The 49,875-nt window shown below is 62.4% G+C and carries 42 protein-coding genes, 1 tRNA gene and 1 pseudogene (1 of these 44 cut by a window edge); 22 read left to right on the forward strand and 22 right to left on the reverse strand.

Annotated features, from left to right (window positions below):
* Both NKI20_RS14095 and NKI20_RS14100 read right to left on the reverse strand, forming a co-directional pair.
* Window positions 1-24 carry the 5' portion of a DUF2167 domain-containing protein gene (locus NKI20_RS14095; RefSeq protein WP_023758365.1) on the reverse strand. Its footprint begins 876 nt before the window's first position, so the window shows 24 of its 900 coding nt (coding positions 1-24); its start codon is at window positions 22-24; its stop codon lies beyond the left edge, outside the window.
* A 151-nt stretch (window positions 25-175) separates the two neighbouring features.
* Complete coding sequence (locus NKI20_RS14100; protein ID WP_352831334.1) at window positions 176-1,618, reverse strand: helix-turn-helix domain-containing protein; 1,443 nt, start codon at window positions 1,616-1,618, stop codon at window positions 176-178.
* Between the two features lie 235 nt (window positions 1,619-1,853).
* On the opposite strand from NKI20_RS14100, the gene aceA reads away from it, so the two are divergent.
* The 3 genes from aceA to NKI20_RS14115 all read left to right on the forward strand — a co-directional run bounded on the left by aceA (window position 1,854) and on the right by NKI20_RS14115 (window position 4,125).
* Window positions 1,854-3,143, forward strand: coding sequence for an isocitrate lyase (aceA, locus tag NKI20_RS14105; protein WP_352831335.1), 1,290 nt, complete (start codon window positions 1,854-1,856; stop codon window positions 3,141-3,143).
* A 58-nt stretch (window positions 3,144-3,201) separates the two neighbouring features.
* Window positions 3,202-3,444 (forward strand): SMc00767 family acetate metabolism repressor, encoded by a 243-nt coding sequence (locus tag NKI20_RS14110; protein ID WP_006202762.1) that lies wholly within the window; start codon window positions 3,202-3,204, stop codon window positions 3,442-3,444.
* 228 nt (window positions 3,445-3,672) lie between these two features.
* Window positions 3,673-4,125 (forward strand): ANTAR domain-containing protein, encoded by a 453-nt coding sequence (locus NKI20_RS14115; protein ID WP_023758368.1) that lies wholly within the window; start codon window positions 3,673-3,675, stop codon window positions 4,123-4,125.
* Between the two features lie 66 nt (window positions 4,126-4,191).
* Here NKI20_RS14115 and NKI20_RS14120 read toward each other — a convergent pair whose 3' ends face one another.
* A complete protein-coding gene (locus NKI20_RS14120; RefSeq protein ID WP_352831337.1) occupies window positions 4,192-4,908 on the reverse strand; it encodes an HAD family hydrolase in 717 nt (238 codons plus the stop codon).
* 163 nt (window positions 4,909-5,071) lie between these two features.
* Here NKI20_RS14120 and NKI20_RS14125 point away from each other — a divergent pair, with 163 nt between their 5' ends.
* The 3 genes from NKI20_RS14125 (at window position 5,072) to NKI20_RS14135 (ending at window position 9,098) form a co-directional block, all read left to right on the forward strand.
* A complete protein-coding gene (locus tag NKI20_RS14125) occupies window positions 5,072-6,508 on the forward strand; it encodes a glutamine synthetase family protein (protein ID WP_023758370.1) in 1,437 nt (478 codons plus the stop codon).
* A 152-nt stretch (window positions 6,509-6,660) separates the two neighbouring features.
* The gene (locus NKI20_RS14130) at window positions 6,661-7,947 is read left to right on the forward strand and encodes an NAD(P)/FAD-dependent oxidoreductase (RefSeq protein WP_352831339.1); all 1,287 of its coding nucleotides are present in this window, start codon (window positions 6,661-6,663) and stop codon (window positions 7,945-7,947) included.
* 299 nt (window positions 7,948-8,246) lie between these two features.
* Window positions 8,247-9,098 (forward strand): SH3 domain-containing protein, encoded by an 852-nt coding sequence (locus NKI20_RS14135; RefSeq protein ID WP_352831341.1) that lies wholly within the window; start codon window positions 8,247-8,249, stop codon window positions 9,096-9,098.
* Between the two features lie 45 nt (window positions 9,099-9,143).
* On the opposite strand, the gene NKI20_RS14140 is transcribed toward NKI20_RS14135, so the two are convergent.
* Window positions 9,144-9,890, reverse strand: a complete 747-nt coding sequence (locus NKI20_RS14140; protein ID WP_352831343.1) for an SDR family oxidoreductase — start codon at window positions 9,888-9,890, stop codon at window positions 9,144-9,146.
* 315 nt (window positions 9,891-10,205) lie between these two features.
* On the opposite strand from NKI20_RS14140, the gene zwf reads away from it, so the two are divergent.
* From zwf to edd, 3 genes are all read left to right on the forward strand, one after another.
* Window positions 10,206-11,675, forward strand: a complete 1,470-nt coding sequence (gene zwf, locus NKI20_RS14145) for a glucose-6-phosphate dehydrogenase (protein ID WP_352831345.1) — start codon at window positions 10,206-10,208, stop codon at window positions 11,673-11,675.
* A complete protein-coding gene (gene pgl / locus NKI20_RS14150; protein WP_352831347.1) occupies window positions 11,657-12,373 on the forward strand; it encodes a 6-phosphogluconolactonase in 717 nt (238 codons plus the stop codon). Before zwf ends, pgl begins: the two co-directional genes overlap by 19 nt.
* A gap of 71 nt (window positions 12,374-12,444) precedes the next feature.
* A complete protein-coding gene (edd, locus tag NKI20_RS14155) occupies window positions 12,445-14,268 on the forward strand; it encodes a phosphogluconate dehydratase (protein ID WP_352831349.1) in 1,824 nt (607 codons plus the stop codon).
* A 74-nt stretch (window positions 14,269-14,342) separates the two neighbouring features.
* On the opposite strand, the gene NKI20_RS14160 is transcribed toward edd, so the two are convergent.
* From NKI20_RS14160 to NKI20_RS14175, 4 genes are all read right to left on the reverse strand, one after another.
* A complete protein-coding gene (locus NKI20_RS14160; RefSeq protein ID WP_352831351.1) occupies window positions 14,343-16,001 on the reverse strand; it encodes a vWA domain-containing protein in 1,659 nt (552 codons plus the stop codon).
* 322 nt (window positions 16,002-16,323) lie between these two features.
* Window positions 16,324-17,286: a GlxA family transcriptional regulator gene (locus NKI20_RS14165; RefSeq protein ID WP_013530232.1), complete on the reverse strand. Its 963-nt coding sequence runs from the start codon at window positions 17,284-17,286 to the stop codon at window positions 16,324-16,326.
* Window positions 17,287-17,341: 55 nt separating this feature from the next.
* Window positions 17,342-18,241: a bifunctional methylenetetrahydrofolate dehydrogenase/methenyltetrahydrofolate cyclohydrolase FolD gene (gene folD / locus NKI20_RS14170; protein WP_352831354.1), complete on the reverse strand. Its 900-nt coding sequence runs from the start codon at window positions 18,239-18,241 to the stop codon at window positions 17,342-17,344.
* Between the two features lie 180 nt (window positions 18,242-18,421).
* Window positions 18,422-19,306 (reverse strand): hypothetical protein, encoded by an 885-nt coding sequence (locus NKI20_RS14175; protein WP_352831356.1) that lies wholly within the window; start codon window positions 19,304-19,306, stop codon window positions 18,422-18,424.
* A gap of 263 nt (window positions 19,307-19,569) precedes the next feature.
* Between NKI20_RS14175 and proC the strand changes: the two genes are divergently transcribed.
* Complete coding sequence (gene proC, locus NKI20_RS14180) at window positions 19,570-20,385, forward strand: pyrroline-5-carboxylate reductase (protein WP_352831358.1); 816 nt, start codon at window positions 19,570-19,572, stop codon at window positions 20,383-20,385.
* 3 nt (window positions 20,386-20,388) lie between these two features.
* Here the strand turns inward: proC and NKI20_RS14185 are convergent, their stop codons facing one another.
* From NKI20_RS14185 to metH, 3 genes are all read right to left on the reverse strand, one after another.
* A complete protein-coding gene (locus NKI20_RS14185) occupies window positions 20,389-21,705 on the reverse strand; it encodes an NAD(P)H-dependent oxidoreductase (protein WP_352831360.1) in 1,317 nt (438 codons plus the stop codon).
* A gap of 85 nt (window positions 21,706-21,790) precedes the next feature.
* Window positions 21,791-23,185 (reverse strand): multicopper oxidase family protein, encoded by a 1,395-nt coding sequence (locus tag NKI20_RS14190; RefSeq protein ID WP_352831362.1) that lies wholly within the window; start codon window positions 23,183-23,185, stop codon window positions 21,791-21,793.
* A gap of 103 nt (window positions 23,186-23,288) precedes the next feature.
* Entirely contained in the window at window positions 23,289-27,098 is a 3,810-nt protein-coding gene (gene metH, locus NKI20_RS14195) for a methionine synthase (RefSeq protein WP_352831364.1), read from the reverse strand.
* A gap of 424 nt (window positions 27,099-27,522) precedes the next feature.
* On the opposite strand from metH, the gene NKI20_RS14200 reads away from it, so the two are divergent.
* Both NKI20_RS14200 and NKI20_RS14205 read left to right on the forward strand, forming a co-directional pair.
* Complete coding sequence (locus NKI20_RS14200) at window positions 27,523-27,912, forward strand: OsmC family protein (protein ID WP_352831366.1); 390 nt, start codon at window positions 27,523-27,525, stop codon at window positions 27,910-27,912.
* Window positions 27,913-28,143: 231 nt separating this feature from the next.
* Window positions 28,144-28,575, forward strand: coding sequence for a YybH family protein (locus NKI20_RS14205; RefSeq protein ID WP_352628409.1), 432 nt, complete (start codon window positions 28,144-28,146; stop codon window positions 28,573-28,575).
* A 243-nt stretch (window positions 28,576-28,818) separates the two neighbouring features.
* Here the strand turns inward: NKI20_RS14205 and NKI20_RS14210 are convergent.
* Window positions 28,819-28,893, reverse strand: a tRNA-Thr gene (locus tag NKI20_RS14210).
* 160 nt (window positions 28,894-29,053) lie between these two features.
* On the opposite strand from NKI20_RS14210, the gene NKI20_RS14215 reads away from it, so the two are divergent.
* From NKI20_RS14215 to yacG, 9 genes and pseudogenes are all read left to right on the forward strand, one after another.
* Window positions 29,054-29,230, forward strand: a complete 177-nt coding sequence (locus NKI20_RS14215; RefSeq protein WP_352831368.1) for a hypothetical protein — start codon at window positions 29,054-29,056, stop codon at window positions 29,228-29,230.
* A gap of 147 nt (window positions 29,231-29,377) precedes the next feature.
* Window positions 29,378-30,670: a UDP-N-acetylglucosamine 1-carboxyvinyltransferase gene (gene murA, locus NKI20_RS14220; protein WP_352831370.1), complete on the forward strand. Its 1,293-nt coding sequence runs from the start codon at window positions 29,378-29,380 to the stop codon at window positions 30,668-30,670.
* Window positions 30,671-30,761: 91 nt separating this feature from the next.
* Window positions 30,762-31,196, forward strand: a complete 435-nt coding sequence (locus NKI20_RS14225) for a DUF2948 family protein (protein ID WP_023758394.1) — start codon at window positions 30,762-30,764, stop codon at window positions 31,194-31,196.
* 7 nt (window positions 31,197-31,203) lie between these two features.
* Complete coding sequence (gene hisD, locus NKI20_RS14230) at window positions 31,204-32,496, forward strand: histidinol dehydrogenase (RefSeq protein WP_352831372.1); 1,293 nt, start codon at window positions 31,204-31,206, stop codon at window positions 32,494-32,496.
* 6 nt (window positions 32,497-32,502) lie between these two features.
* Window positions 32,503-32,988, forward strand: a complete 486-nt coding sequence (locus NKI20_RS14235; protein WP_352487184.1) for a UPF0262 family protein — start codon at window positions 32,503-32,505, stop codon at window positions 32,986-32,988.
* Window positions 32,976-33,371: pseudogene (locus tag NKI20_RS14240) on the forward strand (arsenate-mycothiol transferase ArsC); the annotation flags it as partial. The gene NKI20_RS14235 and the pseudogene NKI20_RS14240, both read left to right, overlap by 13 nt.
* 274 nt (window positions 33,372-33,645) lie before the next feature.
* The gene (gene infA / locus NKI20_RS14245) at window positions 33,646-33,864 is read left to right on the forward strand and encodes a translation initiation factor IF-1 (protein WP_006200926.1); all 219 of its coding nucleotides are present in this window, start codon (window positions 33,646-33,648) and stop codon (window positions 33,862-33,864) included.
* A 21-nt stretch (window positions 33,865-33,885) separates the two neighbouring features.
* Window positions 33,886-34,512 carry a Maf-like protein gene (locus tag NKI20_RS14250; RefSeq protein ID WP_352831374.1) on the forward strand — a complete coding sequence of 209 codons (627 nt, stop codon included), beginning with the start codon at window positions 33,886-33,888 and terminating at the stop codon, window positions 34,510-34,512.
* Entirely contained in the window at window positions 34,509-34,706 is a 198-nt protein-coding gene (yacG, locus tag NKI20_RS14255) for a DNA gyrase inhibitor YacG (RefSeq protein WP_023758399.1), read from the forward strand. The genes NKI20_RS14250 and yacG overlap by 4 nt, the downstream gene beginning before the upstream one ends.
* A 4-nt stretch (window positions 34,707-34,710) precedes the next feature.
* Here the strand turns inward: yacG and NKI20_RS14260 are convergent, their stop codons facing one another.
* The 6 genes from NKI20_RS14260 to NKI20_RS14285 form a co-directional block, all read right to left on the reverse strand.
* Window positions 34,711-36,081, reverse strand: coding sequence for an alpha-glucosidase/alpha-galactosidase (locus tag NKI20_RS14260; RefSeq protein WP_352831377.1), 1,371 nt, complete (start codon window positions 36,079-36,081; stop codon window positions 34,711-34,713).
* Between the two features lie 20 nt (window positions 36,082-36,101).
* The gene (locus NKI20_RS14265; RefSeq protein ID WP_352831379.1) at window positions 36,102-37,769 is read right to left on the reverse strand and encodes an ABC transporter ATP-binding protein; all 1,668 of its coding nucleotides are present in this window, start codon (window positions 37,767-37,769) and stop codon (window positions 36,102-36,104) included.
* 10 nt (window positions 37,770-37,779) lie between these two features.
* The gene (locus tag NKI20_RS14270) at window positions 37,780-38,916 is read right to left on the reverse strand and encodes an ABC transporter permease (protein WP_023758402.1); all 1,137 of its coding nucleotides are present in this window, start codon (window positions 38,914-38,916) and stop codon (window positions 37,780-37,782) included.
* Window position 38,917: 1 nt separating this feature from the next.
* Complete coding sequence (locus NKI20_RS14275) at window positions 38,918-39,925, reverse strand: ABC transporter permease (protein WP_352602332.1); 1,008 nt, start codon at window positions 39,923-39,925, stop codon at window positions 38,918-38,920.
* Between the two features lie 114 nt (window positions 39,926-40,039).
* A complete protein-coding gene (locus NKI20_RS14280) occupies window positions 40,040-42,124 on the reverse strand; it encodes an ABC transporter substrate-binding protein (protein ID WP_352831382.1) in 2,085 nt (694 codons plus the stop codon).
* 119 nt (window positions 42,125-42,243) lie between these two features.
* Window positions 42,244-43,710, reverse strand: coding sequence for an alpha-glucosidase/alpha-galactosidase (locus NKI20_RS14285; protein ID WP_352831384.1), 1,467 nt, complete (start codon window positions 43,708-43,710; stop codon window positions 42,244-42,246).
* Window positions 43,711-43,785: 75 nt separating this feature from the next.
* Between NKI20_RS14285 and NKI20_RS14290 the strand changes: the two genes are divergently transcribed.
* Window positions 43,786-44,832 carry an AraC family transcriptional regulator gene (locus NKI20_RS14290; protein WP_352831386.1) on the forward strand — a complete coding sequence of 349 codons (1,047 nt, stop codon included), beginning with the start codon at window positions 43,786-43,788 and terminating at the stop codon, window positions 44,830-44,832.
* 27 nt (window positions 44,833-44,859) lie between these two features.
* Here the strand turns inward: NKI20_RS14290 and NKI20_RS14295 are convergent, their stop codons facing one another.
* The 4 genes from NKI20_RS14295 to NKI20_RS14310 are packed head-to-tail and all read right to left on the reverse strand — an operon-like array spanning window position 44,860 to window position 49,704.
* Window positions 44,860-46,887, reverse strand: coding sequence for an aldo/keto reductase (locus tag NKI20_RS14295; RefSeq protein ID WP_352831388.1), 2,028 nt, complete (start codon window positions 46,885-46,887; stop codon window positions 44,860-44,862).
* A 35-nt stretch (window positions 46,888-46,922) separates the two neighbouring features.
* A complete protein-coding gene (locus tag NKI20_RS14300; protein WP_352831390.1) occupies window positions 46,923-48,002 on the reverse strand; it encodes an ABC transporter ATP-binding protein in 1,080 nt (359 codons plus the stop codon).
* A gap of 8 nt (window positions 48,003-48,010) precedes the next feature.
* On the reverse strand, window positions 48,011-48,847 hold the full coding sequence (locus NKI20_RS14305; protein WP_352831392.1) for a carbohydrate ABC transporter permease: 837 nt from the start codon (window positions 48,845-48,847) through the stop codon (window positions 48,011-48,013).
* Complete coding sequence (locus NKI20_RS14310; RefSeq protein ID WP_023758410.1) at window positions 48,844-49,704, reverse strand: carbohydrate ABC transporter permease; 861 nt, start codon at window positions 49,702-49,704, stop codon at window positions 48,844-48,846. The genes NKI20_RS14305 and NKI20_RS14310 overlap by 4 nt, the downstream gene beginning before the upstream one ends.
* Window positions 49,705-49,875 lie beyond the last annotated feature (171 nt).

Here is a 49,875-nt window from a genome sequence, read left to right on the forward strand (position 1 = left end):
CAACCAGAAAACTGTCTTGCCCATCAATGATCCCCCGACCCATATGCAGCTTGCGTTTTGATATCCTGCCGGCAATGCTCGAGCAATATTGTAACTGTTACATCACGATCGACAGCCAGCATCTTTCACAAATACACACATTTCGTTGTATTGTTCTGCGACCGACAGTCATGACTTACTGGAAATCGAAAGCGCTCAGGCCCGTTACCATCTCGTCGAGGCCGAGCGGACGCGTCACCGGCGGCTCGGCGCGCGCCAGGCAGCCGACGCGCTCGCAAAGCCGGCAGGCGGGTCCGACCGGTGTCGCCGCGACGCTGCCTGCCTTTGCGGCGATTGCCGCACCGGGCAGCGCCGCGCCATAGACGATGTCGTCGCGAAAGCCGATGTCGCAACCGAGCAGCAGCGCGGTGCGGCGCGGGCGCTCCGAGAAGGCGCCTTGCGGTCCTTCCAGCGTGCGGGCAATGCACAGGAACTCGGCGCCGTCGGGCATTTCCACCGCCTCCACGAAGATCTGGCCGGGCTGGGTGAAAGCGACATGCACGGGCAGTTTGGGGCAGGCGCCGCCGAAGCGGCTTTGCGGAAAGCCCTGGCTGCCGGCCTTGCGGAAGCGGTTGCCGGCATTGTCGACCTCCAGCATAAAAAACGGCACACCCGAGGCACCCTGCCGCTGCAGCGTGGTCAACCGGTTCGCCGCCTGTTCGAAGGAGACACCGAAGCGCGAACGCAGGACATCGATATCATAACGGGCACGCACGGCAGCCGTGTAAAAGGCCTGGTAGGGCATCATCAAGGCATGCGCCGAATAACGGCCAAGTTCGAAGCGGGCGAGCCGGCGGGCCTCGTCGGTGGCCAGCTTGAGCGCCTGGATCTCGCCGGCGACCGCGACCGTCATGCGGATCAGACAGGCCTCCATCGCGACTTCGCGTAATTGGTCGAACGGCGACAGCCGCTCGGACAGGAACAGGCGCTGCGAGTGGCGGTCATAACGGCGACGCCAGTTCGGCATGGTGGCGACCGGCAGCACCTTGACCACGATGCCGTATTCGCGCTTCAGCCAAGCCTTCAGCGCGCCGAACAGATCGTCGCCGGGATCAAGCACCGAGGTGAACGCCGCGGCCTCCTCCTCGAGGGCTGCGAAATGGTTCGGCCGACGCTCGAAAATCTCGTGCACCTCGTCGATCGGCAGGCGGGCACCGGAAACTGCGGTCGCCCGGCCCTCGCGCGCCAAAAGCTCGTTGAGGTCGGACAGGCGCTCGGCCTGTTCGCGATAGGCGCGAAACAGCTTTATCACCGCCGCGGACGCGTTGGGCGCCGCCTCGGCAAGCTCGATCAACTCCTGATCGCCCGGCAGCTCGCCGATCAGCAGAGGATCGGTGAACACCTCCTTCAAGGCGGCGACAGACCCCCTTGCCTCGCCCTGCAACTCATGCGGATCGATCTTGTAGACGGACGCCAGCTTGAGGATCAGCTGCACGGTCAGCGGCCGCTGGTTGCGCTCGATCAGGTTGAGATAGGACGGGGAAATGCCAAGCCCCTCGGCCATCGCCGTCTGGGTCAGGCCCTTGGCGTTTCGGATGCGGCGGATGCGCGGCCCGGCAAATATCTTCTGGTCAGCCATCGACTGTCCTTGACAGGAATTTACACAGGGATCGCGGCAATCTCGACGCACCGCTCTTTACAATCATGACAAATTTACAGCGCGTGCCTGTCAAACGCAACACAGGTTTTCCCTTATATCGCGTCGATTTTCCTGATTCTTCTGGCTCATCTCGCGCCGCAATGTAAATTCAGTCACATCCCGCGCTCGATGATCGATGCCCGGACATGGATGCAGCAATCCTTCGGAGTGACCAATGACTGATTTTTACAACCTCGTCCCATCGGCGCCGGAAGGTCGCTTCGACGGTATCGAACGACCCTATTCCGCGGAAGATGTGAAGCGGCTGCGCGGCTCGGTGCAGATCCGCCAGAGCCTTGCCGAAATGGGCGCCAACCGGCTGTGGAAGCTCATCCACGAGGAGGACTTCGTCAATGCGCTCGGCGCCATGTCCGGCAACCAGGCGATGCAGCAGGTGCGCGCCGGGCTGAAGGCGATCTATCTGTCGGGCTGGCAGGTCGCCGCCGACGCCAACACCGCATCTGCGATGTATCCGGACCAGTCGCTCTATCCGGCCAATGCGGCGCCCGAGCTGGTCAAGCGCATCAACCGCACGCTGCAGCGCGCAGACCAGATCGAGACGTCCGAGGGTAACGGGCTTTCGGTCGAGACCTGGTTCGCGCCGATCGTCGCCGACGCGGAAGCTGGATTCGGCGGACCGCTCAATGCGTTCGAGATCATGAAGGCATTCATCGAGGCGGGCGCCGCCGGCGTCCACTATGAGGATCAGCTGGCGTCGGAAAAGAAGTGCGGCCATCTTGGCGGCAAGGTGCTGATCCCGACCGCGGCGCATATCCGCAATCTCAACGCAGCGCGCCTGGCTGCGGACGTGATGGGCACGCCGACCCTGGTCGTCGCGCGCACCGACGCGGAAGCCGCCAAGCTGCTCACCTCCGACATCGACGAGCGCGACCAGCCCTTCGTCGACTACGGCGCTGGGCGCACGGTGGAAGGCTTCTATCACGTCAGGAACGGCATCGAGCCCTGCATCGCGCGGGCCATCGCCTATGCGCCTTACGCGGATCTGATCTGGTGCGAGACCTCGAAGCCTGACCTGGCGCAGGCCAGGAAATTTGCCGAGGGCGTGCGCAAGCACCACCCCGACAAGCTGCTCGCCTACAATTGCTCGCCATCGTTCAACTGGAAGAAGAATCTCGACGACGCGACGATCGCCAGGTTCCAGAAGGAACTCGGCGCCATGGGCTACAAGTTCCAGTTCATCACGCTCGCCGGCTTTCACCAGCTCAACTACGGCATGTTCGAACTGGCTCGCGGCTACAAGGCACGGCAGATGGCGGCCTATTCCGAGTTGCAGGAAGCGGAGTTCGCGGCCGAGGCCAATGGCTACACCGCGACCAAGCACCAGCGCGAGGTCGGTACCGGCTATTTCGATGCCGTGTCGATGGCGATCACCGGCGGCCGGTCGTCGACCACCGCCATGCACGAGTCCACCGAGCACGCGCAGTTCAAACCGGCAGCGGAATAGCGAGCTGCAAAGCACAGAGGAAACGCCCAGTTGGGCTTGGCAAACAAGGAGAAAACCAATGGCATCGATAAGCCGTGTCAAGGAACGCGCCGAGGAACAGTCCACGACGATGAGCGTCGACCAGCAAGCGACGATCCGCATGCTGGCCAATGATCTGCACCGCCTCAACCAATCGGTGATGAAGGCGGTCGAGGCGGGCGTCTCGGTGGAGCTCGTGCGCTCGGCACGTCATCACGGCGGCGACGGCAACTGGGGCGACCTGCTGATCCCGGTGATAGTCACGCAACAAAGCCACGGCTGATCGCAATCCGTGCAACCGCCCTTTCACCTGCGCGGTCGCCGTGCAGGTGAATTTTCTTTCATGACATCCCGGTGGACAGTCCAGTACAGTAGAGTTGCTTGAAATTCACTGCTCCCAGGCATGATCTCGGGGTCTTTTATTTCAACTTGACATAAGCCACGATCTCACGCCAATTGCACCCCAGATTCAACTCTGCATTGAAATAGGGGCGAGCTTCTTGGCCGACTTGTGTGCCCATTGAATCACGAAGGCGAGACTCCAAGACATCTGAATCGGGCGCCACGCGACGCAAGCTCCGAGGCGATCCGCGATCCGTCGCAGGTGCTTGTCGTCGGCAAATCGCCCATCAATCGCGTGGTGATTTCGAAGATCGTCGAGCGATCCGGGCTCAAGCCAATCTCGGAATCTCCCGACACGGCAGCGAGGATCTTGCGGTCCCTCATTCCCGGCGCAGTCGTTCTAGACGGCGGCGCCGACAACAAGGACTGCGACGACCTGATGTCCAGCATCGGCGCGTTGCGGCGGGCCTCGGGCAAATCGCTGCCACCGGTGATCCTGCTTTCGACCAAGAATGGCTCGCCGGAGAGCCTGAGCCTGTCTGATATCATCGATGTCGTGGTCGCCAAGCCGATCACGCCCGAACGACTGCAGCCGGTGATCGACCGCCTGGTTGGCCGCTAGATTGCAGAACGAGTTTGTAGGCGGTTTCCCCGCCCGTAAACGGAAAACAATGGCCGACTACTGCGATCAGCCCGCGTCCACAATGCTTTCAACCAGTCCGGGCAGTTGGCCGAGATCGGATATCTGGCGGAATCTCGATTCGGCCACCGGAGCCTCGACATGCTCCAGCACCCAGGTCAGTTCATGCGGCACATGGACACCCCAACCGCCGGCCTCGATGGCCGGCACCACGTCCGACTTCAGCGAATTGCCGACCATCATGCTCTTTGCCGGACCATCGCCATGCCGGCTGAAGATCCTGTCATAGGTGGCGGCATTCTTGTCGCTGACGATCTCGATCGCGTCGAACAATTCGCCCAGACCTGACCCGGCCAGCTTGCGCTCCTGATCGAAAAGGTCGCCCTTGGTGATCAGCACAAGGCGGAACGCGCCGGCAAGCTTTTCGACAGTCTCGCGCGCATGCGGCAAGACCTCGATCGGATGGCTGAGCATCTCGCGGCCGGCATCGAGAATCTCCGATATGACCGCCGCCGGCACGCGGCCCTGTGTAACCTCGATCGCTGTTTCGATCATCGACAGGGTAAATCCCTTGATACCGAAGCCATAGACGGCAAGGTTGCGCCTTTCGGCTTCCAGCAATCGTGCGGAGATGTGTTCCTCTTGGCCGTGGTCGGCAAGCATGGCGGCAAAGCGCTTCTCCGTCAGGCGGAAGAACTGCTCGTTCTGCCAGAGTGTGTCGTCGGCGTCGAAGCCGATCGTCGTCAGTTTGTCGTCGTGCCGCATGCAATTTCTCGATTAAGATTGGGGTCTCGATTGGGATCGGGATTGCGGAAACTAAGCCGATTGGCGCGATTTTCAACAGCGTCAGCCAATGCCCGGCGCGGCTCCCCTTCCCTTCCATTGGAGGGCACGGCTATACTCCACAATCCGCAACCCAATCTGGTGAATGATGCCGCCTGCAAAAAAGGAAGTCCGTCCGTCGAGCCGCGGAGGACGTGCCCGCACGCCTGCCTTCGTGAAAAACCAACGGGGCGTGAAGAACTGGAAGGAAGTCAGCGCCTGGCTGGAATGGCGCGGCATCGAAGACATCGAGTGCATCACGCCTGATCAGGCAGGCGTCGCCCGAGGCAAGATGATGCCATCGAAGAAATTCACCTCCAACACATCGCTGGCCCTGCCATCGGCGGTCTTCATGACGACGATTTCCGGCGGCTATCCCGAGGACGGCAACGGCTTCCATTACCCGGAAGACGACGGCGACCTCAAACTGATGCCTGACCTGTCGACGCTGACGGTGGTGCCCTGGGAAGAAGACCCGACGGCCGCGGTCATCTGCGATCTGGTCCATCAGGATGGCCGCTCGGTCGAGTTCACGCCACGCAATGTGTTGAAGCGCGTGGTTGCCGCCTATGACAAGCTCGGCCTGAGGCCGGTTGTGGCGCCTGAGATCGAATTCTATCTGGTGCGCAAGAATCCCGATCCGGATTATCCGCTTACACCGCCGGTCGGCCGTTCGGGGCGCGCGATCGGCGGCGGCGCCGGCTATTCGATCGCCGGCGTCAACGAATTCGACGAACTGATCGACGACATCTACCATTTCTCCGAAAGCCAGGGGCTGGAGATTGATACGCTGATCCACGAGGAAGGTGCCGGCCAGCTTGAGATCAATCTGCGCCACGGAGACCCGATCGAACTGGCCGACCAGGTGTTCATGTTCAAGCGCACCATTCGCGAGGCGGCGCTGAAGCACGAGATCTATGCCACCTTCATGGCCAAGCCCATCCAAGGGCAGCCTGGCTCCGCCATGCATATCCATCAATCGATCATCGACAAGAAGACCGGACAGAACATCTTCTCGGCTGCCGACGGTTCGGAAACCGACGCCTTCTTCCATTTCATCGGTGGTATGCAGAAGCATGTGCCGAACGCGCTGGTGATGTTCGCGCCCTATGTTAATTCCTACCGGCGATTGACACAGGCGGCGTCGGCGCCGGTCAATAACAAATGGGGCTATGACAATCGCACCACGGCGTTTCGTGTGCCACGCTCGGATCCGGCGGCGCGGCGCGTCGAAAACCGCATCCCCTCCTCCGACGCCAACCCCTATCTGGCCTTGGCGGCATCGCTTGCCTGCGGGCTGATCGGCATCACCAGGAAGATCAAGGCCGAACCTCCCGTCCTGACGACCGCCAATGCCGACGAGATCGACCTGCCACGTGGCCTGCTCGAAGCCGTCGACCTGTTCGAGGGCGATAAGGAGCTCTGCGCGCATCTGGGCAAGTCCTTCGCCGCGACCTATGCGGCGATCAAGCGCGCAGAATTCGAGACGTTCATGGAAGTGATCAGCCCGTGGGAACGGGAGTATTTGTTGCTCAATGTTTAGCGAATAGCGAATAGCGAATAGCGAATAGCGAATAGAAATGATGAGACGGGCGATACAGTCTCGATCAACCCTCACTTTTCAATTCTTCCCTATTTGCTACTCGCTATTCGCTATTCGCTTCCCCTTCCAAATCTCCGAGTCTTCACCGCATCATGCCTTACCAATCCCCGATCTCCGCCGGCCGCTCCTGGTACGAAGACACAGCCGGACCGCGGCCTGAATACCCCGTGCTCGATGGCGACCGTACCTGCGATGTCGTCATCATCGGCGGCGGCTTTACCGGCCTGTCGGCGGCGGTGCATCTGGCCAAGGGAGGGACGAATGTCGTTTTGATCGAGGCGTACCGTTTCGGCGATGGCGCTTCCGGGCGCAATGGCGGGCAGCTCGGCACCGGCCAGCGTTCCTGGGCAGAGGAACTGGAGGCCGAGTATGGTTTTTCGCGCGCCAAGGCCCTGTTCGATCTCGCCGAAGAGGCGAAGACGCATCTCCTCGAATTCACTGCTGCCAACCGGATCGACATCGACTATCTGCCGGGCCAGCTCTCGGTGGCGCACAAGCCGCGCTACGTCGACGACTACAAGGCACATGCCGAGATCATGGCGAGCCGTTTTTCCTACCCGCATATCTCGTTCATGGATGCCAGGGAGACGGCGGAGCGGCTGGGATCGACAGCCTACTTTGGCGGGACGCGCGACACCGGCACTGGACACATCCACCCGATGAAACTGGTGATCGGGACGGCGCGGGTGGCAGCGCTTGCCGGCGCGCAGCTGTTCGAGGGGACGCCATCGACCCGCATCATTTCCAGTGGCGGCAAGGTCAAGGTTTCGACGCCGAGAGGCACGGTGACGGCGCAGAAATGCCTGATCGCGGTCAACGCCCACGGCGGCACGCTCGAGCCGGTGAGTGCAGCGCACATCATGCCGATCGGTTCATTCATCGGCGCAACCGTGCCTTTGGGAGCAGACTCGAACGTGTTGCCGGGCGGCGAGTCCGTCGATGATTCCCGCTTCGTCGTGCGCTATTTCCGCAGATCGAAAGACGGGCGGCTGCTGTTTGGCGGACGCGAGATTTACGGCGTCAACGATCCGAAGGATATTCACATCCACATCCGTCGCCAGATCGCGGAACTCTATCCGGCGCTCAGGGACGTCGAGATCACACATGGCTGGGGCGGCTATGTCGGCATCACAGTGCCGAGAATGCCTTTCGTGCGCGAAGTGATGCCCAATGTGATTTCGGCCGGCGGCTATTCCGGCCACGGCGTCATGCTGTCGAACTTCTTCGGCAAGCTCTATGCCGAATCCGTTGCCGGCAACCGCGACCGGCTGAAGCTGATCGAGGATCTGAAAATCCCGCCCTTCCCCGGCGGACGGCGCTTTCGTACGCCGCTGCTGTTCCTGGCGCTCAACTGGTTTGCTCTGCGGGACAGGATTTAGGGCTGTTCCCACTTTTCGGGATTGCGTTTCGGGCTGGACAGGATCGCGCTGAATTCATGTAATATTACTGTAATATTTGTTGCCGTAGCGGCACGTTGCGGAATCCCCGTCAAAGGTGCAGAATCAGGTGGGAAGGCGTAGTGATGCCACAATCGCCGGCAAAAGATGCCGGTTGTGGGCGACTGATGGGGAATTTTGCGGGCTTGCCCGCTTTGGTTTCTTGGGACCGATGCAGATCTTTCGCCAGGTTCTTGGCATTCGATCGAAAGAACATTGGCCCACTTATGGAGGTGGCAAGAGTGAAAGAGCCCTTCAGTTTCGGTACGCCGGAACGTCGGCGCTTTGCCATGCAGTTCGGATACGATATGCGGCCGTCGTTCTGGCAGGAAGTCCGTTCGAACTCGCATCTGGTGATCGCCGCAATCGGCACCGCCGCACTGCTTGGCGTCGCCGCCGTGGCGCTATGGCTGGCATTGCCGGCCAGCGACAGGCAAGCGTCAGCAAGCCCTGAGCAGACAATTCCAGCCATTCCGGTGAAGACGACGAAAATAGCCCCGGTGGGGGCCAAAGTCGCCGCGACAACCGTGCCGCAGGCGCGCAAGCCCGACGCGGTTTCACCGACCGTGGCAGCAGCGGAAGCCATCCCCGCACTCAAGGCCAATGATCCGCGCTGGACTGGTCCGCAGCCGAAGGTCGCCTCCGATTCGACTGCTCCCAGCCAGGTGGCGAACCAGGCTGAACAGGCGCCGGACAAACCGGCGGCGGCGTTCGCGCAGCCGGGAGCCGATACCGATGCCACTGCTGAACTTGCCAAGGTTGCCGCGCCTCCAGTGGCGGCGAGCAGCCATCCCGATGGCGCACAAACCGCCGCTATCCCCGCGGTGCAGCCGCAGGTGCCGCCACAGCAGCCAACGGCCGCTGACGACGGCAGCCAGGCCAAGGCGAAGCCCGGGAAGGTTGCAGCCGCCGGAACAGGGCGTATCCTGAGACCCGTGACCATGCGGAGCGGCCCGAAGAAAAATGCCGCCGCCATCGCCACGGTGCCGGCCAGAACCTCGGTTCAGGTGATGAGCTGCAAGCAATGGTGCCAGATCATCTATAACGGCAAGACCGGCTGGGTCTACAAAACCTACATCAAGACCGGCGCCTGACTCCCACTGCTCGGCGTGGGCATGTTGGCGACATACGCCAGGCTATCAGATGCAGCGGCCGCCATCGACCTCCAGCGCCACACCGGTGATGAAGGCGGCTTCGTCGGAGGCCAGCCAGAGTGCGGCATTGGCGATGTCGAGCGGCGTCGAAAGCCGGCCGAGCGGGATCGATGCGCGGAACTTCTCGCGGATTTCGGGTGTGTCGGCGCCCATGAATTTCTCCAGCATGCCGGTCTCTCCAGCAACCGGGCAGAGGCAGTTGACGCGGATGTTCTTCGGCGCCAGTTCCACCGCCATCGACTTGGTGGCGGAGATCGCCCAGCCTTTCGACGCATTGTACCAGGTGAGGCCGGGCCTCGGCCGCAGACCCGCGGTGGAGGCCGTGGTCAAAATGACGCCGCCGCCTTGCCGCTCCATGATCGGCACCACGGCAAGCGCTGCGTGATAGATCGCCTTCATGTTGACTGATGTGATCAGATCGAAGGTTTCCTCGTCGACATTGAGCATGTCGCCGTTGCGATGGGTGTAGCCGGCATTGTTGACCATAATGTCGATGCGGCCGAAGGCGCTCTTCGTAGCATAGACCATCTCGTCGAATTCGGAGCGCAGCGAAACATCGGTCTGGGTCCAGATCGCCGCGTCACCGATCTCGTCGGCGACACGCTCCGCACCCTTGGCATTGAGATCGGCGACAACCACCCTGGCGCCCTCCTCGGCAAAGCGCCTGGCGATGCCCTCGCCAAAGCCCGATGCAGCACCGGTGATGACGGCAACCTTGTTTTCCAGACGCATGTTTTTCCCGCTCATGTTTGGTGACGATCGACCTTCACGCCGATCATACACATCCACGCAGTGCCGCGGCTGCCGAACTGGTTAGCTAAAAGATGTGCGGCCATCGCCGATTTCTCCTTTGGCTTTCGCCTCGATCCCGCTCTATGCTGCAACTGCGAAGGGCTTCCGGAGCCGCGCCTGTCGACAAGCCTCCAGGTCATTGGACTGTCAAGGGGCAGGCGCATACACCCAGATGTGACACCATGGCACTGGAAAATTTAAATCGATTAGATTATATAGCCGCGTACTTGCGACCGGCGTCAGAGCGGATAGACCATGACCAGCCAGATCATCCCCGTCGACCCTTTCGACTTCATCATTTTCGGCGGCACCGGCGATCTGTCGGAACGCAAGCTTTTGCCGTCTCTCTACTATCGCCAGCGCGACCATCAGTTCTCGGAGCCGACGCGCATCATCGGCACATCACGATCGAAAATGAGCGATGAGGAATTCCGGGCCTTCGCCAAGCAGGCGATCTCCGAGCATGTCAAACCGGCCGATATCGACGCCAATGAATTGAAGACCTTTCTGGCGCGGCTATCCTATGTCTCGGCCGATGCAACGACCGGCGCCGGCTTCGACAAATTGACGAAGGCGATCGGCGACAGCGACCGTATCCGTGCCTTCTACCTGGCGGTGGCGCCGGCGCTGTTCGGCGATATTTCGCACAAGCTGAAGGAGCACAATCTGATCACGCCGAACTCCCGCATCGTGCTGGAGAAGCCGATCGGCCGCGACCTTGCGTCGGCGCGAGCGCTCAACGATCTGGTCGGCGACAATTTCCACGAAAGCCAGATCTTCCGCATCGACCACTATCTCGGCAAGGAGACGGTGCAGAACCTGATGGCGCTGCGCTTTGCCAACGCGCTCTATGAGCCGCTGTGGAATTCCGCCCATATCGACCATGTGCAGATCACGGTCGCCGAGACAGTGGGGTTGGAAGACCGCGTCACCTATTACGACAAGGCCGGCGCACTGCGCGACATGGTGCAGAACCATATGCTGCAGCTGCTGTGTCTGGTCGCCATGGAAGCGCCGTCTTCGATGGACGCCGACGCGGTGCGTGACGAGAAGCTGAAGGTGCTGCGGGCGCTGAAGCGCATCAACGGGAACGAGGCGCCGAAGCACACCGTGCGTGGCCAATACCGCGCCGGCGCCTCGGCCAGCGGAGCTGTAAAAGGCTATGTCGAGGAGCTTTCCCACGACAGCAACACCGAAACCTTCGTCGCCATCAAGGCCGAGATCGGCACCTGGCGCTGGGCGGGCGTTCCGTTCTACTTCAGGACCGGCAAGCGGCTGGCGACCCGGGTTTCGGAAATCGTCATCGAATTCAAGCCGATCCCGCATTCGATCTTCGGTGACAGCGCCGGTCCGATCTTCGCCAACCAACTGGTCATCCGGTTGCAGCCGGACGAAGGCGTCAAGCAGTTCATCATGATCAAGGATCCGGGTCCGGGCGGCATGCGGCTGCGCCAGATCTCGCTCGACATGAGCTTCGCGCAATCCTTCGATGGCCGCGCGCCGGATGCCTATGAGCGGCTGATCATGGATGTCATCCGTGGCAACCAGACCCTGTTCATGCGCCGCGACGAGGTCGAGGCGGCGTGGAAGTGGATCGACCCGATCCAGAACGCCTGGGAAAGCGCCAGACAAGAGGCGCAGGGCTATACGGCAGGCACCTGGGGACCCTCAGCCTCCATCGCACTGATCGAACGTGACGGGCGGACATGGCACGAGAGCAATTGAACAGCGCCGCCTACAGCTGGAACGGCTTCGCCGGGCGCCAGGAATTGGCGGCCGCCCTTGCCGGTCATGTCGCCGGCCGCCTGACCAAGGCAATCGCCGAGCGCGGCACGGGGCTGCTCGCCGTCTCCGGCGGCACCACGCCGGCAAAGTTCTTCGCCGCTCTTTCGGCGATACCGATCGCCTGGGACAAGGTGATCGTGACGCTGGTCGACGAGCGCTTCGTGCCGGCCTCCTCGCCACGTTCCAACGCCGGGCTGGTGACCGCAAATCTCTTGCAGAACGCAGCCAAGGCGGCACGTTTCGTACCTCTCTATCACGAAGCCACCGACATCGAGGACGCGGCGGCGTCCGACAACGCAGCACTGCAGTCGCTGCCCTGGCCGCTCGACGTCGTCGTGCTCGGCATGGGGCCGGACGGCCATACCGCCTCGTTCTTTCCCGATGCCGACGACCTGGCAAGATTGCTCGACCCGTCCTGCGGCAGGATCGTGCTGCCGGTTCGTGCGGCGAGCGCGGGCGAGCCGCGGCTGACCCTGTCGCTGGCTCGCATCGTCGATGCCGGCTTCATCGCGGTGCACATCGAGGGCGAGGACAAGCGCACCGCCTTCGACGGCGCGGTCGCGCCCGGACCGCGAAAACCAATCCGCGCCGTGCTCGACGCCGCGCGTAAGCCCGTGGAGATTTTCTGGGCGCCCTGATTTGAACGTACTGAGGGTCCCGGCGGACAGCCGGATTGTGTTCCGGGACCTCGCCTGAAAGGACCGACACCATGACCGTCAGACGCGACATCGAAGCCATCACCGAACGCATCCGCGAGCGTTCAAAGCCAGGCCGCGAGCGTTATCTTAGCCGCATCGCCGAGGCGTCGAACCGGACCGCCAACCGGGCCGTGCTGTCGTGCGGCAATCTCGCCCACGGCTTTGCGGTGTGCAGTCCCTCGGAAAAGCTGGCGCTGGGTGCGGATAAGGTGCCAAACCTCGGCATCATCACCTCTTATAACGACATGCTGTCGGCGCATCAGCCGTTCGAAACCTTTCCGGCGCTGATCAAGGATGCGGCGCGCGAGGCCGGCGGCATCGCCCAGGTCGCCGGCGGCGTGCCGGCGATGTGCGATGGCGTTACGCAAGGCCAGCCCGGCATGGAGCTGTCGCTGTTTTCGCGCGACGTGATCGCCATGGCCGCAGCGATCGGCCTGTCGCACAACATGTTCGACGCCGCCGTCTATCTCGGCGTCTGCGACAAGATCGTGCCGGGCCTGGTGATCGCCGCACTGACCTTCGGCCATCTGCCGGCGGTGTTCATTCCCGCAGGACCGATGACCACTGGCCTGCCGAACGATGAAAAGGCCAAGGTCCGCCAGCTCTATGCCGAGGGCAAGGCCGGACGCGCCGAACTGCTGGAGGCCGAGTCCAAGTCCTACCATGGGCCGGGCACCTGCACCTTCTACGGCACGGCAAATTCCAACCAAATGCTGATGGAGATCATGGGCCTGCACACGCCGGGCGCTTCCTTCGTCAATCCCGGCACGCCGTTGCGTGACGCCCTGACCCGCGAGGCGACGAAGCGGGCGCTGGCGATCACCGCGCTCGGAAATGCCTATACGCCGGCCGGCCGGATGATCGACGAGCGTTCGATCGTCAACGGCGTCGTCGGCCTGCACGCCACCGGCGGCTCGACCAATCACACCATCCACCTGATCGCCATGGCGGCGGCGGCCGGCATTGCCATCACCTGGCAGGATATTTCCGACCTTTCGGAAGCGGTGCCGCTGCTGGCGCGAGTCTATCCCAACGGTCTTGCCGACGTGAACCATTTCCACGCTGCCGGCGGGCTCGGCTTCCTGATCCGCGAACTGCTCGACGAAGGCATCCTGCACGAGGATGTGCAGACGGTGTGGGGCGAAGGCTTGCGGCCCTACGCGGTCGAGGCAAAGCTCGGCGCTGACGGCAGCGTGGTGCGCGAAGCCTCGCCGCGCAAAAGCGGCGACGAGAAAGTGCTGGCGCCGTTCAGCAAGGCTTTCCAGGCGACCGGCGGCCTCAAGGTGCTGTCGGGCAATCTCGGCCACGCCGTCATCAAGACTTCCGCGGTGAAGCCGGAGCGGCGCATCATCGAGGCGCCGGCCAAGGTTTTCGACAGCCAGCAAGGGTTGAACGAGGCGTTCAAGGCGGGCACGCTGACCGGCGATTTCATCGCCGTCATCCGCTTCCAGGGGCCGAAGGCCAACGGCATGCCGGAACTGCACAAGCTGACCACCGTGCTCGGTATCCTGCAGGACCGCGGCCAGCGCGTGGCGCTGGTCACCGACGGGCGCATGTCGGGCGCCTCCGGCAAGGTGCCGGCGGCGATCCATGTGACGCCGGAAGCAGTCGAGGAAGGGCCTATCGCCAGGATCCACGAAGGCGACATCATCCGGCTCGACGCCGAGGCCGGGACACTTGAGGTTCTGGTGCCGGCCGGCGACTTCGCCTTGCGCCGGACGGCGGATGCCGACCTCATCGGCAATGAATTCGGCTTGGGCCGCGAGCTTTTCGCTGGTTTCCGACAGTTGGTCGGCCGCGCCGACCATGGCGCCAGCGCCTTCGGCACGGCGTGATGGAATCACCGTTCTGTGCATGAAAAGGGCGGCGCTTGGCCGCCCTTTTTGCTACCGGTCAAGTCAAATGGTGGTCACGGCGTAACGGTAATTTCGCTCCGTTCGCCGGCCTTGACCGTCACCGGCATTTCCTTGTCATGGCCTGCATCGGACATGTGGCGGACGACCACATAGTCGCCGGCCGGAACGGTCTGCTGCCAGGTATCGCCATAGTTGAGGCCAAGCGCCTCGCGCTTGCCCTCAATGTCCTTTTTCGGCGACAGGATCTCGATCGAATAGGCACCGGAGGCCGACATCGCCAGGACGCCGGCATCGAGCGGCACCTTGATGTCCGTGATATCTCCGACCTTGACGCTGAACGGCTGCTCGACGACCGCAAGATCGAGCGTGGTGACCGCGACATAATCATCGGGCGGCAGCCAGAACTTGCTGTCGGGTCCATAGGAATGCTCGACACTGTCTCGTGAGCCGTCGATTTTCTTCTTCGCCTTGACGATCTCGAAGCCGAGGCCGGAACTGTCGGCCTTGTCACCGCCGGCGATATAGAAGGCATTGAGCACGATATGGCCGACGCCGACGATGACGTCCTTCTCGATCTTCTGCCCGGCGGCGAGCTGGATGGTTTCGGTGACGCTGCCGGCGCCGATCTGGACCGTGACCTTCTGTTCGCCCGCCGGCACGATGATTTTGGTGTCGCCATAGTGGGTGGTGCTGCCGCCCGGATAAGCGAAATTGAGGCTGGCCGCGTCACTGATGTCGGCGCCCTGGCTCGGCCGCGGATGAATGAGCATGGTGCCTGCGTTCAAAGTGAATAGCGGCTTGTAGGCCTGGCCAGCCTCGATCTTGAGCTTCTTCTCCACCTTGGCCTCATCGTCGCGCGCAACGACGATATAGTCGCCCGGCTCGAGATTGCCTTTGTAGGCGCCATATTCGGTGGTGATGGAATCGCCGCGCGAGCCATCGGCGTTCGCCTTGTAGATCTCCCAGGCGTTAGCGTCGGTGATCGGCTCGCCACCTTCGGCCATCACCACTGTCGGCTGAAAATTGAACTCCGGTTTCGCCGGCTCCGGTGCGGGCGCAGGCGCCGGAGCGGGAGCCGGTTCTTGAGCGGGTGCCGCCACGGTCTCGACAAGGGCTTCCTGGAGCGCCTTCTCGTCGGAGGCCTGGATGTATTTGCCGCCGGTGTTGTCGGCGAGGCAGGCGATCTGCTTGCCTTCGTCGGCGGTGAGGCCGAAGCCAACGACATCGGCTGTGAAGTCGACGCCGGATGCCTCAAGCTCCTTGCCGAGCGCGCAGGGGTCGCCACCGCATGTTTCGAGACCGTCGGTGATGAGCACGACGGTCGCCTTGTCCTCGGTATATTTCAACGCCTCGGCTGCTTGCTTGACCGCAGAGGTCAGGGGCGTCTTGCCGAGGAATTTCAAGCTGTCGGCGGCCGCCGAAATGGCACTGGCCGAACCTGCCTGTGGCGGCACGATCAACTGGATGTCGTCGCAGCTGCCCTTTTCGCGATGGCCATAGGCCATGAAGCCGATTTCGTCGTCGACGGGGACCGATTGAAGCACCGTTCGTAGCGACTCGCGGGCGATTTCGAGCTTGGGCTTGCCGTCGATCTGCGCCCACATCGAGCCGGAGGCGTCGAGGATAACGATGACCTTGTTTGCGGCGAAGCCGAACGTCGTCATCGACAAAAGGAGGATCGCCGCAGCGACGCCCCGTGCAAGTCCCGCCATCGAAATCTCCTCAATCCGCCCCTGATCCGGGCGGCAAGCTATTTGACGCGGCGCCGGGACACAAGTCGGTGCCGGTGCGTAGGGCTCCGAACTCAGCTTAACAAAAGACCTGACGACATCCAGTTCGGCGGTGTCGGCAGTGCCGGTAGTTTTTCACGATAGGAATTTTTTCTTGACTCAGTGCCCTCAGCTATGGTACATATTCGCCCATGGTGCTGATTTGCGCCGGTGACCCGCCGCTCAGGCGGGTTTTTCGTTTGATGCTCCGCCGGCCCGGTGCCGGGGCCGAATACCGAACTTTTCAACGGAAGCGAAAAACCGCTCAGTAGGTCGTGCGGCGCTCTTCCGAGGGCGGCCTGCCGAATTGCAGCCGGTAGCTCTGGGCGAAATAGGAATGCGAGGTGAAGCCGGTCGCGATCGCCACGTCGAGGATCGGCATGTTGGTCTGACGCAGCAGTTCGCGCGCCCGCTCCAGTCGCAACCGCATGTAGTAGCGGCCGGGCGTGACGCTGAGATGGCGCAGGAACAGGCGCTCGACCTGGCGCACCGACAGGCCGGCGGACTTGGCCAGTTGCACGGCCGACAGCGGTTCGTCGAGGTGGTCTGCCATCAGTTCGACGATGCGCCTGAGCTTCTCCGACTTGCCGGTCAGGTCGCGTTCCGGACCGACGCGCTGGCGGTCGCCGGCCGAGCGGATGCGTTCGTGCTGGAACTGGTTGGCGACGCCATTGGCCAAGTTCGAACCGAAATCGCCGCGCACGATCTCCAGCATCAGGTCGATCGAGGTGGTGCCGCCGGCGCAGGTGTAGCGCTTGCGATCGATCTCGAAGACATTGCCGGTGCAGTTGATGTCGGGGAAGCGTTCGACGAAGCCGGCGCGGTTTTCCCAATGGATGGTGCAGCGATAGCCTTCGAGTTGGCCGGCCTCGGCCAGCAGATAGGAGCCGACCGACAAGGCACCAAGTGCATTGCCGCGCCGACCCCAGCTGCGCAGTGCCGCCAGCACCTTGCTCTTGCCGGGAAATTCCGTCGTCAGGCCGACCGAGACGAAGAGGATGTCTACCGGCGGCAGGTCGGCAACGGCGTAGTCGATCTTGAGCGGCAGGCCATTGGAGGCCATCACCGGATCGCCATCGGCCGACACCGTGGTCCAGCCGTAGAAGTCGCGGCCGAGCAACCGGTTCGCCGACCGGAACGTATCGATCGCCGCGGCCAGCGAGAACATGGAGAACTTGTCGACCAGCAGGAAAGCGAACTGCCGACCGCCCTGAACGGGATCAGTCATGACCGGCCGTTCCGGGGGAATAGTGGAGTTCGGCAAAGCTGCGGCTTTCTGGCGGTCAGAAGGACGGCCGTTTCAATCCGGCCGCAAGGTAGGCCGAGGCTAACGTATTGGCCATCAGCATGGCAATGGTCATCGGCCCGACGCCACCGGGAACCGGCGTGATGGCTCCGGCGGCCTTGGCCGCTTCGGCATAGGCGACGTCGCCGACGAGGCGCGACTTGCCCTCGCCCTTCTCTGGTGCGGGAATGCGGTTGATGCCGACATCGACGACGGTGGCGCCAGGCTTCACCCAATCGCCCTTGATCATCTCCGGCCGGCCGACGGCCGCGACCAGAATGTCGGCGGTGCGGGCAAGTGCCGGCAGGTCTTTGGTGCGGCTGTGGGCGATGGTGACGGTGCAATTGGCGGCAAGCAGGAGGTTGGCCATCGGCTTGCCGACGATGTTGGAGCGACCGACGACGACTGCATTTAGGCCGGACAGGTCCTTGCCGCGCACCCGCTCGATCAGCAGCATCGAGCCGGCCGGCGTGCAGGGCACGAAGGCAGTCTCGAGTTCACCAGTGCCGAGCTTGCCGACATTGATGAAATGGAAGCCGTCGACATCCTTTTCCGGCGCGATGGTCTGGATGATCTTGCCGGCATCGATATGGGCCGGCAGCGGAAGCTGCACCAGGATGCCGTTGATGGCCTGATCGGCGTTGAGGTCGCCGATGATCTTCAGCAATGCCGGTTCCGAGGTTTCGGCCGGCAGCGTGTGCTGCACTGAATGAAAGCCGCAATCCTTGGCGGTGCGCGATTTGGAAGCGACATAGACCTGGCTCGCCGGATCCTCGCCGACGATGACCACCGCAAGACCAGGCTTGGCCTTGCCTTTGGCGACAAGCTCGGCCGTCAGGGTCTTGACCGTCCCCACCACGTCTTCGGCAACACTCTTACCATCAATCACTTCGGCCATGGACCACCCTCAACACCAAAATGCCCAAGCGCGTCACTTCGGGAAGCGACGCGCTTTCTGATCTTTAACAGCGTGGCATCTTCACGAAAATTCCCACACGCAATCCCGCCAAAGCGCCGTCCCATGCCGTTTACGCGAAACCGGCATGCTTTTGTACGACACGGCGAAGAATTTTGTGGCTCAGAAGTACCGGCGACGCGCGCGGCTCTCGGTGAGTTCGCGGACCGCTTCACGGAATTCGCGCAGGCTGGCGCGGATTTCCTCGATCGGCGCTTGCGGTTCGACATCCTCCGCGGCCTGCCGCGCCTCTACCGACGGCTGGCGAGGCTGGGATGCCTGCTGCGGCGGGAAGGGCGGCGGCGGAGGCGCAGGGGCAGGCTGAGGCGGATAGGAGGGCTGGCCGGCATTGGGGGCCGACGTAGATTGCGGACGTGGATTGTCCGGCTGCTGTATGTAGGCCAAAGGCTGCGCGTAGGGATAGAGTTGCGGGCCCGAATACGCTCGCGGCGGCACCATTTGCGGAGGCTGAGGCGGCTGCGCCATCTGCGGCGGAAAGGGAGCATGGCCGCCGGGCTGGAAAGGCGGCGGGTAAGCAGCGGGAACTGGCTGCCGAGGCGCAAAGGCCGGCGCCGACTGCGAATAGGGAGAGTACGCCGGATCTTGCGTTGGTTTCGCGTTTTCAGCGGATGCCCAACCGTGGGTATCGAAGGGTTCCTCCGGGACCGGCTTACGGGACACGGCCTTGTGCAGCCACGACAGTAACGCTCGGATCCGGCCGGGCTGTGTCTGTGCCTGTGGCGTGGTTTGCGCATGGTTCATCGACGAGGCCGACTCGTGGCCAGCCTGATACCCGCCTGTTGCAGGCGACAGCTTCGGGTTCGTTGGCGTTTCGCGTTGTGAACGGGCGAGACGATGACGCGTGGCGGCATCCTCGCGCCATGACGGGTCCGCCCGGTCTCCGATCGAGACCAGGGATGCATCGGGTTCGTCGCCACGCACAGCCTGGCCAAGCGCCAGCAACGAGCGCTCGCGCTTCCAGTCTTCGCGGTTTTCCCTGTCGACCATCGTCTGGAACTCTACTCCTTGGCGACCTGCGAACGCGATTGGCCATTCGTTAAGCCACGCTAAACAGGCATGGAAAACAAAAAGTTAATTTTTCGCGCCGACGGAGCGGTCTCCCTCTGTAGTTGCATCTATTTGCAAAACACGCTGCGGCCGATGGCATTGCATGATCCCGATCGCAGCACGCGATCTGCCGTTCGTCCTGACGGGGGCTTCCCCACGGAACAGCCAGCGTCTATGTGAAGGCCTTGCTTCGGAGGCTTTCGATGACGATCAGGCTTGTTCTCGCCGGCTGCGGCAATATGGGCTACGCCATGCTCTCGGGCTGGCTGAAATCCGGCAAGGTTGCGCCGTCGGCGGTTTTCGTGGTCGAGCCCAATGCCGATCTGCGCAATCGCGCGGCAACGCTAGGCTGCGCCACATCAGCCGATCCGGGCAGCATTCCAGCCGATGCCGTGCCCGATCTGGTCGTCATTGCGGTGAAGCCGCAGGTGATCCGCGATGTTACCGCCGCCTATAAACGCTTCGCCGATGGCCGCACCACCTACGTCAGCATCGCCGCCGGCACGCCTGCCGCCACCTTTGAAGAAATCCTCGGCAACCGTGCACCGGTCGTGCGCTGCATGCCCAACACGCCCGCGGCGATCGGCAAGGGCATGATGGTGGTGTTTTCCAATCCCCTGGTTTCCGACGACACCAAGCGTTTCGTCGCCGACCTTTTGTCGGCGAGCGGCGAAGTGACCACCATCGACGACGAGGGCCTGATGGACGCGGTGACCGCCGTGTCGGGATCGGGCCCGGCCTATATCTTCCATTTCATCGAGGCGCTGACCGTGGCGGCCGAGAAGGCCGGACTGCCGACAGCGACCGCCAAGCTGCTCGCCATGCAGACCGTCTACGGCGCCGCCTCGCTCGCCGCCGAAAGCGGTGAGGAGCCGGGCGTGCTGCGCCAGCAGGTCACCAGCCCCAAGGGGACGACGGCCGCGGCGCTGGAGGTGCTGATGGGCGAGGACCGGCTGACCAGTCTGCTGACGCAGGCGGTGGAGGCTGCGCGGTTGCGGTCGATCGAGCTGGGCAAATAGAGCTCAGTTCGCCCCGTAGAGCATCTCGTCCTGCAGCCGACGCAAAGCGAACAGCCTCGTCGTCTGGTCGGGTACGGCATTATCCGCGGTCAGCAATTCGCCTTTCCTGACCGGCTTCAGCACCTTGCCGCCCTCGAGCAGGCCGACCGGCACGGCGCGCTGGGCGCGGGCGTCGTCGACGGTCATGGTCCAGGAGCGGTAGCAAGTCTCGCCGATCGCATCGATCGTCTCGCCGGCGGCGAGGTCACGCTTGGCGACGGCACACACCTCGGCGACCGGCCGCGGCAGCGGCACCATGTCGGGCTTGCCGAAAAGCATGATGCGGGCGGCGGTCAGCGGCACCTCCAGCGAAGTCAGATGATACGGCCGGAACAGGCTGTAATATGGGCCGTGGCCGATATGCAGATCATCCATGCGCTCGATGATGCGCGGATGCGTCGCCTCGACGATGACGAAGACGCCGGGCGCGACGCCCTTGCCGACCGTGTAGTCGACAACGCCCTTCTTCAGCAACAGACCGCCATCCTCGCGCGGAATGAGCACCTTGGCGAGGTCGTCGCGGTCGGCCTTCGGGCCATGCATGCCGGGCACATCGGGCACCAGCCCGGTGGCGTTGGCGATGGCGCACATCTCGACCATGGTCTTGGAACCGTCGACGAACTCGACCAGCATGCGCGGGTTCATGTTGCGGCGGATCGCTTCCTCGCGGTAGTCATCCGGCACGGCATCGTGGTTGAGGGGGTTGTTCTTGCCCTTGCCGGCCGAGGCGATGGTTAGGCCGAGCGCCGACGCAAACTCGATCAGCTCCATGCAGCTCGACGGCTCGTCGCCGGCGCCCACTGAATAGACGACGCCAAGCCGGTCGGCTTGCTGCTTGAGATAGCAGCCGATGGTGACGTCGGCCTCAACGTTCATCATCACCAGATGCTTGCCGTGTTCCATCGCCATCAGGTCGAAATCGGCGGCGACACCCGGCTTGCCGGTGGCGTCGATGACGACATCGATCAACGGATTGGTGACCAGCATCTCGTTCGAAGTGATGGCGATCTTGCCGTTCTCGATCGCCGCGGTGACTTTCGACGCGGTTTCGGCTTCGACCGCCATCGCCTCGTCGCCATAGGCAATGCGGATGGCATCGCGTGCGGTGTGCGGGCGGCGTGTCGAGACCGCGCAGACCGAAATGCCCGGCATCAGCATGCCTTGCGTGACCAGATCGGTGCCCATTTCGCCCGAACCGATGACGCCGATACGCACCGGGCGGCCTTCGGCGGAACGCCTGGCGAGATCACGGGCAAGGCCGGTCAGGGCGACATTGGTCATGCAGGAATGTCCCATGGTTCTTGAGTTGGACGCGGCAATAGCAGGGAACCGCCCTCTTTTGCCAACGAAACCCTCGGCCGCGGCTTCAGACCACCCTGACGTAGCTCGTCATTCCCGATTTCTGGTGCTCGATGATGTGGCAGTGCAGCAGCCAGTCGCCCGGATTGTCGGCAACGAAGCCGAGCTGGACCTTCTCGTTGGGCTGGATGAGATACGTATCGGAAATCAGGGGCTGAACCTGGCGCGTCGAGGATGACAGCACTTTGAAGCTCATCCCGTGCAAATGCATCGGATGGGATTGCGGCGTCAGATTTTCCATGTCGATGACATAGCTCCCGCCGAGCTTCAATTCGGCCAACGGCGCAGTCGGATCCGGCGCATCGCCCGGCCAAGGCACCTTGTTGATGGCCCAGAAACTGTAGCCAAGCGAACCGCAGATCCCGTCGCTCGGGACGTTTTCCGCAGTGGCGCTCAGAGCCAGGGAAATATGCTTGGCGCTGGTGAGATCCACTTCCGCCACCGGATTGAGTTCCAGGGGTGCAACATCGCTGATATCACGCTTGAGCGAGCTTCCGGTCGCGCGCAGGGTCGCAAGCACCTTGGGCTTGGTGCCCCTGACGTCTCTCAAGCTGACGATCGCACCCTCGCCATCGGGCATACGGATGGCCAGTTCCAAGCGTTGACCAGGTCCAAGCAGCAAGGCATCGGGGGAAAAACGCTGCTGCACCGGATTGCCGTCCAGTGCGATGACTGTCGCCTCGGCGCCGTCGACGCGAAAAGCATAGATGCGCGTGACGTCGGTGATGGCGATCCTGAGCCGCACCAGCCCTCCGGCCGGCGCGTCATATTGCGGCTGGTCGAGCCAGTTGGCGGTGCGCACCGTGCCATAGGTGCCGGTTCTTGCGGCATCGCGCGGCCGGAACTGGTCGATGAACTGGCCGTCGTCACCGAGGCGCCAGTCGCGCAGATTGAGGACGACCTCGGCATCGAATTTCGGATCGTTCGGATTCTCGACCACGATGACGCCTGTGAGGCCGTGGCCCATCTGCTCCAACGTGTTGCAATGCGGGTGATACCAGAAGGTGCCGGCGTCGGGCGGCGTGAAGGCGTAGTCGAAATGATCGCCGGTGTAGACATAAGGCTGAACCAGAAACGGGACGCCGTCCATCTTATTGGGCACGCGAATGCCATGCCAATGAATCGTCGTCGGATCGTCGATCGCGTTGACAAGACGGGCGGCGAAGGGCTCGCCCTTTTTCATTCTGAGCACGGGCGGCATTCCGGCATTGCCGTAGGTCAGCACGTCCCTGGTCTGGCCGACATCCATCAGCTTCGCGTGGGTCTTTGCCGTCTGCAAGACCACCGGCTCAGGCGTGGCAGCCGCCCAGCCGCCAAGCCGACCCATGGCCGAAAGCCCGATCCCGCCCGCGCCGGCAACCGCAGCCGTTTTCAAAAGCCTGCGGCGTGTGATTAGGGTCATTCGGCGCTCCAACTGCAAAGGCGACTGCCCGCGAAGGTGTAACCGTCACGCCATGGATCACAAGCCGGCAACCAGTGCAAATTCTATTGAAGGCATGCCGCCGCTATTCAGCCGCCTCGGCATAGTGTGCCGGCACGTAGTTGAGGATGGGGCCGAGCCAGCGCTCGACCTCCGCCAACGGCATCGCCTTGCGGCGCGCATAATCCTCGACCTGGTCGCGTTCAACCTTGGCGACGCCGAAATAGTAGCTTTCGGGGTGCGACAGATAGATGCCTGACACGGACGAGCCCGGCCACATCGCATAGCTTTCGGTCAGGCTCACGCCCGCATTGCCTTCGCCGTCAAGCAGCCGGAACAGCGTGGCCTTTTCGGTGTGGTCGGGTTGCGCCGGATAGCCGGGCGCCGGGCGGATGCCGCGATAGGGTTCGCCGATCAGCTCGTCAGGCGCCAACGATTCCTCTGGCGCGTAGCCCCAGAACTCCTTGCGCACTTTCTCATGCATGCGCTCTGCAAAGGCCTCGGCGAAACGGTCGGCCAGCGCCTTGACCATGATCGACGAATAATCGTCATTGGCGCGCTCGAAACGCTCCGCGATCGCCACCTCCTCGATGCCGGCGGTGACGATGAAGCCTCCGATATAGTCAGGCTTGCCGCTGTCCAATGGCGCGACGAAATCCGACAATGCGACATTGGCCTTGCCGTCGCGCTTGGTCAGTTGCTGGCGCAGGGTGAAGAAGGTCGCCAGTTCCTTTGAGCGCTTGTCATCCGTGAACAGCCTGATGTCATCGCCGACGGTGTTGGCCGGCCAGAAGCCGATGACGCCGCGTGGCGCAAACCATTTTTCGGCGATGATCTTTTTCAGCATCGCCTGCGCATCCTCGAACAACTGGCGCGCGGCGGGTCCTTGCGCTTCGTCTTCGAGGATTTTTGGATAGCGCCCCTTCAGCTCCCAGGTCTGGAAGAACGGCGTCCAGTCGATGTAGCGCGCGAGCTCGGTCAGGTCCCAATTCTCGAAGACCTTCACGCCTGTGAAGGACGGCTTCGGCGGCTCATATTCAGACCAATCGAGCCGATGCGCATTGGCCCTCGCCTTGGCCAGCGGCAGCCGCTGCTTGTCGGCTTCGGAGCGGGCATGCGCGTCGGCGACCCTCTTGTATTCGGCGCGCACCGTGTCGACGTAGCCGCCCCTGGTCTCGTTCGACAGCAAGGCTGAGACCACGCCGACCGCCCGGCTGGCGTCGGTGACATAGACCGCTTGTCCCTTGGTGTAGCGCGGGTGGATCTTCACCGCCGTGTGCACGCGGCTGGTCGTCGCGCCGCCGATCAGCAGCGGGATGTCGAAGCCTTCGCGCTCCATCTCGGCGGCCATATGCGCCATTTCATCGAGCGATGGCGTGATCAGGCCTGACAGTCCGATGATGTCGACTTGTCTCTCGCGCGCCGTCTGCAGGATCTTTGCCGCCGGCACCATGACGCCGAGATCGATGATCTCGTAATTGTTGCAGGCCAGAACCACGCCGACGATGTTCTTGCCGATATCGTGGACATCGCCCTTCACCGTCGCCATCAGGATTTTTCCTGCTGTCTGGCGCTCGCCATTGTCGATGCCATTGGCGGCGTTGGCCAGCTTCTCGGCTTCCATGTGCGGCAGCAGTCCCGCGACGGCCTGTTTCATTACCCGCGCGGACTTCACCACTTGCGGCAGGAACATCTTTCCCGCGCCGAACAGGTCGCCGACAACGTTCATGCCGGCCATCAGCGGGCCCTCGATGACGTGCAGCGGGCGTTCCGCGGCCAGACGCGCTTCCTCGGTGTCGGCGTCGATGAATTCAGTGATGCCGTTGACCAGCGCGTGGCTGATCCGCTGTTCGACCGGCAGTTCGCGCCAGGCAAGATCGCGCTCCTTGGCATCTTGGCCCGCCGCGCCCTTGAAGCGTTCGGCTATCTCCAGCATGCGTTCAGTGGCGGTGCCGCCGGCCTTGGGCACACGGTTGAGCACGACATCCTCGCAGGCCTCGCGCAGCGCCGGCTCGATCGTGTCGTAGACGGCGAGCTGGCCGGCGTTGACGATCCCCATATCCATGCCGCGCTGGATGGCGTGGTAGAGGAACACGGCATGCATGGCCTCGCGCACCGGCTCATTGCCGCGGAACGAGAACGACAGGTTCGACACGCCGCCGGAAATGTGGACATGCGGCAGCGCCCCGGTGATCTCGCCCGCCGCCTCGATGAAGTCGACGCCGTAATTGTCGTGCTCCTCGATGCCGGTGGCAATGGCGAAGACATTGGGATCGAAGACGATATCCTCGGGCGGGAAGCCGGCCTGTTCGGTCAAAAGCTTGTAGGCGCGGGTGCAGATTTCGACCTTGCGCGCCTTGGTGTCGGCCTGGCCGTCTTCGTCGAAGGCCATGACCACCACGGCGGCGCCATAAGCGCGCACCAGCCTGGCGTGATGCAGGAATGCCACCTCGCCTTCCTTCATCGAGATAGAGTTGACAAGCGGCTTGCCCTGCACGCATTTCAGGCCGGCCTCGATGATCTCCCATTTCGAACTGTCGACCATCACCGGGACACGGGCGATGTCGGGTTCGGCGGCGACCAGGTTGAGATACTCCACCATCGCCTTCTTCGAATCGATCAGGCCTTCGTCCATGTTGATGTCGATGATCTGCGCGCCATTGGCGACCTGGTCGCGCGCCACGTCGAGCGCGGCGACATAGTCACCCGCCGTGATCAGCTTCCTGAACTTGGCTGAGCCAGTGACATTGGTGCGCTCGCCGACATTGACGAAGGGAATTTCGTCGGTGAGCGTGAACGGTTCCAACCCGGAAAGGCGCATCTTGCGCTCGATGTCGGGAATGGGGCGCGGCGGATACTTCCGTACCGCCTCTGCAATGGCGCGGATGTGCTCAGGCGTCGAGCCGCAGCAGCCGCCGACGACATTGACCAGTCCCTCGCGAGCGAAATCCTCGATCTGCGCGGCCATGAATTCGGGGCTCTCGTCATAACGGCCGAATTCGTTGGGCAGACCGGCGTTCGGATAGGCGCAGGTGAAGGTGTTGGCGACGCCTGATATTTCGGCCAGATGGGCGCGCATGGCCTTGGCGCCGAGCGCGCAGTTGAGGCCGATGGTGAACGGGCTGGCATGACGCACCGAATGCCAGAAGGCGGTCGGCGTCTGGCCCGACAGCGTGCGGCCGGACAGGTCTGTGATGGTGCCCGAAATCATCACCGGCAGGCGCACGCCCTTCTCGATGAAGATCTCATCCGCAGCAAAGATCGCCGCCTTCGCGTTCAGCGTATCGAAGATGGTCTCGATCAGAATGATGTCGGCGCCACCGTCGATCAGGCCGCGCAGCTGCTCGCCATAGGCAAGACGCAATTCGTCGAAGGTCACGGCGCGATAGCCGGGATTGTTGACATCAGGCGACATCGAAGCGGTGCGATTGGTTGGCCCGAGGGCACCGGCGACGAAGCGGCGCTTGCCATCCTGCTGCTGTGCTCTCAACGCGGCGCGCCGCACCAGCCGCGCTCCGTCGCGATTCAGCGCGTAGACGGCATCCTCCATGCCGTAATCGGCCTGGGCGATCGACGTCGAGGAGAAGGTGTTGGTTTCCAGGATATCCGCGCCTGCGATGGCGTATTGATAGTGGATTTCCTCGATCGCTTGCGGCTGTGTCAGGATCAGAAGATCATTGTTGCCTTGCTGGTGGCAGGCGCAGCCGGCGAAGGCTTCGCCGCGAAACTGGTCTTCATCGAAACCCAGGCCCTGGATCTGCGTGCCCATGGCACCGTCAAGGATGAGGATGCGTTCGCGCGCCGCCGCCGTGAGCGCCGCAAGCACCTCCGACCCGTCGGGCTTTGCCGCGACGGGGCCGAACAATGCGTTCAGCGATGCAGAATTCTGCGACATTTTTTATCCCCCTGGCGACAAGCCTGTTCGTGTCACATAAGGATATCTTTATGTCAATATACGGCAGACGCTCATCATTGTCACGCGCTGTTGCAAGCGCTGGCTTCCCAGCGTTCCGTCAGCGCAGGGACGAGGAGAAGGTCAGACAAGCATTCCGTCCGGGCGATGGATTGGTTTGGCATGACAATGGGATGTGCCTGTTGCGCGGCACGAACGAGCTTGGTTTCACGGACCCCGCTTCGGGCCGGTCGTTGCGGAGCTGAAGTGGCGCCGCGCTGCACGCTGACGGATCTGGGAGCGATGGTCGAGGATGATAACCCAATTCGGGCCCGCTCAAAGCTCATTGGTGATCTGGTGCCGAACACGGATCGTGACGAAGCCTGCCCGCTACCGCTTCGACCGGCAGTCAAGCGATCCTTATACAATGCCGCTGCTGGAGCGACCCGCGAGCCTCAAGGACAATTCGCCGGCCGCAGTCTTTCCCTGGGAGCAGATCTTTGCCGCGGCGGCGGTGTGTGCCGGCTCGGACTATCCGATGCTGGCAGCGCATGCGGGGGTCGATCTGCGTTCAGTCGATTTTGTCGCGGAAGGCGTGTTCGACCCGCGTGGCGAGTTCGACGGACTTGATGGGCTCACGGCGCCCAGGGACGCCCGGCATTGCTATGTGTCCCTGCATCTCTGCGCGACCGTGTGTTCTTCGGCGCCGCGGGCCGACCTGGAGAAAATTCATGAGCGCGCGATCTCGCACAACATGGTGCTTGGGGCACTCAGAGGAATTCCCATGACCAGCGAATTGGTGATTCAGCAGGCGTGATCCTGTCGCAGAACTCGCCCGGTCTGATGGGTCGGACAGACTTTTGTCCCAAACATTCCTGACCTGTTGGGGCAGCTCGGCTGTCGCACTGTTCTCCATTCAGTGCATGTTTCAGTGCATGTTCCCACGACGACACTGCCGGGAGGTGGCAGGCATTTTAGCGCAGGCTAACGGAACAAGTTGCCGCTTCTGAAGTTTTGGGAAGCATGGCAAGACTGTGGGAATGTTAAGATGTTAGCCTCCGACCTAACGAAAGTTATCGAGCAGGATCATCTGGCTCTGGATGCCTTCGTAAAGGGCGATCCTGAACCCTTGAAAGGCCTCTACTCGCGACAGGACGACGTCATAATTGCCAATCCCTTTGGCCCGCCGGCGAAGGGATGGAGAAAGGCCGCTGAGACCATGGAACGGGCCGCCACCAATTACCGGCACGGCAAGGCCATCGGCTTTGAGCGCATCTCGGAGTATGCGACGGCCGACTTGGGATACATCATCGAGGTCGAGCGGTTCCAATCCAAGGTCGGTGGGGGCGACAAACTGGTGCCGATTGCGCTTCGAGTCACCACCATATTCCGCCGGGAGGAAGGCGCGTGGAGGATCGTCCTTCGTCATGCCGATCCGATAACCTCGGTACGCTCACCGACGTCCATTGTCGGGGAGTAGAAGGACCAGTGCTTGTTGGCCGCCGGCAAAAGAAAGTCGGGCCTAATCTACACGCCCGACACCAGCCCGAACGCCTATCCCTAAAATCCGAGGACGCGCATCGCCAAAGATAATAGACGCCGATCTTCGGATGTCGCCGAGGTCCAGGCATTCTCAAGCTTATGTGTACCACCCCCTGCGCACCAGACAGGCGGCAAAAAGACCAATAAAGTCAGATAGTTGTTTCCAAACAACGGCTTGGAATGGTGCTGCGAGAGAGGATTGAACTCTCGACCTCTCCCTTACCAAGGGAGTGCTCTACCACTGAGCTACCGCAGCCGCTGATGGCGGGGCTTCTGCCATATCGAACCGGCAAGCGCAAGGCCAAGTGCAACGCTTCTGTGAAAGGCTTTGCTGGATGGCTTTATTGACATGGCGGCGCCACAATGTTGGCTATCCCTGATTGGCAGGCTGGCTGGTCGCCGGCCGGAACGGGACCATGAACGACAAGACAATCCCAGCAAAAAAGGGCGGCATCAACCGCAAGGACCGGCTGGCCGAGCAATTGCGTGCCAATTTGCAGAAGCGCAAGGCGCAGTCGCGCTCGCGGCGCGCCGGCGATGCGGATCAGCGGCCGGACGGGCTCGGCGCGGCAAGGGAAATGCAAAAAGATTAACTCAAATCTGCCACTCTTGGCCCGGGGCGGGGCGAAATCCTATTTCTTGAACCAGCCAATTCCTTGAACCAGATTGGCCAATGGTCTAGACGGGCCGCTACTCAAACGATTGAACCGGCTTTTTTGAGCCGAGAGGGACGTTCTTCCATGGATCGCATCAGAATTGTCGGGGGCAACAAGCTCTCCGGAAGCATTCCGATCTCAGGCGCGAAAAACGCGGCCCTGCCCCTGATGATCGCCTCGCTTTTGACCGACGACACGCTGACGCTGGAAAACGTGCCGCATCTGGCCGATGTCGAGCAGTTGATCCGCATCCTGGGCAATCACGGCGTCGATTATTCGGTCAATGGCCGCCGCGAGAAGCAGAATGAAGGCTATTCGCGCACCATCACTTTCTCCGCCCGCAACATCGTCGACACGACGGCGCCCTACGAGCTGGTATCGAAGATGCGGGCGTCGTTCTGGGTGATCGGGCCGCTGCTGGCCCGCATGGGCGAGGCCAAGGTGTCGCTGCCCGGCGGTTGCGCCATCGGCACGCGCCCGGTCGATCTGTTCCTCGAGGGCCTGCAGGCGCTGGGCGCCGACATCGATGTCGACACCGGCTATGTCATCGCCAAAACCCGGAATGGCCGTCTTGTCGGCAACCGCTACGCATTCCCGAAGGTCTCTGTCGGCGCCACCCATGTGCTGATGATGGCCGCGGCGCTGGCCAAGGGCGAGACGGTGCTGGAAAATGCCGCCTGCGAACCCGAAATCGTCAACCTCGCCGAGTGCCTCAATGCCATGGGCGCGAAGATTTCCGGCGCCGGCACGCCTGTTATCACCATCGATGGCGTCGAATCGCTGTCGGGTGCCCGCGTGCGCGTCATTCCCGACCGCATCGAGACCGGCACCTACGCAATGGCGGTGGCGATGACCGGCGGCGACGTCGTGCTCGAGGGCGCACGCCCCGAACTGCTGCAGACCGCGCTCGACGTGATCTCGCAGACGGGTGCGGAGATCACGCAAACCAATTCCGGCATTCGTGTGAAGCGCAACGGCGCCGGCATTTCCCCAGTCGACGTGACGACGGCGCCCTTCCCGGCCTTCCCGACCGATTTGCAGGCGCAGTTCATGGGCCTGATGACGATGGCCAAGGGCAAGTCGCGCATCACCGAGACGATCTTCGAAAACCGTTTCATGCATGTGCAGGAACTGGCCCGGCTCGGCGCCCACATCACGCTTTCGGGCCAGACGGCAATCGTCGACGGCGTGTCGAAATTGAAGGGCGCGCCGGTCATGGCGACCGATCTTCGCGCCTCGGTCTCGCTGGTCATCGCCGGCCTGGCGGCCGAAGGCGAGACGACGGTCAACCGCGTCTATCATCTCGACCGCGGCTTCGAGCGGCTGGAAGAAAAGCTGTCCAACTGCGGCGCGGTGATCGAGCGGATTTCCGCATAGGCCAATCGCAAGGCCGTGCGGTGCGGTTGCGCGGACGGGAAAGACCGCCTAACAGAAGGTTCGGTTATCAACCTTCAGGTGCGAAATCCGCATGACTGCCCTTAAGCTTATCGCGCTCGACGACCAGGACCTGAGCATCGTTTCGGCCCATGTCCAGGATGCCGTGATGAAGGTCAGCGACCTCGAATTCCTGCCCGCGGCCAAGCGTTTCCTGATGACCATGAACCGTTTCGTCTGGGAGGCCAAATCCGGGCTGTTTCGCCAGCACAATGAGCGGCGGCAGGCGGTGCTGCATTTCGACCGGGTGCTCGGTGCCAAGACCAACGGCATCGCTCGCGACAAGCCGACTGAGGTCCTCTCCCTGCTGGCGATCAGCTTCATCGAGATCAGCAAGCCGGCCGGTATCGTCGAGCTGATCTTTGCGGGCGGCGGCACGATAATGCTCGATGTCGAGTGCATCGAGGCCCGCCTTGCCGACATCGGCGGCGCGTGGGAAGCCAGCTCGCGCCCGATCCATAAGGCCTGAACCTCCAATGGCCATCAAGCTTCGTCAGTCCGACGCCGATTTCGAGCAGCGTTTCGCCGCCTTCCTCCTGACCAAGCGGGAGGTGTCAGCCGATGTCGACACCGCGGTGCGCGACATCATCGCGCGCGTGCGCGCCGAGGGCGACGCGGCGCTGATCGACTATTCACAGAAGTTCGATCGCGCCGATCTTGCTGGATTAGGCATCGCCGTCTCGAAGGACGACATCGCCCAAGCTTACAAGGCCGCTGACCCAAAAACGATCGAGGCACTGGAATTCGCGCGCGACCGCATCCGCTCGCATCACGAACGGCAGCGGCCGAAGGACGATCGCTATAGCGATGCCGCCGGCGTCGAACTCGGTTGGCGTTGGACGGCAATCGAGGCGGTCGGGCTCTATGTGCCGGGCGGCACGGCGAGCTATCCGAGCTCGGTGCTGATGAACGCCGTACCTGCCAGGGTAGCCGGCGTCGAGCGCATCGTCATGGTCGTGCCGGCGCCCGGCGGCATCATCAACCCGCTGGTGCTGGTGGCCGCCGATATATCAGGCGTGTCGGAAATCTACCGCGTCGGCGGCGCCCAGGCGATCGCAGCCCTTGCCTATGGAACCGAAACGATCCGGCCGGTCGCAAAGATCGTCGGGCCGGGCAACGCCTATGTCGCCGCGGCCAAGCGCCAGGTGTTCGGCACCGTCGGCATCGACATGATCGCCGGGCCGTCGGAAGTGCTCGTCGTGGCAGACGGCAGCAACGACCCTGACTGGATTGCCGCCGATTTGCTGGCTCAGGCCGAGCACGATGCGTCGGCGCAGTCGATCCTGGTTACCGACGATCCGGCCTTCGGCATCGCCGTCGAACAGGCGGTCGAGCGCCAGTTGCAGAACCTGCCGCGCGCCGAAACGGCGGCGGCAAGCTGGCGCGATTTCGGCGCCGTGATCGAGGTCGCCACAATCGACGCCGCGCTGCCGCTGGTCGACCGTATCGCCGCCGAACACGTCGAATTGGCAATCGACGATGCCGAGGGTTTTCTGGCCCGGATGCGCAATGCGGGTGCCGTCTTCCTCGGCCGCCATACGCCGGAAGCTATCGGCGACTATGTCGGCGGATCCAACCATGTGCTGCCAACGGCACGCTCGGCACGTTTCTCGTCCGGCCTGTCCGTGCTCGATTTCGTCAAGCGCACTTCGATCCTCAAGCTTGGGCCGGAGCAGTTGCGGATCTTGGCGCCGGCGGCGATTGCGCTGGCCAAGGCGGAAGGCCTTGAAGCACATGGCCGCTCCGTCGCCATACGGTTGAATATGTAGGCCGGCATGTCGGACTCCGATCAAACCCGAGGCAGGCTGATCGATGTCGAACTCGATGAATCGATCGGCCGTTCGACACCCGATGTCGAGCATGAACGCGCGGTGGCGATCTTCGATCTGATCGAGGAAAACAGTTTTCGACCCGTCAATGACAGCGGCGCCGGTCCCTATCGGCTGAAACTGTCGCTGGCCGAGCAGCGCCTGGTCTTTGCCGTGGCGCGAGAGGATGGCGCCGCCGTCGTTACCCACATCCTGTCGCTGACGCCGCTCAGGCGCATCGTCAAGGACTATTACATGATCTGCGAAAGCTATTACGATGCCATCCGCTCCTCGACGCCGAGCCACATCGAGGCGATCGACATGGGCCGCCGCGGCCTGCACAATGAGGGTTCGCGGACGCTGATGGACCGGCTCTCCGGCAAGATCGACATCGACTTCGATACGGCGCGCCGGCTGTTCACGCTGGTCTGCGTGCTGCACTGGCGGGGCTAGCCCTGGCACCCGGCGGCCCTCCCCGTTCGATCCTGTTCCTGTGCGGGATGAATGCCGTGCGCTCGCCGATGGCGGAGCAACTGGCGAGGCGGATGCTGCCTGCCACCATCTTCGTCGCCTCGGCCGGCGTTCGCGCGGGCGAGCGCGATCCGTTCGTCGATGCAGTGCTGGCCGAGGAGGGTCTCACGCTGGGCGAGCGTCACCCAAGGACGATGGACGATCTCGAGGACGACTATTTCGACCTCATCGTCACGCTGGCGCCGGAAGCGCATCATGCGGCGCTTGAACTCACCCGCTCGCTCGCCGTCGAAGTCGAATACTGGCCGATGCCGGATCCCACCGATGCCGGCGGCACGCGCGAGCAGATCATGGCGGCCTACCGGTAGGGGCGCGCGCGGCTTATGTTGCGCATCGGTCCACTTTTTTTGCTCCCATAACAAAAAAACGCGACGGATTAAGCGTGTTCACAAGCGAACGATTATCATATAGGTTCCGCCGAAATTCCGGCTAGAGTCGGATGATTTCAGGTCTGTTCGAGCTGAAATCTGAATCCGCCTCTAAACCAAGAAGTAGAGTATGATGTCGTCCGAAAACCTCTTCACACTTTTCGGCATCATGCTCTAAGCGCCGGAACTGCCATCCAAGCAAAGGTATCGAATGCCGAAGGAAGAAGTCCTCGAGTTTCCGGGTGTCGTGACGGAATTGTTGCCCAACGCGATGTTCCGGGTAAAGCTCGAAAACGAACACGAAATCATCGCCCATACGGCCGGCCGCATGCGCAAGAACCGCATCCGCGTGCTGACCGGCGACAAGGTTCTGGTCGAAATGACACCATACGACCTGACCAAGGGCCGCATCACCTATCGTTTCAAGTAAGCAAAGCCCGACTGGTCCGCGATGAGCATTTTGCAGAAGCTGGTGCTTGCCTCGGGTTCGCCGCGCCGAATCGAGCTCTTGCAGCAAGCCGGTATCGAGCCGGACCGGGTGCTGCCTGCCGATGTCGACGAAACGCCGCTGCGTGCCGAGCATCCGCGCTCGCTGGCCAAGCGGCTGGCGAAGGAAAAGGCCGAGAAGGCATTCGCTTCGCTGACAATCGAAGCCGACTATGCGCCGGGCTTCGTGCTGGCCGCGGACACGGTGGTGGCCGTCGGGCGGCGCATCTTGCCCAAGGCCGAGACCCTCGACGACGCCGCCAACTGCCTCGGGCTGTTGTCCGGCCGTTCGCACCGGGTCTATTCCGGCATCTGCCTGATCACGCCGGGCGGCAAACTCCGCCAACGGCTGGTCGAGACGCGCGTGCGCTTCAAGCGGCTGCCGCGCGAAGAGATCGACGCCTATGTCGCCTCGGGCGAATGGCGCGGCAAGGCCGGCGGCTACGCTGTCCAGGGTCTCGCCGGCGCCTTCGTCGTCAAGCTGGTCGGCTCCTACACCAACATCGTCGGGCTGCCGCTCTATGAGACGGTGGCGCTGCTATCCGGCGAAGGCTTCAAAATCCATCGAAGCTGGTCATCGCCGCGACCATGAGCATAGACGACAAGGTGACGCCGCTACGGCCCAAACGCCCCTGCCCCGAATGCGGCAAGCCGTCGGCGCGCGAGACCTATCCATTCTGCTCGACGCGCTGCAAGGACATCGACCTCAATCGCTGGCTGAAGGGCGCCTATGTCATCTCGGCCCGCGACGACGAGGACGAGACGGACCCCGACGCTCCGAAATAGGTCGTCAGGCGGCTTCGGTCTTGCGGCTCACGCGCGCCCAGGCCGGCAGCCAGTCGCCGTGAGCGGCGAGAAGGTCGTCGACCAGTGACCAGATCTGGTCGAGATCAAGCTCGGCGGCAGTATGCGGGTCCATCATCGCAGCATGGTAGATGTGCTCGCGGTTCTCCGTCATCAGCGCCCGCACCGTCAGTTCCTGCACATTGATGTTGGTGCGGATCAGCGCGGTCAATTGCGGCGGCAGCTCGCCGATATAGGTCGGCTGGATGCCGGAGGCGTCGACCAGGCACGGCACTTCGGCGGCGCAGTCGAAAGGCAGCGAGGTGATGCAGCCATTGTTGCGGACATTGCCGTAGATCACCGACGGTTCGCCGGTCCAGACCGAATTCATGATCGAGGAGGCATACTCTTTCGACTGCTCGACTTCGATGCGGTCGGCCGAACGATAGGCTTCCGCCTGCCCCTTCCAGCGCTCGATCTGCTCGATGCAGCGCTTGGGATACTCATCCAGCGGGATGCCGTACTTCTCGATCAGGTCCGGGCGTCCGTCCTTGATGAAATAGGGCGTGTATTCGGCGAAATGCTCCGAGCTTTCGGTGACGAAATAGCCGAGCCTCGTCAGCATCTCGTAGCGCACCTTGTTGGGGCAGCGCGGGTTCCAGCCGGGCTTGGGCGCGCGGCCTTCGCGATAGGCGCGCACGAGATCTGGATAGAGATTGCGGTAGGAACCGTCCGGCTGGCGATGCTCGAAGCTGAGATAAAAGGCCATGTGGTTGATGCCGGCCGAGCGATAGCGGATTTCTTCGTAGGGAAGGTCGAGATCGTGGGCCAGCTCCATTGCCGTGCCCTGCACCGAATGGCAGAGGCCGACCTGCCTGATCTCAGGATATTTCTCTGATATCGCCCAGGTGTTGATCGCCATCGGGTTGACATATTGCAGCATGATCGCCTGCGGGCAGACGGCGAGCATGTCCTCGCAGACCTTCCACAGATGCGGCACGGTCCGGAGGCCCCGCATGATGCCGCCGACGCCGAGCGTATCGGCGATCGTCTGGCGCAGGCCGTATTTCTTCGGCACTTCGAAATCGGTGACCGTGCAGGGCTCGTAGCCGCCGATCTGGAAGGCGACGACGACAAAATCGGCGCCGGCCAGCGCCTTGCGCTGGTCCGAATGGGTCTCGGTCTTCGCCTTGACGCCAAGCGTCGCAATCAGCTTGTTGACGACGATGGCGCTCTCTTCCAGCCGTTGCGGATTGACGTCCATCAACGCGATCGTCGCGCCGGCAAGCGACGGGCGTTGCAGCACGTCGCCGACAATGTTCTTCATGAACACCGTCGAGCCGGCGCCAATGAACGTGATCTTGGGATTTCTTGCCATGCTAATCTCCGGCGTATTGTTCAGGCCACTTCGAAAGCGGCCCTGACGAGCCGTTCGGTGTAGGCGGTCTTGGGATTGGACAGGACCTCGTCGACGGGGCCCTGCTCGACGATCTTGCCGTTCTGCATGACGATGACGCGGTGGCACAGCGCGCGCACCACCTTGAGGTCATGCGAGATGAAGAGGTAGCTCAGGCCGCGCTCGTCCTGCAGTTTGCGCAAGAGGTCGATGATCTGCGCCTGGACGGAGAGGTCCAGCGCCGATGTCGGCTCGTCGAGCAGGATGAATTCGGGTTCGAGCGCTATGGCGCGGGCGATCGCGATGCGTTGCCGCTGGCCGCCGGAGAATTCGTGCGGAAACCGCGACAGTATATCGCCTGGCATGCCGGCGCTGACCAGCGCGTCGCGCACTCGCTCTACCCGCTCGCGCCGCGTCGCTCCTATGCTGTTGACGATCAGCCCTTCCTCGATGATCTGCCCGATCGTCATGCGCGGGTTGAGAGAAGAGAACGGATCCTGGAAGACGATCTGCATGCGCGATCGCAAGGGCCGCATCTCGGCTCGCGACAGGCCGTGGATCGGCTTGCCGTCGAAGCGTATCTCGCCGCGCTTGGTGTCTATCAACCGGAGCAGGGCCTGGCCGAAGGTGGTCTTTCCGGAGCCGGACTCGCCGACCAGCCCCAGAGTCTCATGGCGGCACAGGCTGAGGCTGAGGCCGTCGACGGCGACCAGTTCGCGCCAGTCCGGTTTCAAGAAGGTGCCGTGGCGCAGCATGAAGGAGACGCGCACGCCGCTGGCCTCGAGGATGGTGCCGCAGCCGGCGGGGAGAGGCTTCGGCTGCCCGCGCGGCTCGGAAGCCAGCAGCCGCCTCGTATAGGGATGCTGCGGATCGGCAAACAGCCGTTCGGTGACGTTGTGCTCGCACATTTCGCCATGCTGCATGACATAGACGTAGTCGGAGAACTGGCGCACGACGGTCAGGTCGTGGGTAATCAGGATTACCGCCATGCGCAGCTCTTTCTGCAGGCTGCGGATCAGGTTCAGGATCTGCGCCTGGACGGTGACATCGAGCGCCGTGGTCGGCTCATCGGCGATCAAGACATCGGGATTGTTGGCAAGCGCCATGGCGATCATCACCCGCTGGCGCTGCCCGCCTGACAGCTGATGCGGGTATTGCCTGAGCCGCGCGGCGGGATCGGGAATCTGCACGTGCTGCAGAAGTTCCAGTGCTCGCGCCCAGGCCTGCTTGCGGCTGACCTTGCGATGCACCCTGATCGCCTCGACGATCTGGCTGCCGACCGTATAAATCGGGTTGAGCGAGCTCATCGGCTCCTGGAAGATCATCGAAATGCGGTTGCCGCGCAGCTTGCGCCTAGCGCTCTCGGGGAACTTCAGGATGTTTTGTCCATCATAGCAGACGCTCGATCCGGGCGACACCGTGGCGCGCCGCGACAGCAGTCCCATGACAGTGCGTGCCGTCACCGACTTGCCGGAACCGGATTCGCCGACGATGGCGATCGTCTCGCCGCGATAGAGCTGGAACGAGATGTCCTTGACCGCGTCGACGACGCCATGCTCGACCTTGAAGGCCACGGCGACGTTGCGGGCGTCGATGACGGGCTGATCCTGGCGTCCGTCGTGATCGTGGCGGACGGTCGGTGCGAAGGATACGGCGAGCGCGACTGACATTTGTGCCACCTCAGTAGGGATCGACGGCGTCGCGCAGGCCGTCGCCAAGCGCGTTGAAGGCAAAGACGGTGACGAGCACGAAGCCGACCGGCGACAAGATCCAGGGATAGGTGCCGATCACGGAATAGGTCGCGGTGTCCTGCAGCATCAGGCCCCACGAGATCAGCGGCGGCTTGACGGCGAAGCCGAGGAAACCGAGGAAGGATTCAAGTAGCACCACCGTCGGGATCGCCAAGGTCACGGCCACGATCACATGGCTCATCACATTGGGGAAGATGTGCTGCATGATGATGCGCCTGTCGGTGGCGCCGACCGCCATGGCCGCGCGGACATACTCGATCCGCGCCAGCGCCAAAGTCTTGCCGCGCACCTCTCGCGACATCTGCGCCCAACCCAATGCCGACATGACGATGATGACGAAAGCGAGAAAGACGTTGGTGGGAGCAGTAACCGGGATCAATGTCGTCAGCGCCAGGTAAAGCGGCAGTTGCGGGAAGGCGAGCACCAGTTCGACGAAACGCTGCATCCAGACATCGAACCTGCCGCCGAAATAGCCGGAGACCATGCCGACGGTGGTGCCGATGACAGTGATGATGAAGACGACCGTCAGCGCGATCATTAGCGAGACGCGCGATCCATGGATGGCGCGCGACAGCACGTCGCGGCCAAATTTGTCCGTGCCGAGGAAATGTACCGGCTGGCCATCCAGCGAGCCGAACAAATGCCGGTCCGCCGGTATGAGCCCGAACAGCTTGTAGGGTGCGCCGTGTGCAAAGAAACCAAGCAGCCTCGGATGGTCATAGTCAGGACCAACGACAGGCTGGAAGGTGACCGGATCGAGATCCGCCGAATCGGCGAGCGCATAGACCCTCGGCCGAGCGGTGAAACCGCCGTCCTTGTCATGGAAAACAGGCACCTGCGGCGGAGCGAAGCCGACGTCCGTGACCTTCGGGTCCATCGGCGCGATGAACTCGGCGAACACGGCCATCACCAACAGGAGCACGACAAGCCAAAGCCCGGCCATGCCGGTCCAGGAGCGCTTCAGCCGGCGCCAGACAAGCGCGATATAGCTCTCATTGCCGCGCTGCGGCTTCTCGATTGTGCCTTCGGCGGGCAGCGGTGGTGGGAGATTGTCGAAAGCCAGCATCTCAGCTTTCCCCGAACTGGCGCACGCGCGGATCGAGCAGCACAAGCAGCATGTCGGCGATGATGTTGCCGACGATCAGCGTTGCCGACAAAACCATCATGAACGTGGCGGTGACATAGACGTCGCCGACAGCCATGGAGCCGACGATCGCCGGGCCGACGGTTGGCAGCGCAAAGATGATTGCGGTCTCGATCTCGCCGGTGAGCATGTAAGGCAGCACCACGCCCTGGTACATGACGAGAGGGTGCAGCGCATTGGGCACGGCGTGACGCATGACGACGGCAGTGCCGGTCAGCCCCTTGGCCCTGGCAGTCTCGACATATTGCGCGTTCAGCGTGTCGAGCAGATTGCCGCGCATGACACGCATATTGTAGGCGAGACCACCGAAGGTGGCGATCGCCACGACCGGCCAGACATGCTTGACCAGGTCGACGAATTTGGCCCACGACCACGGAGCGCCGCCATATTGCGGCGAGAAGAAGCTGCCGATCTCCGATACGTTGAACTGAAAGACCAGGAGATAGACGATGATCAGCGCCATCAGGAAGCGCGGCACCGTCATGCCTAGGAAGGAGATGGCCGAAAGCGTGCTGTCTATCCAGGTATATTGCCGGGTCGCCGCCCAAATGCCGAAGCCGATGCCCAGCACGGAGGCGAGCAGATGGCAGACCAAAGCCAGAAGGAGCGTGCGCGGCAGCCGCTCGCCGACCACATCGGCGACCGGCTTGTTGTAATAGAGGCTGTAGCCGAAGTCGCCGCGGGTGATGATGCCACCGATCCAGTTGAGATACTGGACGGGCAGCGGCTTATCGAGACCATGCTCGATGCGATAGGCCTTTGCCTGCGCGTCGGCCTCGGCGAAGGAAGCTCCACCTTGGTTGATCGCCTGCGAGCGGATGTAGTCGGCATAATCGCCCGGCGGCGCCTGGATGATGGCAAAGGTGACCAGGCTCAAAATGGCGAGGACCGGTATTGCCGACGCAATGCGCGTGAGCAGGAATCGCAACATGGACGGTCCGTTTCCTTGTCTCGCCGATCGCGCCCTTTGGATGCGTCCGGAGGTTGACTTTGTCGGGGCGCGCCGGCGGGGCGGCCCGAATTCTCTCAGTCAGGGGAGGTAAACCTAATCCATCGGGCCTTTTTCTCCGGGCTTGCCGGGCAGCTCCTCAGGGAACAACTCGTATTTCGCCTGCTTGTCGGCGGCGACAAAGACCCGTTCGCGAATGATCGAATCCTCGGCCCAGTTGAACATGAAGATCGGTGTGCCCTGCGGAATGTTCGAAAAACGCTTGTTGACGATCAGCGCGCCAGGATATTCCGTCAGACCGACATTGTAGACGTGTTCCGTCGATATCTTCTGAAACTGTTTCATCAGGCTGGCACGTTGGTCATTGTCCTGCGTCGAGACGAACTTGTTGACGATGTCGACGAGGTCCTTTTCGAAAGGCATCAAATCGACCTCACCGTTTTCCGGCGCTCGATGGTCCCAGCTGGTGCGCGGACCGACCGGGGCGAGCTGCGCGGTGTTCTGCACCACCGAGGTCAGTTCCTGGTCGTTGCGCCGGACCAGCCAGTCGAAGCGGCCGGAATATTGCGAAGCGTCGCGCTGAGTACCGTTGAGCCCATTGAGCACGACCCGAATTCCAAGCTTTTCCATCTGGGCGACGACGCCTTCGGCAAGGCTCTTGTCGGTGGTGTAGTCATTGTTGACCAACATCACGATTTCTACGTTCTTGCCGCCAGCGGTGCCGGAAGGGAAGTTCACGAAACCGTCGCCGTCGGTATCCTTGAGGCCTGCCTTAGCCAGTTCGGCCTTGGCGCCTTTGAGATCGAAGGGATAGTAGACCGTCGAATTGCGGTCATAGAAGCTGGTGCCCGACGACAGTCCGCCGGGATAGATGGCGGTGAACGGCCCCTTGACCAGCGAGTCGCCGAGCGCCTTGCGGTCGAGCGCCATGGTGATGGCCTTGCGGAAGTCCTCGTTGCGGTTCAGCTCGCGCACAGCTTGTCCGCGCGCGTCCGGGTTGCCCCAGCCATTGGCGGAAAAGTTCATGCGCAAATTGTAGCCGATGAGCCGCGGGCCAAAGGCCAGCCGTGCGGGTGCATTAGCCTCTGCCGCGCGCTTCAGCGAGGCGACGAAGTTTTCCGGCTGTTCCAGATTGGAAAAGTCAGCCGAGCCGGCGACCGCCTGGACGTCGCGGTCGGCCCAGGTCGACAGTTTGTACTGCAACTCGTTGAGGTAAGGCAGCTGGTTGCCCTTCTCGTCGACTTTCCAATAATAGGGGTTGCGACGCAGGACGATGATATCGTCAGGCCGGTATTCGACCGGCACCCAGGCGCCCATTACCGGCAGGTTCATGTATTCCGGCGGGAAGGCGTTCTTGAACTGATCGTAGGTGTTCTTCGAATATTTCGGATGCTGCGGCTTCAGGATGTGCGAAGGACCCGGGCAGAAGGTGCCGTAGGCCATCGCGTAGAGATATTGTTTCGGAAACGCCTCCTTGAAGGTCCACTCGACGGTGTAGTCGTCGATCTTCTTCAGGGTCGTGCCGACACCGAAGGTTTCCGGCGTCGCTCCGTTCAGCGGCGAGACGTTCGGGTCGACGACCTCGTCGTCCCAGTAGAACATGACATCGTCGGCATTGAAGGCAACGCCATCCGACCATTTGGCGCCTTCGACCAGGTGCATGGTCAGCTTGTGGCCGTCCTTCGACCAGTCCCAGCTCCTGGCCAGGTTCGGCAACGGCTCGGTGTCCTTCGCCTCGACCTGGAACAGCGGCGCGGTGCGCGTCAGGCATTCGGAAAGGCCGATGTCGATGCCGCCCCAGCCTTGGGTCTGGCCGGCGCCGTAGTTCCAGCCTTCCGGCCGCCCGCCGATGACATGGCGCATCGTATCGCCGTAGACGCCGATGCCGTCTTGCATGTTGCCCGTCTTGAAGACCAGCGGTTCTTTCGGCAGCCGGTCCTTGAGCGGCGGCAGCTTGCCGGTCTTGACGTATTTCTCGGTGACCCAGTCCGGCTCGTGATATTCGGGGAGCGCCTTGAACTCCAGAATGGAGTCACGCGCCACATAGTGGATCTTGCCCTCGGCGGGGAACGGTGTCGGCGCCGGCGGAACCGTCGGTTCGCTAGCGTATGCATTGATTGCCGAGACCGAGACGCTCAGCGCCAGTCCGGCAGCAAGACCGATATTGCGTAAATTCCTCACTGTCTCTCTCCCTCTTGTTTGTTCCGGAGCGTTTGCATCCGCTCCGCTTCTCCTCGAACTCAAACGGCTTCCTGGCAGTGGATCCGCCTCCCGTAGATCCACCATCACCGCATGTGGTTTCAGCCGACTTGCGCCAGCGCAGTTTTTTCGGCTCGCAATTCCTCGATCGAGCGAACGCTGCGCCGTGCAGCGCCCGCCCACTCGCGGGTCTTTACCTGAGATGTCGACAGCCGCTCCCTGGCGGCCGGAACCGCATGGGCATATTGCGGCAACCAGGCCGCCTGGGCGACGACCATTTCGTCGACCATCTGCCAGACCTCCTCCGGCGTCGAAACCGCGCCGACCAGCGGGTCGTGCAGCACGGCGAGCTTCAACAGATCGATGTCGCCTGATATCGCGGCATGAACAGACATGCGCTGGACGTTGATCGAGGAAATGCAAGTGGCGGCGCAGGCTTCCGGCAGCGTGATGCCGGCCGCCATGTTGATGCCGAAGCGGTCGACGAAGCCGGGCGATTCGACGATGGCATCCTGCGGCAGGTTGGTGATCACCCCATCGTTCTTGACGTTGAAGTGGCCGCGATAGACGCGGTTGGTCTCCAGCGCCTCCAGTATGTGGCTGGCATGCTCGTTGGAGCGCTTCTCCGGGTCGATCGGCTTTGACGCCGCTTCGAGGAACTGCGGATATTCCGTTTCGAACCAGTTGCGGGTTTCGGTGGAGTAGCGAAGATAGCCGCCCGTTTCACCGTGGATCCAGTCGGACATATCGATCCAGCGCGTAATCTCGTCGGGGCGTTTGCGATACCAAGGCAGATATTCGGAAAGATGGCCGTTGCTTTCGGTCGAATAGACGCCGAAGCGCTTCAGGACATCGATGCGCAGCTTCTCCTGTTGCGAATAGACCGGATGCGCCTCGAAGGCGGCTACCAATTCGTCCTTGCCGATGGGGCGGCCGTTCAGGCGCAGGTCGATGAACCAGGTCTGGTGGTTGATGCCTGAACAGACATAGTCGAGTTCCTGCCTGGACTTCGCGCCGAGGACCTCGGCGATCTGCTCGGCTCCGTGCTGGACCCCGTGGCAGAGCCCGACGGTGTCGACCTTGCCGTATTCGATCGCTGCCCAGGTGTTCATCGCCATCGGGTTGGCGTAATTCAGGAATTTAACGTTCGTCTCGGCAACCTCGCGGATGTCCTTGCAGAAATCCAGGATCACCGGGATGTTGCGCTGGCCATAGAGAATGCCGCCGGCGCAAATCGTATCGCCGACGCACTGGTCGATGCCATATTTCAGGGGAATGCGGATATCGTCGGCATAGGCTTCGAGGCCTCCGACCCGCACGCAGCTGATAACGTAGCGTGCGCCTTCGAGCGCCTTGCGGCGGTCGGTGGTCGCCGTCACCTTGGTCGGCAATCTGTTTGCCTCGACGATCCTGTCGAGGATCGCCTTGATCATCTGAAGATTGTGCTCGCTGACGTCGGTCAACGCGAATTCGATGTCCTTGAATTCGGGCACGCACAGGATGTCGGTGAACAATTTCTTGGTGAAGCCGACGCTGCCCGCACCGATGATAGCGATTTTGAAACTCATCAGCCGCACCTCATTCCACTCGATATGCAGGCAAGGAATGACAATGGGAAGTTGTAGCCACATGTCGTGACATGTATGCGCGACAAGCCGGAATCCGGCTCACCAACCTCCCTGTCCGCTCCTCGACTGCGGATCTCTCTCGCTTTTCGACGGGGATTATGCGCTTATTCGCGAGCGCGACCAGAGAAGGATTATGCTTTCGAGGGTAATTTTGTGCTGCATGATTTGATAGCCAACGGACAATCCATGCGTACGATCTCGCTGCCGCGCGGTCGCCAGCGCCTGCACGCTATGCCGACGAGCACGGGCTACGAGGTGCGCGAGGACGAGATCTATGATTGGGACGGCCGCAAGCGCGGCCAGACACCGTTCACGGTGCTCCAGCACACGATCAGCGGAGCCGGCCGGCTGCGCTACGAAAACCGCAACTACCGCCTGCAGAAGAACGACACATTGCTGGTGCTGGTGCCGCACAACCACCGCTACTGGCTGGCTGGGGATGAGCGCTGGGAGTTTTTCTGGATTTCGATGAACGGCGAGGAAGCGCTGCGCATCCACAAGTCGATCCTCAGCGTCTCCGGTCCTGTATTTCGGCTGCAGCCGGCGACAATCGATCATCTTGCCGATTGCAGCCTGCGCCTGATCAAAGGGGCTGCTTCGCCGGGTGCTGCTTCGGCGATAGCCTACGAGGCTGCGATGGCGCTCTATGACGATGTCTTCGGCTCCCACGCCTTTGCCGAAAAACAGAGCGTCATGCAGCCGGTGATCGATCACATCGGTGCCAATCTCGATAAACCGCTGCCGGTGGCTGACCTGGTCCAGATCAGCGGCCTCAGCCGGGCCCATTTCTCACGCTGTTTTGCCGAAAGCGAAGGCGTGCCGCCCGCCGAGTTCGTGCTGCAGCAGCGCCTGCAACGCGCGGCGAAGCTGCTGACCAAGGTGGATTTTCTGCCGGTGAAGGAAGTCGCCATCCTGTGCGGCTTCGAGGACGCCAACTATTTTTCGAAGGTCTTCCGCCGCTGTTACGGCATCACGCCAAGCCAATTCCGCACCACCGGCATGTACGCCAGCATGAGAACCCCGGCCAGGCGCGGCATCAGGGCGTCCGATGACGGGACCTGACACCGCCGCCGTTAGACAGGCAGTTAACTAGGCTGCGCGCAGACTGCCGCCATCCAGCCACTCGAGATCGGCCTGCGAAAGCGTGATGTCGAGGGCGCGCAGGCTGTCGTCCAACTCGTCCAGCGTGCGCGGCCCGATCAGCGGAATGGATGGGAAGGGCTGGGCAAGCACATAAGCGAGCGCAACATGGATCGGGCTCTTGCCAAGTCTCGCGGCAAGGTCGATCGCCCGGTCGCGGCGGCCGAAATTCCGCTCCGAGTACCAGACACGTACCAGTTCCTCGTTGTCGAGCCTGTCGCGCCCGGCGCGGTCGGTGAAGAAGCCGCGTCCCTGGCTCGACCAGGCGAAGTTCGGCATCTGCCTAGATGTCAGCCAGGCCTTCCACACATCCGTGGAGGACGTGACGCAGCCAGCCCAGATCGGCTCCAGCATTTCGGCCAGCGAGAAATTGTTGGATAGCGCGCCGGGCTTTTGCTTGCCGGTGCGTTCGGCATAGGCAATGGCCTCGTCCATGCGTTCCATCGTCCAGTTCGAGCCGCCGAACGGGCCGCGGATGCGGCCAGCCTTTACCTCGCGATCCATCGCATCGACGAATTCGCCGACCGGCACGTCCGGATTGTCGCGGTGCATGAAATAGACATCGACATGGTCGGTCTGCAGGCGGTCGAGCGACTGGTCGAGCTGCTTGCCGATCACATCGGGATAGCAGAGCGGCGAGTGGGCGCCCTTGGCGATGACCACCGATTGCGCGCGCACGCCGCGGTTCTTCAGCCACTCGCCAAGCAGCTTCTCGGTATAACCGGCGCCGTAGACATAACCGGTGTCGAAGAGATTGCCGCCGCCCTCGAAAAAGGCGTCGAGCAGGATCGAGCCCGAGGAAAACGTGCGGAAATCCTCGAAGCCGAGCGCCACCACCGACGCGGGCTTCGACAGCCCCGGTATCTTGCGCTTGGCGATCGCCGTGCCGCCTGATCGCAAAGGCCGGCCGGAAATGGTGTTGATGCGTTGTTGGGCATTCTCGATCTCGTATTCGAGGCCGGCCGCCGCTCGCCATCTGTCCAGCACACGCAAAGTGCCGAGGCTTTCCGCCCACGCCATGCCCGGCCAGGCGAATTCCTGCCGCCCGGCGCGAATGGCCTCGCCGGCCGCGTCGACCTCGAAGGAATAGACATGGCGCTTCTCGTTGACGCTGATGGTCTCGCGCGAGCCATCCGATGCAATGACGTCGATCTGGCCCAGGCCGACGCTGCGGTTACCGCCGGCGAACCAGAAGTCCGGCACCTCGATGCGGCCTTTGGTGCCCAGGATGCGCAGAACATTGTCCTGGTTGAGCGAGATGCTGCAGGAGACTTCGGCGACAATGCCGCCGGGGAAATGCAGCAGCGCCGAGGCCCATTCGTCGACGCCGGACTGGCCAAGATGGGCGGTGCCGACGACCTTGTCAGGCTCGGCGAAGGGTTTTCCAGCTGCGGCGCCGGCAATCAATCGGACCATCGAGACGGGATAGCCGCCGACGTCAAGAATGCCGCCGCCGGCAAGATCGTTGGCGTAGAGCCGGTGCTGCGGCATGAAGCCCGGCATGGCGAAACCAAAGCTCGACTTGATCATCCTGATCTCGCCGATGACACCGGACCTGATCAGCTCGACCAGTTTCAGCGTCTGCGGGTGCAGCCGGTACATGAAGGCTTCGCCGAGAAACGTGCCGGCCTTGCGCGCGGCATGCATCATGGCGTCGGCCTCGAAGGCGGTCAGTGCAAGCGGCTTTTCGCACAGCACATGCTTTCCTGCCTCGGCCGCCTTGATCGCCCATTGCGCATGGCCGGGATGCGGTATCGAAATGTAGACGGCGTCGACTTCGGGATCGGCAAGCAGCGCATCGTAGCCATCGAGGATGCGGGCGCTGGGGAAACTCTCGGCGAGGCCAGGCTTGGCGGGATTGCGGGCACCGACGGCGACCAGCTTTCCGGTGCGCGAATCGGCCACGCCACCGGCAAAGGACTGGGCGATGCTGCCCGGTCCGAGGATGCCCCAGCGAATGGGCGTGGTTGCAGTCATTGTCATTCTCCTTGAAGGCTGGAAAGGGTGGCCGGTCACCGCAGCCGCAGTCCTTTTTCGTCGAACAGGTAGGATTTGCGGATGGAAACGGTAATCTCGGACGCATCGGGAACCTTTGCCGCGTCGCGCTGGATCACCACGTCTTCACCATTGGCCGTTCTGGTGTAGAGGAAGCTCGTGCCGCCGAGGTGCTCAATCACGTCGATGCCGACGACGAGGTCGGCGCCACCTTCTCCCGCGTTGCCGAAATGTTCGGGCCGCACGCCGACGATGACCTTGCTACCCACTTCGGGTGTAGCGCCTGTCAGCGGCTGGGTGAAACGGGTCTTCTCCTGACCCGCCAGTTCGACGATCACGCCACACGCATCGTGTCCGACAATATGGGCCTTGATGAAGTTCATCTTCGGCGAGCCGACAAAGCCCGCCACGAACTGGTTGTCGGGATTGTCATAGAGATCGAGCGGCCGGCCGATCTGTTCGATATGGCCGGCGCGCATCACGACGATCCTGTCGGCGAGCGTCATCGCCTCGGTCTGGTCGTGCGTGACATAGATCATGGTGGCGCCGAGTTCCTTGTGCAGCCGAGAGATCTCGACCCGCATCTGGACGCGCAGTTCGGCGTCGAGATTGGAGAGCGGCTCATCGAACAGGAAGACCTGCGGCTCGCGCACGATGGCGCGACCTATGGCGACGCGCTGGCGCTGGCCGCCGGAGAGTTTTTTCGGCCGCCTGTCCATCAATTCGCTGATGCGCAGGATCTCTGCCGCGCGCTTTATCCGCCGATCGGTATCGGCTTTCGGGTTGCCAGTCATGCGCAGCCCGAAAGAGAGGTTCTGTTCGACGCTCATGTGCGGATAGAGTGCGTATGACTGGAACACCATGGCGATGCCGCGGTCGGCTGGCTCGACATCGTTTACCACCTTGCCGCCGATGGCGATCTCGCCGGCGCTGATATCCTCGAGCCCGGCGATCATTCTGAGCAGCGTAGACTTGCCGCAGCCGGACGGGCCGACAAAGACGACGAACTCGCCGTCCTCGATATCGATGCTGGCGCCATGGACAACCTCGAAGAGGCCGAAGCGCTTGACGACATTGTCGAGCGTGACCGTTGCCATTCTGCCCCTTACTTGACCGCGCCGGCGGCGATGCCGGCGATGAAATGGCGCTGCAGCAGCACGAAGACGACGAGCATCGGCACCGTCAGCATCACCGCGCCCGCCATGATGCCGCCCCATGACACCTTGGTGAGGCCGATCAGCGTGCCGAGCGCCACCGGCGCCGTCATTGAACCGGGCTGGCTGTTGATCAAAAGCGGCCACAGATAATTATTCCAGGAGGCGAGGAACAGGATGATGGCGAGCGCCGCCAGCATCGGCCGCGCCAAGGGCAGCGCAACGAACAGGAAGATGCGCCATTCCTTCACGCCTTCGACGCGCGCCGCATCGAAGAGGTCGTCCGGCATCATCGAAAAACTCTGCCGCATGAACAGCACGCCGAGCGAATTGAATAGCGGCGGCACGATCAGCGCAATCCAGGTGTTGGCGAGCTTGAAATCGCGCGCCACCATGATGAATTGCGGGATCAGCACGACCGCATAGGGAAGCGTGATAGTGCCGAGGATAATGGCGACAATCGCGCCTTTGCCGAAGAACTGGTAACGAGCCAGTGCCCAGCCGGCCATCGACGTCAGCAGCACCGACAGGATGGTGTAGGTAACCGCCACCGAGACCGAAATGCCGATGGCGCCGACGAAGTTGGTGTCCCGCTGCAGATTGTTGAAATTGTCAATGAAATTGCCGTGCGGCAACAGCTCGATGCCGGGGCTGAAGATGCCGTTGTCCGGCATGGTCGAAAATACCACCATCATCCACAGCGGAAACAGCCAGATCAGCGCCAGCGGCGTCAGGAACAGATGCAGCGCAATGCTGCGTCCCAGCCTGGTGGAGGAGCGCGAGCTCATTTCGGCTCCCTCGTCAGCCACAGCTGCACCAGCGTGATGGCGATCGCCAGCCCGGCCATGGTGTAGGCGACGGCCGAGGCATAGCCGAAATTGAGCGAGCGGAAACCCTGGCGGTAGAGCAGCAGGCCAAGCGTCTCCGTGCCGCCTCCCGGTCCGCCCCGCTCGGTGATCAGGAATGGCTCGGTGAACAGCTGCATGGTGCCGATGATAGACAGCACCAGGCAAAACACGATGACCGGCTTGAGGAGCGGCAGGGTGATATGGAAGAATTGCTTGAGCTTGCTGACACGGTCGAGCGTTGCCGCCTCGTAGACATCTTCGGGTATGGACTGCATACCGGCAAGCAGGATGATGGCGTTGTAACCGGCCCAGCGCCAGGTCACCGCGATCATGATCAACGCCATCGCCGGCGTGACGTTGGAGAACCAGTCGATCTTGGGCAGGCCGACGCTGTTCAAGAGCTTGTTGATGATGCCGAAATCGAGGTTGAACATCAGCCGGAACACCGCCGAATAGGCGACCTCGCCAACCACGACCGGGGCGAAGAAGGCGAAGCGATAAAGGCCGCGCGCCTTCAAAAGCGGCGAATTCAACAGCACCGCCATGACGAGCGCCAGCGAAATCATCACCGGCACCTGGATCACCAGGATCAGCAGCGTGTTCTCAAGCGCGTTGAAGAAGGCCGGATCGCCAATCAATCGGCCCCAGTTGAAGCCGGGCGCGAACCGCCACGGCACGGTGCGCGTCGCCTGGAAGGAGATCATGAAGGAGCTGATGATCGGCCACACCCAGAACACCGCAAAGATCAGCAGATAGGGTGCGAGGAAGCGATACGCCGTGGCATTCTGATGGCGCATTGCTGTCTCCTTTCCGCGTTCAAGGGTGGCGCGCCCTGCTGAAACGCGCGGCGCGTTCGGTAATGGTCGCGGGCAGGAGCAGGGTGCCGCCCCACCCCAGGAGAAGAGGAACGTTGTCTTGGGTGACTGGGCCCCCCGCGCGCGGGCATGGGGCGGGGTGGGGGGGGGGGG

It is taken from the genome of Mesorhizobium sp. M0830 (genome assembly GCF_040319965.1).
Taxonomy (GTDB): Bacteria; Pseudomonadota; Alphaproteobacteria; order Rhizobiales; family Rhizobiaceae; genus Mesorhizobium.

Excerpts from the sequence above, each read along its gene's own strand:
- zwf (WP_352831345.1), top strand. The coding sequence starts at position 10,206 with ATGACCAGCCAGATCATCCCCGTCGACCCTTTCGACTTCATCATTTTC.
- NKI20_RS14205 (WP_352628409.1), top strand. The coding sequence starts at position 28,144 with ATGTTAGCCTCCGACCTAACGAAAGTTATCGAGCAGGATCATCTGGCT.
- NKI20_RS14110 (WP_006202762.1), top strand. The coding sequence starts at position 3,202 with ATGGCATCGATAAGCCGTGTCAAGGAACGCGCCGAGGAACAGTCCACG.
- NKI20_RS14305 (WP_352831392.1), bottom strand. The coding sequence starts at position 48,847 with ATGAGCTCGCGCTCCTCCACCAGGCTGGGACGCAGCATTGCGCTGCAT.
- infA (WP_006200926.1), top strand. The coding sequence starts at position 33,646 with ATGCCGAAGGAAGAAGTCCTCGAGTTTCCGGGTGTCGTGACGGAATTG.
- folD (WP_352831354.1), bottom strand. The coding sequence starts at position 18,241 with ATGGCCGAAGTGATTGATGGTAAGAGTGTTGCCGAAGACGTGGTGGGG.
- NKI20_RS14160 (WP_352831351.1), bottom strand. The coding sequence starts at position 16,001 with ATGGCGGGACTTGCACGGGGCGTCGCTGCGGCGATCCTCCTTTTGTCG.
- NKI20_RS14250 (WP_352831374.1), top strand. The coding sequence starts at position 33,886 with ATGAGCATTTTGCAGAAGCTGGTGCTTGCCTCGGGTTCGCCGCGCCGA.
- NKI20_RS14260 (WP_352831377.1), bottom strand. The coding sequence starts at position 36,081 with ATGGCAAGAAATCCCAAGATCACGTTCATTGGCGCCGGCTCGACGGTG.
- NKI20_RS14140 (WP_352831343.1), bottom strand. The coding sequence starts at position 9,890 with ATGCGTCTGGAAAACAAGGTTGCCGTCATCACCGGTGCTGCATCGGGC.
- NKI20_RS14120 (WP_352831337.1), bottom strand. The coding sequence starts at position 4,908 with ATGCGGCACGACGACAAACTGACGACGATCGGCTTCGACGCCGACGAC.
- proC (WP_352831358.1), top strand. The coding sequence starts at position 19,570 with ATGACGATCAGGCTTGTTCTCGCCGGCTGCGGCAATATGGGCTACGCC.
- NKI20_RS14285 (WP_352831384.1), bottom strand. The coding sequence starts at position 43,710 with ATGAGTTTCAAAATCGCTATCATCGGTGCGGGCAGCGTCGGCTTCACC.
- NKI20_RS14200 (WP_352831366.1), top strand. The coding sequence starts at position 27,523 with ATGCCGCTGCTGGAGCGACCCGCGAGCCTCAAGGACAATTCGCCGGCC.
- edd (WP_352831349.1), top strand. The coding sequence starts at position 12,445 with ATGACCGTCAGACGCGACATCGAAGCCATCACCGAACGCATCCGCGAG.
- NKI20_RS14175 (WP_352831356.1), bottom strand. The coding sequence starts at position 19,306 with ATGGTCGACAGGGAAAACCGCGAAGACTGGAAGCGCGAGCGCTCGTTG.
- NKI20_RS14100 (WP_352831334.1), bottom strand. The coding sequence starts at position 1,618 with ATGGCTGACCAGAAGATATTTGCCGGGCCGCGCATCCGCCGCATCCGA.
- NKI20_RS14235 (WP_352487184.1), top strand. The coding sequence starts at position 32,503 with ATGTCGGACTCCGATCAAACCCGAGGCAGGCTGATCGATGTCGAACTC.
- NKI20_RS14265 (WP_352831379.1), bottom strand. The coding sequence starts at position 37,769 with ATGTCAGTCGCGCTCGCCGTATCCTTCGCACCGACCGTCCGCCACGAT.
- NKI20_RS14125 (WP_023758370.1), top strand. The coding sequence starts at position 5,072 with ATGATGCCGCCTGCAAAAAAGGAAGTCCGTCCGTCGAGCCGCGGAGGA.
- NKI20_RS14270 (WP_023758402.1), bottom strand. The coding sequence starts at position 38,916 with ATGCTGGCTTTCGACAATCTCCCACCACCGCTGCCCGCCGAAGGCACA.
- murA (WP_352831370.1), top strand. The coding sequence starts at position 29,378 with ATGGATCGCATCAGAATTGTCGGGGGCAACAAGCTCTCCGGAAGCATT.
- NKI20_RS14165 (WP_013530232.1), bottom strand. The coding sequence starts at position 17,286 with ATGACTGATCCCGTTCAGGGCGGTCGGCAGTTCGCTTTCCTGCTGGTC.
- aceA (WP_352831335.1), top strand. The coding sequence starts at position 1,854 with ATGACTGATTTTTACAACCTCGTCCCATCGGCGCCGGAAGGTCGCTTC.
- pgl (WP_352831347.1), top strand. The coding sequence starts at position 11,657 with ATGGCACGAGAGCAATTGAACAGCGCCGCCTACAGCTGGAACGGCTTC.
- NKI20_RS14300 (WP_352831390.1), bottom strand. The coding sequence starts at position 48,002 with ATGGCAACGGTCACGCTCGACAATGTCGTCAAGCGCTTCGGCCTCTTC.
- NKI20_RS14290 (WP_352831386.1), top strand. The coding sequence starts at position 43,786 with ATGCGCGACAAGCCGGAATCCGGCTCACCAACCTCCCTGTCCGCTCCT.
- NKI20_RS14190 (WP_352831362.1), bottom strand. The coding sequence starts at position 23,185 with ATGACCCTAATCACACGCCGCAGGCTTTTGAAAACGGCTGCGGTTGCC.
- NKI20_RS14275 (WP_352602332.1), bottom strand. The coding sequence starts at position 39,925 with ATGTTGCGATTCCTGCTCACGCGCATTGCGTCGGCAATACCGGTCCTC.
- NKI20_RS14295 (WP_352831388.1), bottom strand. The coding sequence starts at position 46,887 with ATGACTGCAACCACGCCCATTCGCTGGGGCATCCTCGGACCGGGCAGC.
- hisD (WP_352831372.1), top strand. The coding sequence starts at position 31,204 with ATGGCCATCAAGCTTCGTCAGTCCGACGCCGATTTCGAGCAGCGTTTC.
- NKI20_RS14130 (WP_352831339.1), top strand. The coding sequence starts at position 6,661 with ATGCCTTACCAATCCCCGATCTCCGCCGGCCGCTCCTGGTACGAAGAC.
- NKI20_RS14215 (WP_352831368.1), top strand. The coding sequence starts at position 29,054 with ATGAACGACAAGACAATCCCAGCAAAAAAGGGCGGCATCAACCGCAAG.
- NKI20_RS14225 (WP_023758394.1), top strand. The coding sequence starts at position 30,762 with ATGACTGCCCTTAAGCTTATCGCGCTCGACGACCAGGACCTGAGCATC.
- NKI20_RS14310 (WP_023758410.1), bottom strand. The coding sequence starts at position 49,704 with ATGCGCCATCAGAATGCCACGGCGTATCGCTTCCTCGCACCCTATCTG.
- yacG (WP_023758399.1), top strand. The coding sequence starts at position 34,509 with ATGAGCATAGACGACAAGGTGACGCCGCTACGGCCCAAACGCCCCTGC.
- NKI20_RS14185 (WP_352831360.1), bottom strand. The coding sequence starts at position 21,705 with ATGACCAATGTCGCCCTGACCGGCCTTGCCCGTGATCTCGCCAGGCGT.
- metH (WP_352831364.1), bottom strand. The coding sequence starts at position 27,098 with ATGTCGCAGAATTCTGCATCGCTGAACGCATTGTTCGGCCCCGTCGCG.